Below are 56,945 nucleotides of genomic sequence, written 5' to 3' on the forward strand. Positions count from 1 at the left end.
CGCCTTGTCCAGCAACCGCCCGGCCGGGCCCACGAACACATGACCGTCGGTGTCCTCGCGGTCACCGGGGCACTCGCCGACCATCATCAGCCTCGCCGGCACCGGCCCCTCGCCGAACACGGTCTGCGTGGCGTCGTGGAAGAGGTCACACCCCCGGCACCCCTCCGCCGCCGAACGCAACGCCGCCCAGCTCTTCCCCTCGGGGACGAACTGGGCGGCGCCGTCAGTGTCACTTGGTGGACTTGAAGGCATCCTTGACCTTCTCGCCGGCCTGCTTGAGAGCTCCCTTGGCGCGCTCCGCGCGGCCCTCGGCCTGCCACTGCTGGTTGTCCGTGGCGTCACCGACGGCTTCCTTCGCGCGGCCCTTGAGCTCTTCGGCCTTGTTCTCGAACTTCTCATCGGCACCCATGCAACTCGGTTACCCGGCGAGCACCGATCGAAACCCTTGATAAGGTGATCACTCGCGGTTGAGAACCCAGCCGCAAGCCGGTGTGACGGCTTGCTCTGGGTGTGCCCGCCCTTCGCAACGCATCTCCAGAGCCCGTCGACACACCGGCATGCCGCTGTGACCACGACGACGCGAAAGGAGCTGGCGGTGTCGTCCGCGAGAATCACCGCCCTCGAGGCCGAGGTGGCGGGGCTGCGCAAAGCTCTGGTGTCCCGGACTGTCATCGGGCAGGCCACAGGCCTGATCGCCGCACGCAAACCCTGCACACCCCAGCAGGCGTTCCAGCTGCTGGTGCACATCTCCCAGCACCACAACATCAAGCTGCACGTCGCCGCCGACCGGTTGGTCAGGGCGTTCGTGCACGCGCACCTGGGTCGGCCGGTGGACCTGGCCGACCAGATGCTGTGGGATCACGTCGACGCGACCACCGCGAACGACTCCGGTGAGAGCGACGACGGGATCGCCGAGGAGGTAAGCAGCACGTCTCCCTGAGGCAGCGGGACGGGGGTCGTGCCGAAGTTCACCACCACGCGGGTCTCACCGCGGTGCAACACGAAGCACTCCCCGTCCTGCACCACCAGGAACCTGTCCAGTCGCGGATCGGCCAGCTCCGGGCGGGAGCGCCGCAACGCGATCAGGGCCTTGTAGGTCTCCAGGACACGTGCGTGGTCGCCTTCACCGGCCTCGTCCCACCTCAGCCGCGAGTTCTCCACGGTCTGCGGCGACATCGGGTCCGGAACGTCCGATTCGCCCCACCCGTGGCGGGAGAACTCCCGCCGCCGGCCGGTCCGCACGGCCTCCGCGAGCCCGGGGTCCGGGAACGACGCGAAGAACTGCCAGGGCGTGGACGCCGCCCACTCCTCCCCCATGAAGATCATGGGCGTGTAGGGCGAGGTCAGCACGATCGCCGCCGCACACAACAACTTCCCCGTCGACACGGTCGCGGGCAGCCGGTCGCCGGCGGCCCGGTTGCCGATCTGGTCGTGGTTCTGCGTGTAGGCGAGGAACCGGTGGCCGGGGATCAGCGCCGTGTCGACCGGCTTGCCGTGGTGCTTCTCCCGGAACGACGACCAGGTGCCCGCGTGGAAGAACACCTTCTCGAGCGTGGTCTTCAGTGCTCCCGGCGCCGCGAAGTCCTCGTAGTAGCCGAAGGTCTCCCCGGTCAGGGCGACGTGCAGGCAGTGGTGCAGGTCGTCCGACCACTGCGCGTGCAGGCCGTACCCGCCGCCTTCGCGCGCCGTCACGAGCTTCGCGTCGTTGAGGTCGGACTCGGCGATCAGCGTCAGCGGCCTGCCGACGGCCGCCGAGAGCGCGTCGACCTCGACCGCCAGCTGCTCCAGCACGTGGGTCGCCCGCGAGTCCGCCAGCGCGTGCACGGCGTCGAGCCGCAGCCCGTCGACGTGGAAGTCCCGCAGCCACTGCAGCGCGTTGTCGACGACGTAGCGGCGCACCTCGTCGGACCGCGGCCCGTCGAGGTTGAGGCCGGGACCCCAGTCGTTGCGGCCCGCGAAGTACGGCCCGAACCGGTCGAGGTACGCGCCGGACGGCCCGAGGTGGTTGTAGACCACGTCGAGCAGCACGGCGAGGCCGCGGGCGTGGCAGGCGTCCACGAACCGCTTGAACCCGTCCGGCCCGCCGTACGGTTCGTGCACGGCGCCCCACAGGACGCCGTCGTAGCCCCAGCCCTCGACGCCGTCGAAGCTGTTCACCGGCATGACCTCGACGAACGTGATGCCGAGGTCCACCAGGTGGTCGAGCTTGGCGATGGCGGCGTCGAAGGTGCCCTGCGGCGTGAACGTGCCGATGTGCAGCTCGTAGATCACGCCGCCGGGCAGCGCGCGGCCGGTCCAGCCGCCGTCGGTCCACTCGAAGTCGTGGCGGTACACGCGGGAGGCCTCGTGCACGCCGTTCGGCTGCCGGAGCGACCGCGGGTCCGGGTACGCCTCGCCCTCGATGACGAACGCGTAGTCCGTCCCCTCGGCCTCGGAGTGCCACCAGTCGCCGTCGCGCTTCATCTCGTGGTCGACGCCGTCGACGCGGACGTGCACCGACTCGGGCGTCGGCGCCCAGACGGAGAAGCTCACTGATCCCCCTGCACCAGCAGCGCTACCGGATAGGTGTCGAGCAACGAGGCCAGGTCCTCGGTCGCGGGACGCCCGGTGAGGACGTCCGTCCACCCCGCGCCCGGCAACGGCAGAACCGTGTCCTGCCAGCCCTTCTGCTCCAGCCCGACCGGCAGCCGGGTCGCCACCGTGATCACCCCGGACCGCTGGAACGCGAGCACGTGGTCCGCGGCCGGCCCCTCGGCGCGCAGCGGCCGGTAGCCGTGCAGGCCGCGCTTGCGCACCTGCAAAGCCTTGTGCACCACCAGGAGCTTCGCCGCGCCCGAGTCGTCGACCTCCGGCAGCCAGCCGGACTCGATGCGCGCCAGCAGGTCCCGGCGCACGTCGTAGTCGACCGGCCTGCGGTTGTCCGGGTCGACCAGCGAGAGGTCCCACAGCTCGGTGCCCTGGTACACGTCCGGCACACCGGGGGCGGTCAGCTGGACCAGCTTCTGCCCCAGCGAGTTCACCCAGCCGGGCGCCTTGATCCGTTCGGCGAAGGCGGCGACCTCGGGCTCGTTCAGCGCCTTGGCGGGCCACGCGGCCACCTCGGCGTCGAACTCGGCGTCCCGGTCGACCCACGACGTCCTGATCTTGGCCTCGCGCGACGCCTTCTCCAGGTACTGGCCGAGGCGGTCCTCGGTGAGTGGCCACGCGCCGACGACCGACTGCCACGCGAGGCGGTTCAGCGTCGGTTCGGAGATGCCGTGCTTCTCCGTCATCGCGGCCTCGAACGCCAGGTAGGCCTCGGGGATCTCGGCCAGCACGGCGAGCCGCGCCCGGACGTCCTCCGAGCGCTTCGTGTCGTGCGTCGAGAGCGCGGTCATCGCGGCCGGTTCCGCGGCCTCGCGCCGGGCCGCCCGCTGGTGGAACTCCTCCACCGGCAGGCCGAACCGGTCCGGCGAGCCGCCGACCTCGTTGAGCGCCACGAAGTTCGTGTACCGGTAGAACGCGGTGTCCTCGGTGCCCTTCGCGACGACCATGCCGGACGTCTGCTGGATCCTCGTCGCCAGCTCGCCGTGCGGGTCGGCACGGACCTGCTCGTCGAGCGCGCGCACCGCGGGCGACCGCGACAGCCGGACCGCGGTCTCCCAGTAGCGCAGGCCCTCCGGCAGGTACGAGCGGTAGACCGGGAAGTTGACCATCACCTCGGCCACGGCCCGGCACGCGTCCTCGAACTCGACGCCCTGGACCAGCCGGGCGATCCGGCGCACCTCGGCCACCAGGATCGAGTCCGCGACCTGCTGCCGCGACGTGTGCTCGACCTCGTGGAAGTCGCCGCCGAACGCCTCGGTGGGGGCGATGAACACGCCGCAGATCTCGCGCAGCGCGTCGTAGCCCGTGGTGCCGTCGACCGGCCAGCTCTGCGGCAGCTCCTCGTCCGGGCCGAGGATCTTCTCGACGACGAGCCAGCCGTCGAAGTGCTCGCGCAGCCGCCGGAAGTACCCGCCGGGGTCGGCGAGCCCGTCCGGGTGGTCGATGCGCAACCCGGTGACGCCCCACGACAACACGGCGCGGTGCGTCGCCTCGAACACCTCGGGGTCCTCGACGCGGATCGCCGCGAGCTCCGTGATGTCGAAGAACCGGCGGTAGTTCAGCTCGGTGTTGCCGCGCCGCCAGTTCGCCTTGAGGTAGTGCTCGTGCACCTCGTCCTCGGCGTCCTCGCCGAGGACGGGCAGCAGGACCTTGCCCGAGGACCAGTCGATGTCGAAGTACCGCGCGTAGGGCGACGCCGGCCCGTTCTCGAGGACGTCCTCCCACCACGGGTTCGGCACGACCATGTGGTTCGGCACGATGTCGACGACCAGCCCGAGGTCGTGCTCCCGCAGGCGGTCCTGCAGCGCGACCCGGCCCTCGTCGCCGCCGAGCTCGGGCCGCGCCTTCGTCGGGTCGGTGACGTCGTAGCCGTGCGTCGATCCCTCGCGCGCGTCAAGCATCGGCGAGCCGTACAGCGCGCCGACCCCCAGCCGGGCCAGGTAGTCGGCGACCGCGGCGGCGTCGGCGAAGGTGAAGGACGGGGTGAACTGGACGCGGTAGGTGGAGGACGGCGCGCCCATCAGCCCACCCGCTGCAGCACGACGAGCGACCGCGCGGTGAGGTTCAGGGTCTCCCCCGCCGCGAGGGGCTTCTCGCCCTTGCCGACCTCGCCGGTCACGGTGTCCACCACGACCCTCCACTCCGGACCGTACTCGGCGTCGGGCAGCGTGACCTCGATGTCCTCGTGGTGCGCGTTGAACGCCATCAGGAACGAGTCGTCGACCACCCTCATGCCGCGCGAGTCGAGGTCGGGGATGCCCTCGCCGTTGAAGAAGACGACGATGCACTTGCCGAAGTCGTCCTCCCAGTTCTGCTCGGTCATCTCCTCGCCCGACGGGGTGAACCACGCGATGTCGCGCAGCTCCTCGCCCTTGCGGATCGGGCGGCCGGCGAAGAACCGGCGGCGCCGGAACACCGGGTGCGCCTTGCGGAACGCGGTCAGCGCCGAGGTGAACTCCATCAGCTCGGAGTTGGCCTCGAGCAGCGACCAGTCCACCCAGGACACCTCGTTGTCCTGGCAGTAGGCGTTGTTGTTGCCGTTCTGCGTGCGGCCGAACTCGTCGCCGTTCACGATCATCGGCACGCCCTGCGCGAGCACCATGGTCGCCATCAGGTTGCGCCGCTGGCGCCGCCGGAGGGTGAGGACCTCCTCGTCGTCCGTCGGCCCCTCGACGCCGCAGTTCCAGGACCGGTTGTGGCTCTCGCCGTCCTGGTTGTCCTCACCGTTGGCCTCGTTGTGCTTCTCGTTGTACGACACCAGGTCGTTCAGCGTGAAGCCGTCGTGCGCGGTGACGAAGTTGATCGACGCGTACGGGCGGCGGCCGTCGTCCTGGTAGAGGTCGCTGCTGCCGGTGATGCGGGACGCGAACTCGCCGAGCGTCGCCGGCTCGCCGCGCCAGAAGTCGCGGACGGTGTCACGGAACTTGCCGTTCCACTCGGTCCACAGTGGAGGGAAGTTGCCGACCTGGTAGCCACCGGGACCGACGTCCCACGGCTCGGCGATCAGCTTGACCTGCGAGACGACCGGGTCCTGCTGCACGACCTCGAAGAACGTCGCCAGCCGGTCCACGTCGTAGAACTCGCGCGCGAGCGTGGCCGCGAGGTCGAACCGGAAGCCGTCGACGTGCATCTCGGTGACCCAGTACCGCAGCGAGTCCATGATGAGCTGCAGCGTGTGCGGCGCGCGCACGTTCAGCGAGTTCCCGGTGCCCGTGTAGTCCATGTAGAACTTCGGGTCGTCCTCGACCAGCCGGTAGTACGACTCGTTGTCGATGCCGCGCATCGAGAGCGTCGGGCCGAGGTGGTTGCCCTCCGCCGTGTGGTTGTAGACGACGTCGAGGATGACCTCGATGCCCGCCTGGTGCAGGGCGCGGACCATGCCCTTGAACTCCTGCACCTGGTTGAGCGGCAACGCCGCGTAACCGTCGTGCGGCGCGAAGAACCCGATGGTGTTGTAGCCCCAGTAGTTGCTGAGCCGGCGCTCCATCAGCGTGTGGTCGCTGATGAACTGGTGCACCGGCATGAGCTCCACCGCGGTGACACCCAGCTTGGTGAGGTGGTCGATCATCACCGGGTGCGCGAGGCCCGCGTAGGTGCCGCGCAGGCGCGGCGGGATCTCGGGGTGGTCGATCGTGAGGCCGCGGACGTGCGCCTCGTAGATGACGCTCTCGTTGTACGGCGTCCGCGGGAAGCGGTCGTTCGTCCAGTCGAAGAACGGGTTCACCACCACGGACTTCGGCACGTGGGGCGCGGAGTCGTCGTCGTTGCGCTCGTCCGGCGAGCCGAACTTGTACCCGTAGAGCGACTCGTCCCACGCCAGGCCGTTGGAGATGGCCTTGGCGTACGGGTCGATCAAGAGCTTGTTGGGGTTGCAGCGCAGGCCGCGCGAGGGGTCGTGCGGGCCGTGCACGCGGTACCCGTAGCGCTGGCCGGGACCGACACCGAGCAGGTAGCCGTGGTGGACGAAGCCGTCCACCTCCGGCAGCCTCACTCGTGTCTCCGTGCCGTCCTCGTCGAAGAGGCAGAGCTCGACGTACTCCGCGACTTCGGAGAAGAGAGCGAAGTTGGTGCCCACGCCGTCATATCCGGCGCCGAGCGGGTAGGGCCTGCCAGGCCAGGGTCGCACGATGTTGCTGCTCCTCGTCACGGGGACTAGCTACCCGCCGACCCTATCCGGCTAACCCGTTCCCGGCATCACGCTCGTTCGTGTGCAAGAACAAGCTGCCCACGTGCGGCCGTGAGCAACGTGCGGGCCTCCTGGATCTCCGCGTACTTCAGGTGTTCGCACGCGGCCTCCGCGCACGCCAGGGCGTGCTGCAGGGCGGTGTTGTCGTCCACGGGACCCGCGTCCCGCAGCGCGTCACGCAGCGATTCCTCCGCGCGCCGTGCCCCGGCCACCGGGTCGCCGAGCGCGGTCGGTCTCACCGAAGCGAGGACCTGCTCGACGGCCAGTTCCAGCACGCCGGTCGGTGTCCGCGTGCTCACGGCTGAGCTCATCGGGTACGCCACCTCCAAGAACGTTCGTCTTCCGCCGTCGGGTGACGGCCTAACAGTACTCCTCAGGTCCATGACCTGCCGTTACGCAAAAGTTTCATCTTCCGCGACTGCGCAGTGGACGGGTGATCTCACGAACCCGTGGGAAAAAGTCGTCCAGCGGAACCGGTAGGGGAATTCTCCAGTTCGGGTGCTCGTCGATCGTGCCCGGCACGTTCGGCTGCCGGGTCTCCCGCAGGGCGTCCTGGGGTGAGGTCAGGACCAACGCGCAGGGTGCCTGGGCGAGGAGCTCGTGGGCGCCCTCGACGCGGTCGGCGGCCTTGACGCCCTCCTGGCGCATCAGCTCGTCGAAGTCGGGGCCGTCCGGACCGGCGAAGAACGTGGCCGCGGTCGGGAGGTCGTGCGTCGAGATGCTCGCCATCTGGTTGGGATTCCACTGCGACGGCGGGATGAGCGGCTCGCCCTCGGCGTAGTAGTCACGCTGGAAGTAGAGGACGGCGCTGGTGAGCATGCCGTTCTCCTGCAGGGTCTTCGTGACGATCGGCTCGACGGTGCCGAGGTCCTCGCCGACCACGACGGCACCGGCCCGGTACGCCTCCAGCGCGAGCACGCCGAGCATGGCGTCCGCGTCGTAGTAGACGTACGTGCCGCGCGCCGGCGGCCGGCCCGGCGGGATCCACCAGAGCCGCCACAGACCCGCGACGTGGTCGATGCGGATGCCGTCGGCGTGCTTGAGCACGCTGTGCAGCACCTGCCGGAACGGCCGGTAGCCGGACTCGGCGAGCTTGTCGGGACGCCACGGCGGCAGCCCCCAGCCCTGGCCGTCCGCGCTGAACGCGTCCGGCGGCGCGCCGACCGTCACGTCGATCGCGAAGGCCTCGGGGTCGGCGAACGTGTCGGCGCCGCCGGGGGCCACGCCCACCGGGAGGTCGTGGATGACGCCGACGGTCATGCCCGCCTCGTGCGCGGCGAGCCGGACGTCCTGCAGCTGGCGGGTGCACAGGTGCTGCAGCCAGGCGTGGAACGCGACGCGCTCGGCCGGGGGCTCCGCGCGGTCCTCCGGCCACGTCCGCCAGTCCGCGCCGTGCACCTCGGCGAGCGCGCAGTACGTGGCGAACTTGGCGAGCTCGTCGTCCATCTCGACCTCGCCGCCGGGGAAGAGCAGCTCCAGGGCCTGCTTCTTCGCCTCCCACACGGCGTCGTAGTCGATCAGCTCCTCGTTCGCGGGCTTGAGGTCGCGGATGAGCTGCCGGGTGCGCGGGCAGGCCTGCAGGAACTCGGCGGTGTCGGTGACGCGCAGGTAGAGCGGGTTCGCGAACCGGCGGCTCGCGGGTGAGTACGGCGAACGCTCGACCGGGTGCGTCGGCGACGGCGCCTGCACGGGGTTGACCAGCACGACGCCCGCGTCGAGCTCGAGGGCCGACCGGCGCGCGATCGTGGCGAGGTCGGCGAAGTCGCCCATCCCCCACGACTCCTTCGAGCGCGCGGCGTAGAGCTGGAGCATCCAGCCCCACGTGTGCGGCACGTCCGGCAGCGTCCTGGGCGCGACGGCGAGCGTGACGGTCTGCTCCGCGGTGACCACGCGGTGCCAGCCGAGCGGCAGCGAGTCGGGCAGGTGCCGTTCGACGGCGAACGACGTGCCGTCCTCGAGCTCGATGGTCGCGGGCCCGCGGAGGTCGTACGTCTCGTACTCGCGGATGACGATCGTGGGCGGGAGCGCCCGTGCGGCCCGGCGCCGCTCGACGTCGGCGAGCGCGCGGGCGACGGAGTCCTCAGTGGACGCGTCGACCCCGAACTGGGCCAGCACCTCGACCACGACCTCGGTGTCGACGACGACCTCTTGCTGGTCCGCGTTCTCGTACCGAGTGGCGACGCCCCAAGCGTCCGCCAGCCGCGCCAACTGCTCCACAACTACAAGCTATGTCACAGCTCGCTCAGCATTACCAGAGCAAATGGTCCCTGGTCACCCGATGGGTGCAGGCCGGTCGGGAGGTCTACGCAGAGATGCATTCCCTCAGACATCCGATGGGTCGTCCGGAACGGCGACGACGGCCTCGACCTCGACCAGGAAATCGGGCCCGAACAACGCCGCGACCTGAACGAGCGTGCTGGCCGGGTTGGGCACTTCTCCCAACGCGGGCCTCAAGATCTCGTCGCGGACGTCGCGAATGGTCTGCACCTCGGACGCGTCGAGCACGAACCAGGTGAACTTGACGACATCCGACCAGTCCGCGCCAAACCTCGTGATGACGTGATGAAGATTGCTCAGCGCCTGCCGCGTCTGGGCCGCCAGGTCGTCCACTCCGACCACGCAGCCCCTGGCGTCCACCGCGACCTGACCGGAGACGAACGCGAGCTTGCCGGTGACCGTCACGGCGTGGGCGTAGCCGGGGGTGGTGGGCAGGTCGGCGATCTCGGTGAGGCGCTCTTCGGCAGGCATGGCGCCACAGTACTTCGGCAGGCCCGGCCGCCCGTCAGCTCGCGGGGCCGCTGGAGTTGCGCACGACCAGCCGCACCGGGTGCTCGGCCGGTTCGATCTCGCCGCCCCGGATGAGCGTGAACAGGTCGGCGACCGCCCGTTCCCCCTGCTCCTTCGCCGCCCCCTCGACCGCGGTCAGCCCCACCACGCGGGTGAGCTCCTGCCCGTCCAGCGACACGATCGACACCTCGTCCGGCACCGCGCGCCCGTCGCGCTGCATCCGCAGGAAGATCCCCACGGCGGCGGCGCCGTTGGAGCTGATCACCGCGGTCGGCAGGCGTTCGCCGTCGAGCAGCACGTCGACCACCTGCTCGCCGCCGTCGACGGTCGGCGAGCACCACACCGTCCACTCGGGACGCACCGAGAGCCCGGCGGCGACCAGGATCTCGTCGTACGACTCGTCGACGCCGTCGGCCAGCACCAGGGCGACGTCGCGGTGGCCGAGGGTCTGCAGGTGCGCGACGGCGGTCCGCAGGGCGTAGCGCAGGTCGTGGTCGTCGACCGCGACGTGCGGGACCTCCAGCGACCGCAGCACGGTCTGCTCGGCCGGGGACAGCGCCATCGACAGCAGCAGCACGCCGTCGACCCGGCGGCCCAGCGGCAGCTCCTCGAAGAACTTCTCCCGCGCGGCCGCGTCGCCCAGCACGTAGAGCAGCACGTCGTAGCCGGCCTGGCGCAGCGCGCCCTCCGCGCCCGCGAGCACCGGGCTGACCTCGGACGTCAGCACCGCGATCGCGTACCGGCGCCCGCCCGCGAGGGAGGAGGCGTCGCGCGCGATCGCGTACTTCATCCGCCGTGCGATCTCGCTCACGTGCTGCCTGGTCGCCTCGGACACGCCCGGTTCGCCCCGCAGAGCGCGCGATACGGTCGCAGCGGACACCCCTGCGGCCTTGGCCACGTCGGACATGCTGGTCACGGCCCGAGCGTATTGGAGATCCATGAAGCCCGGCGACCTCGCCCCCGACTTCTCCCTGCCCGACCAGGACGGCACCGAGCGCACGCTGTCCGAACTGCTCGAGAACGGCCCGGTGGTGCTGTTCTTCTACCCCGCCGCGATGACGTCCGGCTGCACGGCGCAGAGCTGCCACTTCCGCGACCTGGCCAAGGAGTTCGAGGAGGCCGGCGCGCAGCGCGTGGGCATCTCGATGGACGACGTGGCGAAGCAGAAGCAGTTCGCCGAGCTGAACGGCTTCGACTACCCGCTGCTCTCCGACGTCGCGGGGGAGGTCGCGGCGTCGTTCGGGGTGAAGCGCCGGTTCGGCATCACACCGGTCAAGCGGCACACGTTCGTCATCGGCGCCGGCCGCGAGATCATCGAGGTGGTCAAGAGCGAGTTCTCGATGAACGTGCACGCGGACAAGGCGCTGGAGGCCCTCCGGAACCGGTGACCGGCACCGTCCACGGCGGACCTTCCCGCCCCGATCGCCGCGTCTCAGGCCGCCAGGCCCGCCAGCACGAAGTCCGCGATCTCCCCGGCCAGCCGGGGAGGCGTCTTCGGCCCGTCCGGCCGGAACCACATCGGCAGCTGGTTCACGACGCCGAACACGATCCGCACGACGGTGTCCGCGGGCACCGCGGAGCTGAACTCGCCGTCCGCCTGCCCCTTCTCCACGACCGCGAGGAACGTCTCGTGGTAGCGGCGGCGTTCGGCGCGGAACTCCGCCATGCCGTCCTCGCCGAGCCGGTGCAGCTCCCGGACGAACACCGCCGTCTCGTCGACCCGTTCGGCCGTCGAGACGACGAGCGACACCAGGATCTCGCGCACCGTCTCGGCGGCGGGCAGGCCGAGGCCGATGATCCGGTCCATGTCGGCGGACTGGGCCGTGATCAGCAGCCGGTAGATCTCCAGGAGGAGGTCGTCCTTGGAGCGGAAGTAGTGGTACAGCGCGCCCTTGGTGATCCCGGCGGCGTTGACGATCTCCTGCACCGACGTCGCGTCGTAGCCCTGCGACGCGAACAGGCGCACGGCCGCGTCGATGATCTTCTGCTCGGTCGCGCTGGGCACGGTTACGCCCCTGGTGCCAGTGCGCGCACCTGGTCGGCCTGGTCACCACCGGTCGGGAGCAGCGCGATGATCGGGGTGTCGACGCCGGCGGCCTGGTACTCGGCGACGCGGGCACGGCACTGGTCGAGCGACCCGTGCACGACCAGCGCGTCCACGACGTCGTCCGGGATGGCCTTCGACGCGGCCTTGCGGTCGCCCGCGGCCCACGCCTCGTGCATGGGGCGCAGCGCGTCGCCGCGGCCGAGCCAGTCGTGGAACGCCGCGTAGGCGGGCACGGTCAGGTAGGTGCTGATCAGCATGCGGCCGAGCGCCCGCGCGGCGTCGGCGTCCTCGGTCGGGCAGACGAAGATCCGGGCGGCGAGCTCGGCGTCGCCCAGCTCGGCGCGCACCTTCGGCACGTCGGTGGCGGCGAGCCAGTTCGTGATGGCGCCGTCGGCCTCCCGACCGGCGAGGCGCAGCATGTTCGGGCGCAGCGCGGCGAGCATGATCGGCACCTTCGCGGCGGGCGGGCGTTCGAGCTTGAAGCCCTTCACCGAGAACGTGTCGTAGTCGGCCGACACCTTCTCCCCCGCCAGCGCGGCCTTGAGGAAGCGCAGCGTGTCGCGGGTGCGCTTGAACGGCTCCTCGAACGGGATCGCGTTCCAGCGCTGCACGATGGCGGGCGAGGACGAGCCGATGCCCAGCACGAACCGCCCGCCGGTCACCTCGGCGAGCGTCGCGGCGGTCATCGCCAGGGTCGCGGGCCCGCGGGTGTAGACGGGCGCGATCGCCGGGCCGAAGCGCAGCTCGTCGGACCACTGCGCGGCCAGGGCGAGCGGCGTGAACGCGTCCGTGCCCGTCGTCTCGGCCGACCACACGTCCGTGTAGCCGAGCCCGGCGAGCTCGGACACCAGCGCGCGGTGCTCCAGCACCGGCACGCCGATCAGCGGCAGCGTGATTCCCCAACGAGCCATGAACGCCTCCCGGTCCGGTCAGTGCCCGCTACCCTACCGACCGGTCGGTATGCCCACAACCTCACCTCTTGCGCGCGAGCGTCAGCCCGTCCGCGATCGGCACCAGCACCGACTCGACCCGCGGGTCGGCGGCCACGAACCGGTTGAAGGCGTCGATCGCGGCGGCGTTGCCCTCGGGCTGTTCGGAGGCCGCCTGGCCGTAGTAGAGGGTGTTGTCGGCGAGCAGCAGGCCGCCCTGCCGCACGCGCGGCACCAGCAGTTCCCAGTAGTGCACGTACCCGACCTTGTCCGCGTCGATGAACACCAGGTCGACCACCGGTTCCTCCGGCAGCTCGGCGAGCGTCTGCGCCGCCGCGCCGAGCCGCAGGTCGATCTTGTCCCGCACGCCGGCCGCCTGCCACGCCTCCTCCGCGATAGCGGTCCACTCGGCCGAGACGTCGCAGGTGACGACCTTCCCGGACGGCGGGAGGGCCTGGGCGAACGCCAGCGTGGAGTACCCGGTGTAGGTGCCGACCTCGACCACGGTCTGCGCGCCGGTGAGCTTGACCAGCAGCGACAGCAGCACCGCCTGCTCGTGCGGGATCTGCATCTCCGCCGAGTCGCCGAGCTCCAGCGTGCGGGCGATGAGCTTCTCCTGCACCGCGCTGGGCCGGCCTGCCTGTTCGCGCACGTAGCGGTAGATCTGCGGGGTCATGACCACGGCCTTGAAGTCGGTCACGCGCGGCCTTCTCTCATAGTCGGGAGGCGAACGTCCTGAGTGTCTCTCCGTACTCGGGCCGCAGCGGGCGTTTCGCGAGGTCGTGACCGATCGCGGACAAGACCGCCCTGCGGTGCGCGCGGTAGCGGCTCACACAGACGTTCTCCCGGCTGACGAGGAAGAACTCGTCGAACCGGGAGCGCTCGGCCTCGGTCGTGGCCGCGCGCCCCCGGCCGGACTCGCGCAGCAGCGACGGGCCGTCCGGCACGAGTCTGCGCATGACCTCCAGGTGTGCCACCAGGTTCGCCTTGCTCGCGGAGGAGAGCGGTGCGGCCGCCGCGGGCCCCAGTGCGGCACGGGCCCGGCGCAGCAGGCCGGGCAGTGGCTCGTGGTCACGTGCCCACCGCCCGCTGAACGCCGGGTCGAACGCCACCATCATCGGGCGGATGACGTCCTCGTACACCTCACGGGAACAGCTGCCCGAATAGGCGAGCATCACCGAGTACGCGTCGTATCCAAGCGCAGTGAGGCGGACTAGCCGCGAATCCCGCTCGCGTATCAACCGATCGAGTGAATCCGCGAGAAACCTCCAGACCACGATCGCGCCGTGGTGGCCGAGGAACCACCGGTGCACGGCGCGTGCGACCGGGTCCTCCGGCGTCTCGATCAGGATCGGGATGTCGTAGCAGCCGTCTGCGCACGGGATCAGCTCCGCACCCGGCATCGGCATCCTCAGGACCGGCAGGTCCACCCACGTGTGCCCCCACAGCGGGAGGCAGACGGGAGCGCTCATCAGGCACCCTCCACTTCGGACACTAGACTGTCGAGGACGTCCGCCACCCGCCCCAGCGCGGTGTCGAGCGGCCGGTCCTCCTCGATCGGCGGCACCTCGTCCGCCAGGCGGTCGAACACCGCCGCGAGCCGGGGCGACAGCGGGCGGCGCGCACCGACGTGCACGGCCTGCCGCAGCGCGATCGCGAGTCCCGCGTGCAGGTACCGCAGCAGCCGCGCCTGGTCGAGCGCGGTCAGCGCGGCCTGCGTGCCGAACGGGACGACGTCCTGGTTGTGCAGGTTCGTCGGCAGGCTCTGCGTCGAGGCCGGCGTGGCCGCCCTGCGCATCGCGGCGACGGTGGCGGTGGCGCACAGCTGCACGCCCTGCACCGCGTGGTGCTGGCCGGGCTGCGGGCTGAGCATCGGCGGCAACCCGTTGGTGCGGTGGGGGTCCACCAGCAGGTCGAGCTGCCGTTCGGCCAGGTTGCCCAGCTGCACCAGGGCGACGTTGAGCTGGTCGGCCGCGAAGGCGCTGGGCTGGCCGAAGAAGTTGCCGCCGTGCACGACCTCCTGCGTCTCCGGGAAGAACAACGGGTTGTCGCTCACCCCGTTGAGATCGCGGCGCACCACCTCGTCCGCGTGCCGCACGCTCGTGCCGGTCGCGCCGATCAGCTGCGGGGTGCACCGGATGCTGTACGGCTCCTGCAGGCCGCGCTCCCCCGACGGCGTGCTGCCCTGCAGCCAGGCCCGGATGGACGCGCCCGTCTCAGCGACGTCCGGATGCCCGAACGCCGCCAGTAGTCCAACCGACGTGAACTCGACGCCGCACCCGAGCACGTCGGTCATCAAGGCGGACAACAACTCCGCGGTCCGGCGCGCGCGGACCGCCTGCGCGACGGCGAGTCCGAGCGCGGCGGCGGTGACGGAGATGCCGTTGACCAACGCGAGGGCGTCGCGGCCGTCGAGCACGAGAGTGCGGAGCCCGGCGAGTGCAAGCGCTTCCATGGCCGGCATGAGCCGCCCTTGGTAGAAGGCGTTGCCGTTGCCGCGCAACGCATGGGCCACATAGGCCAGTGGCTGCAGGTCGCCACTGGCACCCAGTGAGCCCAACCGCGGCACGGCGGGCGCGAAGTCGGTGTCCAGCATGGCAGTCAGCGAGTCCACGACCTGCTCGGACACTCCGGATCGCCCTTGTGCCAAGGAGAACAGGCGTGCGAGCACGGCGGCGCGGGCGACGGCCGGCGGCAGCAGTTCACCGTGGCCGGTGATGAGGTGGAAGATGGTGTTGTCGCACTGGCTCGCGCTGTCCGCGCGACCCTGGAAGGCGACGAGCGGGCCGAAACCCGTTGTGACACCGTAGATGGCGCGTCCGGACGCGCTGACCTCCAGCACGAACTCGCGGCAGCGCGCGATCCGGCCGCGCACGTCGGCGGGGAGTTCGACGTGCACCGGGTGACGGGCGAGCTCGAGCTGCGCGGGTTCGAGGTGGGCGGCGAGGTTCAGGGCAGCAGAGGATGTTCCGACAGACACGACGCCTCCTGATGACTTGGGGAGCCGTTTGCGACGATCCCCGTTGGCCTGTCAGCAAGTAAGGGCCTTATGTACGCATCAAACGAGGAAAACTTCTCAACTGTCCTTCGAAGAGATCAAGCCCCCGGAGAGGAGATCGAACTCTCCGCGCACGATTCGGGCCAAAAGATCGGGCGGCTGCTCCACGGGGGTGAACCTGCCCGGTCGCGTTGAGACCTCGCCCACTCCACGTTCCCGCGCCGGTCCGGATAGGCCGTCCACGGTGGCGCCACGGCACTTCAGGCCGATGTCGACCGTGCGGGAGGCGTGACCCGGCGCGGAGAACGGCCGACGAGGACGACGCGATGTCGTTGCACGCCAAGGACATCGGGTCGGGCGGCGCGGGTCTCGGAATCTCTGGCACCAGATCAACCTGGCGGATCTTCTTGCAGGACGCCACCTCCACCACCCCGGAGGCCGTCCGGCCGCTCGCCGCGCCGTCGCCTTGCGTGACCGCAAAGGCGTAGACCACCCGGTCGTTAACCCGATCGGGGGCACCGACCCCGCAACACCGACCGTTGTGGACTTGCAAGGGATTCGAGGCGCACGACCACCTCTTGAGTTTCCCGGTGAGGGCGAATCTTCTTGGCGCACAGCAGGATCGCACTCGCGTCACCGGACGCGCGAAACGGCTCTCCGGTCTCTCCGCCGTGTTTCGGGCACGGCGGACCGACCGGAGAGCCGCTTCGGTTTGTGCTAGAGGCTCACACCGCGCTCGGCGAGCCAGCCCACGGGGTTGACCTTCTGCCCGCCGGCGACCCACACCTCGAAGTGGAGGTGCGGCCCGGTCGACTGGCCGCGGTTGCCGATCGTCGCGATCTGCTGGCCGGCCTTGACCTGGGCGCCCTGCGCGACGTCGATGGTGTTCATGTGGCCGTAGACGGTGATGGTGCCGTCCGCGTGCTGGACGCGCACCCACAGCCCGAAGCCGGACGCGGGCCCGGCCTCGACGACCGTGCCGTCCATGACGGCGACAATCGGCGTGCCGATGGCGTTCGCGATGTCGACACCGTTGTGGCTCGTGCCCCAGCGAGCACCGAAGCCGGACGTGAACGAGCCCTGGGCGGGCCGCACGCACTTGGGCCGCTTGGCCTCCGCCTCGGCCGCGAGCCGCGCCGCCTCGGCCTTGGCGGCCTCCTGGCGCTTCGCGTACGCGCCCTCGGCGGACTTGAGCGCCTCGGCGACGTGGAACCGCGCCTGGATCTGCTCGGCCTGCAGCAGCTTGCGCGCCTCGGAGCCGGCGTTCACGTCGTGGATCGTCTGCGGCCCCTGCTGCTGCGGCTGACGCCGTTCGCCGGTCATCGCCGCGGCGAGGTCCTGGGTGGCCGCGACGGGCGCGACCATGCGGTCCACCGGGGTGATGGTGGTCGCCGCCTGGGCGAAACCGGCGCCGGCGAGGGCGCCCGCGGCGACGACCGCCGCTACGGCCTTCTTGCGGTCCAGGTCCACTCTGGTGATCACGTCGACCAGCGGACCCTTCACACGATGCCGTGCCAAACCTGCCTCCATGCACTCGGGGGAGTTCGGCAACCGCGCTTCGCCGGGCTTCGGGGGTCCTGGCTGCGGGCTTCGGGGGCCCGGTGGTGGACTGGACCGCTTCGGGGGGCGCTCCGTGTCCTTGCGGTTATCGAACCGTGACATGCGGCCGGAAACGTAACCTCGCGTGACCGGCGCGAGCAAGCCAAGTGGGGGTTCAGGTGATTAGGCCCACTGATCGTCACTTTGGGTAGTTGATCGGTTTAGGGCGAGGTCACCGCGCTCTGGACCAATCCCCGCCGTGGTGTTTGTACTGGTCAGTCGCTTAATCGTGAAAGGTTTGCGGTGCGGCGGAGCGGGCAAAGGCGCGCCTGGGCGGCTACTTCGCGTGGCGACGTCGTTTGGACCGAGCCGTGGGACGCGTGTGACAGGAGTGGGTTACGGGGTTGGGTCGCGCTCTGTTGTTGGGTTCCCCTGGGCCGTTGGCGGGTTCCTGTTGGGTGCTTCCCCTGGGGCTCTGCCCCAGACCCCGGCAATCTGATCAGGGGTCCGCGCTGTGGGCGGGTTGATGGCACGCCTGTTGCGTAGAGCGGCTGCCTGTTGCGTAGATGTTTGCGCCCAAGCCGTTTGCTCAGGACGGCTCGCCTTCGGCTTCGCGTGTTTCGGGTGTCACGACAAAGGGCCGCCGGACGCACGTGGCGTCCGACGGCCCTCTGACCGAACGGGTCTTACTTGTACCGGGCCGCGGCTGGCGGCAACGGGGCCGTCGGCAGGCCCTCGTGGATCGCCTTCATGGCGCCGAACCACGTCGGCGCCGCGACCTGGCCACCGTAGACACCCTCCCGGCTGCCGGGGCAGAGCCTGATCGGGTTGGCGCAGATCACCTGCGGGTTGTTGCCGTCGGCGTAGGTCATGACCGCGCCCGCGTACTGCGGCGTCGCGGCCAGGAACGCGACCGACTTGTGCTCCTCGGTGGTACCGGTCTTGCCGATCATCGGACGCGTCCAGCCCGCACCGCGAGCGGCCTCGGCCGCCGTGCCGCTGGGGAGCGTGTCGTGCGACATGCCCTGGGCCAGCGAGGCCGCGAGGTCCGGCTTGACGGCCTCCTCGCAGGGCAGTTCCTTGAGCGGGATCGGCTTGCCGTAGCGGTCGAGCACCTGCTCCACCGGCGTCGGCGGGCACCAGGTGCCGCCGGAGACGATGGTGGCGGCGACGTTCGCCAGCTCCAGGACGCTCGTGGCGCCCGGACCGAGGGTGTAGGAACCCGCGTTGTTCTGCTTCGTCCAGTCGCCCTGCGACGGGCCGTTCGACTTGTCCGACGCCAGGGGCTCACCCGAGCGGTTCGCGCCCTGCAGCGTCTCGCGCATGCCGAGCCGGTAGGCCATGTCGACGACGTTGCTCAGGCCCGCCTTCTCCTGCAGGATGACGAACCCGGTGTTCGGCGACTGCGCCAGCGCCTGGGTCAACGTCATCTTCTCGCCGTACGTGCCCGCGTTCTCGACCTTCCAGGGCGCGCCGCCGTTGGGGTAGACCCTCGAGTAGTAGACCTTCGGGACGTCGATCGGCTTGTCGATGCCGGTGATGTTGCGCTCCAGCGCCGCGGCCGCGGTGAAGACCTTGTTCACCGAGCCCGGGCCGAACGGCAGCACCTCGGCCGGCACGGGACGCGCCACCTGGCCGAGCTCCGCCTTGTTGCCGTAGTCACGGGACGCGACGAGAGCACGCACGCGGTGCTTGTCGGTGCCCGGCTGCACGACGGACATGACGTTCGCGATGCCGTTCTGCGTCTTCGGCACCTGCTGCTCGGCCGACTGCTTCGCGGCCTTGGTGGCCTTCGGGTCCATCGTGGTCTTGATGGTCAGGCCGCCGCGCTGCAGCTCCTTGTTCGTGATGCCCGCCTCGCGCAGGTAGTCGAGCAGGTAGGAGCAGAAGAAGCCGTAGATCGGGCCGTCACCGGCGCCGACGCAGCCCTTGGGCAGGATCTGCAGGTCCTCGACGACCCCGAGCGGCTGGGCCTTGAACTCGTCGGCCTTCGCCTTCGCGTCGGTCTCGTTGGACCCGAACGCACCGTTCTCGCGCATCTTGTCGATGACGATGTTGCGGCGCTCCAGCGCCTTCTCCGGCGAAGCGCCGGGGTTGAGCGACGACGGCCGGTTCGCGATCGCGGCGAGCAACGCTGCCTGCGGCACCGTCAGCTTGTCGGCGGTGGTGTTGAAGTACGCCTTCGCCGCCGCGCCGACACCGTAGGTCTGGTTGCCCAGCGGCACGATGTTGAGGTACCCGGTGAGGATCTCCTCCTTGCTCATCTGCTGCTCGAGCTGCAGCGCGACGCGCGCCTCGCGCATCTTGCGACCGATCGTCGCCTCGGTGGCCTTCTCCCAGGCCTCCTGCTCGTTGTCGGCGCCGAGCACGAACGCCATGTAGTTCTTCACGTACTGCTGGGTGAGCGTCGACGCGCCCTGCGTCGCCCCACCGTCCACACCGGCCTTGGCGGCGGCACGGGCGATGCCCTGCCAGTCGACGCCCTGGTGGTCGTAGAACCGCTTGTCCTCAATGGCCAGGATCGCGCCCTTCATGGTGTCCGCGATGTCCTTGGACTCCAACGGGATGCGGTACTGGTCGTACAGGTAGGCGATCGGGTCGCCGTTCATGTCCTGGATGGTGGTGACGAGCGGCAGCTCACCCTTCGCGAGGTCACCCGACGTCTGGTCGACCGTGTCGGCCGCGCGGTTGGACGCGAGCCCGAGACCTCCGACGAACGGGAACACCATCGCGGCGAGGAGCACGCCCGCAGTCAGGCACAACCCCAGCAACTTGACCAAGCCTGACGCGCGTGCGGCGAACAAACCCGCAACTCCTTCCGAGCAAAACCCCAGAGACTCTCTATACGTATAAGTCGCGCGGGAGGCCCGTGAGGTTGCGTCCGCTGATCGACTGTTTTCAACCTACCGGAGTAGCCGGAGGCCGATCGTCGGACTAGCCCTGCGCACCTCGACGCCCGCGTGGTCGGGAAGCAGGTCGTCCAGGAACCCGTAGCGCGACAGTTCCTCGTCCGGCCGCCTGCTCACCGTCCGCCACCAGACCGCGATGTCTCCCCAGCCCGGTGCCGACAGCGAGCCACCGAAGTGCTGCACGGACAGCGCGGCGCACAGGTTCGCGAACCGCACCCGGTGTTCGAGCGGCCACCCGGCCAGAGTGCCCATCACGAACCCCGCCCCAAACACGTCTCCGGCGCCGGTCGCGTCGAGCTGCGCCACGTTCAGGCCCGGCACGTCCACGCACTCGCCGGTGGCGCTGTCGACGGCGACCGCTCCCCCGCCGCCGCGTGTGACGACCACCACGGGCACGTGCTCGGCGAGTTTGCGGGCGGCGGCCTCCGGGGTGTCGGTGCGCGTGTAGCCCTGCGCCTCGACGTGGTTCGGGAGGAACACGTCATATCCGTCGAGGCGGCGCAGCAGTTCGGGCGACCAGGCCCCGGTGCGGTCCCAGCCGATGTCGGCGAAGAGCTTCGCGCCGTTCTGCTTCGCCGTGCGCACCCACTGCTCGTCTTCTGCCTGTATGTGCACAAAACAGGCACGTGTGGTCGGTGGTGGTGAGAAGAGATCATCGGCTACGACGGGTGCCTTGTGGCCGTGCGTGACCATGCTGCGGTCACGTTCCATCGCCATGGAGACCGTCACGGGCGAGTGCCACCCGTAGAAGCGACGGCAATAAGAGAGGTCGACGCCTTCCTGGTCGGCCAGGACGTCCCAGCAGAAGTCGCCGTACGCGTCCTCGCCGAACGCGGCCGCGAGCGCCGTCTTCAGTTCGAGGCGGCGCAGCGCCACGGCGAGGTTGGCGATCCCGCCGGGACAGGACCCGAGTCCCTCGGCCCACACCTCGGTGCCCGCGGCGGGCGGGCGGGGCAGGCCGGTGAAGATGATGTCGAGGAAGACGGTGCCCGTGAGCAGCACGTCGTAGGCGGGGTCCTGGTCAACCATGGGTAAACCTTGCCACCCGGACCCGGTGATCATGCGTTAGAAACGTCCGTCATGGGGGTCCCGCTCAGGAAGAACGTCCAATTCCAGCTGCTCTGGTTCGGCGGCGCCGTGTCGCAGCTGGGCACGCAGCTCACGACGGTGGCGACGCCGTTGCTGATCATCGCGGTCACCGGGTCGGTGTTCTGGGCGGGGGTGATCGCGGGGGTGCGGGCGACGGCGTTGATCGTCCTGCAGATGCCGGCGGGCGTGTGGGCGGACCGGTGGGACCGCGGCCGACTCCTCTTCTGGAGCCAGACCGCGCAGGCCGGGGCCGTCGCGGCGATGGCACTCAACGTCGTCACCGGCACCAACTCGATCCCGGTGTTCCTCGTGCTGGCGGCGGTGGACGGTGCCTGTGTCGCGTTCACCGGGCCCGCCCGCGCCACCGCGATCAAGGAGGTCGTGCCTCCCGAACAGCTCAAGAGCGCGTACGCGCAGGAGGAGGCGCGTACGCACGTGGCGTATCTGGCGGGGCCCTCTCTCGGTGCGCTGCTCTTCGGTTTGGGTCGCGCGGTGCCGTTCGTCGCCGACGCGCTGTCGTTCCTCGTGGCGGCCGTGTGCGCGTGGTTCGCCAAGATCCCGCCACGCGCCGTGCAGCGGCCACGTCAGCGCATGCGCGAGGACCTGCGTGAGGCCTGGACGTGGCTGTGGGGCCAGCGCGGGCTGCGCAACATCATCGCGGTGTTCCTGGTCCTGAACCTGCTCGGCATGGCCGCGATGCTCCCGATCACGGTGCTGGTCAAGGAGCGGGGCGGGGCGGACTGGCTCGTCGGACTGGTGCTGACCGGCCTCGGCGTGGGCGGTGTGCTCGGCGCGTTGCTGGCGCCGAAGGTTACCGTGGCGCCCGCACGGCTCATCGTCGCCGTGCTCGTGGTCTTCGGCGTGAGCGACATGGCGATGGCACTGCCGTTCGGCGCGTGGTGGCCGTTCGTGCCTCTCATGCTCGTGGCCGTCAGCACGCCGTTGCTCAACGTCTCGGTGGGCGCGCTCTTCACCGCGTTGGTGCCCGACGAGCTGATGGGGCGGATGGACGCCGTGCTGAACTTCGCCGCCCGTGGGCTCACGCCGGTCGCCCCGGTGTTCGGGGCGTTGCTGGCGGACGTGCTCGGCGGCGCCGCGGCACTGCTCGTGTTCGGAGCGTTGATCCTGGTCACCGCGGTGGTCGCCGCGTCCAGCGACCTGCGGACGGCGGCGCCGCGACACCCCTGAGTCGCGGACAGTCTCGGCGCAGGACACTCCCCGTTGGTCCTGCCCGCGAGACCCTCTCCGCGATCGCCGGGCGGGTCAGCCCTCCTCGGCGATCATCTCCCGCATCCGGGCGAGCGCCCGGTGCTGCGCCACCCGCACGGCACCCGGCGTGGACTCGACCGCCAGCGCGACCTCCTCCGCGGACAGGCCCACCGCCACCCGCAGCACGAGGATCTCGCGCTGGCGCGGCGGCAGCTTGTGCAGCAGGCGCGTCACCTGGGCCATCATCTCGCCGTTGACCGCGTGCTGCTCCGGGCCCGCCTCGAGCGACGGGCAGTCCGGCAGCTCCGGCACCACCTCGGCGCGGTTGCGGACGGCCCGGCGGCGGGCGTCGGCGACCTTGTGCGCGGCGATGCCGTACACGAACGCGAGGAACGAGTTGGGTTCGTAGCGGTACTTCGACAGGGCGCCGAGCACCGCCACGCACACCTCCTGCGCGATGTCCTCCGCCGAGACCAGCGTGCGTTCACGTCCGCCGACCCGTGCGCGGCAGTAGCGCACGATCAGCGGCTGGATCCGGCCGAGCAGGTGCTCGACCGCCCGTCTGTCCCCGGCCAGGGCGGCGTCGACGAGGTCGGTGAACTCGGCTTCGGCCAGCCACTGGTTGGAGACCGGTTCCTGGTGCACCCGACGGCGCATCGGCACCGTTGGCTGGTTCCAGCTCCCAGCGCCTGCACCGGGCGCCAGGACCGCGACACCGCCACCGGTCCGCACGGCTGTGGGCATGACCATCCCGGCGACCTCCTCCACTACAGCGACACTAGGGGCTTCACTGGAGAAGAGACCGCAGCGAGCCGATTGATACCGCCTGCTTCAAAGAGGACCACGAAGTCCAGTCGGGTGGGACAACGAGCACCCTTTTGGGGCAGAAGGTGGTCCTAACGGCCCAGTCGTTCGGCGATGCCGAATTGCTGTACCCCCAGGTACCCGACGCGGAAACCGGCCTCCGAGTAGGCGAGGTAGAACTCCCACATCCGGCGGAACGTGTCGTCGAAGCCCAGGTCCCGCACCTCGTCCCAACGGGTGAGGAACGTGTCGCGCCACCGCCGCAGGGTCTCGGCGTAGTCGAGGCCGAACGACCGCGACTCGACGATCTCGAGCCGGGTGTGGTCGCGCACCGACTCCTCGATCGACCGCACGGACGGGATGAGCCCGCCGGGGAAGATGTACTTGTGGATCCAGGTGTAGCTGGCCTTGCTCGCGATCATGCGGTCGTGCGGCATGGTGATCGCCTGGAGCCCGACGCGGCCGCCGGGGGCGAGCACGCGGTCGAGCATCGAGAAGTACTCGGGCCAGTACTCGGCGCCGACCGCCTCGATCATCTCGACGCTGACGACGGCGTCGTACTGACCGTGCTCCTCTCGGTAGTCCCGCAGCTCGACCGTCACCCGATCGTGGAGACCCGCGTCCCTCACCCGGTCCAGTGCGAGCTTGCGCTGTTCGGCGGAGATGGTGAGCGACGTGACCGTGGCACCTCTCTGGGCGGCTCGGATGGCGAGCGCGCCCCAGCCCGTGCCGATCTCCAGCACCCGCGATCCGGCGCGCACGCCCGCGTAGTCGAGCACGCCGTCGATCTTGCGGAGCTGGGCGGTGTGCAGGTCGGTGTCCCCGGCGTCGAACAACGCCGACGAGTACGTCATCGTCTCGTCGAGGAACGTCGCGAACAGCTCGTTCGACAGGTCGTAGTGCCGGTGGATGTTCTGCCGCGAGCCCGCGACGTCGTTGACCTCGGTCTGCCGGCGCTCGGCCCACCGCCGCATGCGCTGCAGGCCGGGCGGGATCAGCGTGGAGAGCCGTGCCGCGAACGCCGCGAGCACGCCCGCGAGGTCCTCGGCGTCCCAGTCGCCCACCATGTAGGCCTCGCCGAAGCCGATCTTGGCGTCGGCGCCGAGCCGGTGGAAGAACTCCGCGGGCCGGACGAGCCGCATGACCGGGCCGCCCGCGCCCCACGTCCGGCCGTCGGGCAGCGCGACGGTCACCGGCAGCGTGCGCACCGCGTTGCGGAACAGCGACTCGGCGATCCTCGCGCGCATCGGCGACCGGGGCGCGGTGAAGAGGCCTGGCCAAATGCCCTGGCCGGGGCGGGGCAGGGACAACGTGCTCATCCATCACTCCTGGGGATGATCGGGACGCGCCTCAGGTAGAGCGCGATTCCGTGGCGGCGGATCAGCGCGGACACGCGCTGGGGCATCAGCGGACGGCGCAGCAGCATGCGCAGTCCCGAACTGCGCTCGCCCTTCATCGTCGCGCTGAAGGTGGTCTTCCCGTTCTGCCGCAACGCGATGGTCACCGAGAGCTGATCGCCCGGTTCGGGCATCCTCATCACGTAGTGACCGTCGACCTCGAGGAACGGGGAGACGTAGAACTCCTTGTCGACCGACGCACGGCCCTTGTCGTCCGTGCGCAGCAGATAGCAGTGCCTGCCGCCGTAGGTGTTGTGCACCTCCGCGACGACGCATACGAGCTCGCCGGTGGCGTCGTGGCACCAGTACACGGACAGCGGGTTGAAGACGTAGCCGAGCACGCGCGCGTTGGCGAGCATCCGGACACGCCCGCCGCCGAGGTCGATGCCGCGCTCGGCCAGCCACTCGTCGAGGTTCTCGCGGATGGTCTTCTCCGGCGACCCGAGGTGGTCGCGGGCCTCGAACTTCGCGAACGGCCGCGCCCACCAGGGCAGGCTCGGTAAACCGTCGAGGTCGACCAGCCACATGTACGCGCGGTGGCTGAACGACCGGTCGAGCAGCTCCCGGCGCTGGTGGGTGATGAGGACGTCGTAGATCACCAGTCGGCCCCGAAGTGCTTCGCCGCGCGCACGCCGGAGGCGCAGCCGTCCTCGTGGAAGCCCCAGCCGTGGTACGCGCCGGCGTAGGCGGTGGTGCCGGTGTTGATCTCGGGCAGACGTCGTTGCGCCGCAACGGACTCCGGGGTGTAGATGGGGTGCTCGTAGACCATCTCGGCGAGCACGCGGCCGCGGTCCACGTCGTGCGGGTTGAGCGTGACGACGAAGTCGCGGGGATCGTCCAGGCGCATCAGCCGGTTCATGTGGTAGCTGACGAGCACCTGGTCGCCCGCCTCCCGGCAGGCCCGCTTGTAGAGGTTCCAGGACGCCCGCGCCCCCGCGGCGCGCGGCAGGATCGAGGCGTCGGTGTGCAGCCAGGTCTCGTTGCGCGAGTACTGGAAGGCCCCGAGGACCTCCTTCTCCTCGCGCGTCGGGTCGGCCAGCAGGCCCAGCGCCTGGTCCGGGTGCGTGGCGATGACGACGTGGTCCGCGGTGTGCAGCACGTTGGCGTCGTCGCGGATCTCCACACCGCTGCTCGTGCGCGTCACGGCCCTGATGGGCGTGCTGACGTGGACGGCGCCAAGCCCCTTCACGGCACGATCGACGTACGTGCGCGAACCGCCGACCACGGTCTTCCACTGCGGCGTGCCGCCGATCGCGAGCATCCCGTGGTTCGCGAGGAACTCGAAGAGATACCAGGCCGGGTACTTCATGCTCAGCGCCGCTCCGGACGACCACACCGCGCTGACCAGCGGGATGATGAAGTGGTCGACGAAGTAGCGGCTGTACCCGCCGATCGCGAGGAACGCGCCGAGCGTGACGTCGTGCGCCTCCTCGTGGTCGAGAACGCGCTGCGCGTGCTTGTAGAACCGGGTCACCTCGGCGAGCATCCGCAGGTACTTCCCGTTGGCCGCGTTGCCGGGCTTCGCGAACAGCCCCGGCAGCTTCTTCGCGCCCGCGTACTCGAGCCCGCAGCCGTCGCACCGCACGCTCATCGACATCTCGGAGTCCTGCGTGGCCACGCCGAGCTCGCGGAAGAGCCTGATCAGGTTCGGGTAGGTCCGTTCGTTGTGGACGATGAACCCCGAGTCGACGTGCACGCCGCCCAGGTCGTGCGTGTGCGCGTGGCCGCCGAGCCGGTCGTCGGCCTCGAACAGCGTGACGTCGTGCTTGCGTTGCAGCACATAAGCGGCCGTGAGTCCGGCAACCCCTGCTCCGATGACGGCGACCTCAGCCACGCGAGCCTCCCAACGGCACGTCGAGGCCTCGCGGCGAGGCCTCCCGCATCGCATTCGCGATATCCGGTGCGACCGGTTCGAGGCCAAGCTCACCGTGGACGAAAGCGACGACCAGCCGGGTCCAGTCCTTCGCGCGCTTGAGCATCGCGTGCCCGTCCCCGACGACGCTGAACCGCGCCACCCGGTCCGTCACGGTCTTCGCCTGCCGCGCGAACGACAGCGACTTCGCCGGGTCCGTCATCCGCTCCTGGTCCCCGTGCGCGATCAGCAAGGCCTTGCCCCGGAGCTGCTCGTACGGCTCACCGGGCACGATCCACGGCGCCAGCGCGCACACCGCCACGACATTCGGGTGCCCGGCGACGCGCAACGCGGTCCGCCCGCCCATCGAGTGCCCGACCAGCACCACGGGCGCGCCGGGGTGCAGCTCGGAGATCCGGTCGAGCGCCCACCGGGCGTCCTTGACGGGGTCGAGGCTCGGCGCGTTCCAGCCGCGCACCCGGTAGCGGAGGTTCCAGACCTCGACGCCGGGTGCGCGCAGCGCGCGGGCCAGCGGAACCATCCGCAGGTACGCGAGGTTGAGTCGCCGGACCGGGTCGGTGCCGTGTTCCCGTCCGCCGTGCAGCACCAGCACAACGGCCTTGGTACCGCCCTGCGGTTTCGCGACGTCTACATGCGGATGCACATTTGATGTTCGTGAGGCCACGCTCTTCGGCTCGGCACTTGAGAGCCAGGTCACACCGGTACTGTGCGAAAAGTGATCGACCACATCAGCATCCCCACCGAGGCCGGTTCCTTCGACGCCATCGCGTCCGGCCCCGAGGACGGCCGCCCGGTGCTGCTGCTGCACGGCTTCCCCGAGGCCGCGATCGAGTGGGAGCACCAGGTCGCGGTCCTCGGCGCGAACGGCTTCCGCGCCGTCGCCCCCGACCAGCGCGGCTACTCCCCCGGCGTGCGCCCCGAGCAGGTCGGCGAGTACTCGGTCACGCACCTCGTCGGCGACGTGATCGCGATGGCCGACGCGCTCGGCTGGGGCGAGTTCGACCTCGTCGGCCACGACTGGGGTGGTGCCGTGGCGTGGTGGACCGCGATCGAGCACCCCGAACGGCTGCGCACGCTGACCGTGTTCTCGACGCCGCACCCCGGTGCGCTGCGGACCGCGCTGCAGACCGACGAGGAGCAGGCGATGCGGTCGCAGTACATGCGCGACTGGCGGGAGCGCAGCACCGAGAAGCGCATGCTCGACAACAACGCGCACGCCCTCAAGCAGATGTTCGAGTGGCGGGTCCGGCCGTCGCACGTCGAGGAGTACGTGCAGCGGCTGAGCGAGCCGGGCGCGCTCACCGCCGCGCTCAACTGGTACCGCGCGGGCCGGCCGGACGGCGTCGCGGACAAGGTCGCCGTCAAGACGATGTACGTGTGGAGCACCGAGGACGTCGCGTTCGGCTCCACGGCCGCGTTCGAGACCGAGAAGTGGTGCACCGGGCCGTACCGCTTCGAGATGGTCGAGGACGTCAGCCACTGGATTCCCGAGGAGATCCCCGAGGCCGCGTCCTCGCTGATCCTGGAGCACCTCACCTAGACGCGGCGGGTCTCGTGCGCCCACATGGCGACCTCGACGCGGTTGCGGGCGCCGAGTTTGCGCATGAGGTTGGCGAGGTGCGCTTTGACGGTGCTCGGGGTGATGTAGAGCTCCCCCGCGATCTCGTTGTTCGTACGGCCTCGCGCCACGCCCGCGAGGACCTCCTCCTCCCGGGCGGTGAGCGGCTCCACCGGTTCCCGGTGCGGCGAGGTCTGCGCGTCGGCGAACACCGCGAGCAGGCGCACGGTCACGCTGGGCGCGATCAGGGCGTCTCCGTCGGCGGCGGCGCGGATGGCCTGGGTCAGCAGGGCCGGGCCGGCGTCCTTGAGCAGGAACCCGCGGGCGCCCGCCTTGAGCGCGCCGTAGACGTGCTCGTCCAGGTCGAACGTCGTGATGACCACGATCGGCAGGGGGTCGGGGACGTCGGGGCCGGCGAGGCGCCGGGTGGCTTCGATGCCGTTCATCAGCGGCATCCGGATGTCGAACAGGCCGACGTCGGGGCGCAGCCGGCGCGCCAGGTGGACCGCCTCGCCGCCGTCCGCGGCGGCGCCGACCACCTCGATGTCGGGCTGGGCGTCGAGCAGCATGGTCAGTCCGGTGCGGACGATGGGCTGGTCGTCGGCGATGAGGACCCTGATGCTCATCGCGGTGTCCCCGTTCTGGGCAGGACGGCCTCGACCCGCCAGCCGCGTTCGGCGAAGCCCGCGTGGAAGGTGCCGCCGAGCAGGGAGGCCCGCTCGCGCATGCCCACCAGGCCGTAGCCGTCGGGGGCGCGGCCGGTGCCGGTCGCGCCGTCGTCGTCGATGGTCAGCCGCACCCGGTCGGCGTCGCCGGTGACGGCGACGGTGACCTGGGTCGCGTGCCGGGCGTGCCGCCGGGCGTTGGTGACGGACTCCTGGGCCAGGCGGTAGATCGCGGCCCCGACCGCCGGGCTGAGGTCGTCGAACTCGCCGACCAGCGTCACCTCGACGCACGGGCGCGTCCGGCCGTCGGTGGCGAGCTGCTCGACCTCGGCCACGCCGGGCTGGGGCGCGAACCCGGGGTCGTGCGCGGCGCGGAGCACGCCGACGATGGCGCGCAGCTCGGTGAGGGTGCGCGCGGCCGCGTCCTCGATGACGGCCAGGGCCTCGACGGCGCGCTCGGGGTGCGCGACCGCGATCGCCCGTCCCGCCTGGGCCTGGATGGCGATGCCCGAGACGTGGTGGGCGACGGTGTCGTGGAGCTCGCGGGCGAGCTGTTCGCGTTCGCGGGCCTTGGCCTGGTCGATGTCGCGGACGCGGATCTTCGTGCGGTAGCGGATCGCGGCACCGAGCGCGGCGGAGAACAGGAAGAACCCGTAGCCGGCGACCGCGTCCGCGAGGCTGGTGGGGTCGGCGACGAAGGTGACGGCCAGCCAGAGCAGGACGACGCCGAGACCGATCGCGGCCTCCCGGCCGGAGCCCCACCGGAACAGGGCGTAGGTCAGGACCAGCGTCGCGGCGACGCTGTTCGGCAACGTGCCCTGCGACCCGGCGAGGATCCGGACGACGTCGACGACCGTCAGCGCGCCGAACGAGATCGCGACCGCCGCGAGCGGGTGCGTGCGCCGCCACGGCAGCGGGCCGACGACCGCGAGGACCGCGACCAGCAACAGCGGGCGGGGCGCCAAACCCTGGCGCAGCACCACTTCCAGCAGGGACCAGCAGAGCAGCACCGCGACCAGGACCCAGTCCAGCGGCCTGCGGTCCGGGGCGTTCGCGGGGCGCGGTTCGGCCCACAGCGAGCGGAGTGCGTAGGCGGCCATCGGCTCAGGCTAGGCGGCCCGCGCTCCGGGTGTATCCGTCGAAAGTACAAGTGCCGGGCTGTGCTGACGTCCAGGTCGGGACAGGCTCCGCGGCGGATGTGCCGCGCCGCCCGCGTCGGTGAGGGTGGGAAGCACCTACCCGATCACGCCAGGGAGCATCGTGATGAGAACGCAGCAGTCCCCCGCCGCTCAGCAGAACCCGCCGGGCGCGCTCGACGAGCAGCGCCTGCCGGTGCGGACCAAGCTCGCCGCCGCGTGGACGAGCTTCATGTTCCTCTACATCTACGTCGACTACCTCGCCCTGTACAAGCCCGGCTTCCTCGACCAGCTCCGGGCGGGCATCGTTCACGAGTTCGACACGGGCCCGGCCTTCGTCTCCGCCGCGCTCACGATGATGGCCGTCCCGATCCTCATGATCCTGCTCTCCACGACGCTGCCCGCCCGTGCTGCCCGCACCGTCAACCTCGTCGTGGCCGCGCTCTACATCCCCATCACGGTCTACAACGTGGCCGGGGAGACCTGGAGCTACTCCTACTTCTACGGCTTCTCGATCGGTCTCGAGGTGCTGCTCCTGGCCTACGTCCTGCGCTCGGCCTGGACCTGGCCCGCGCGGGCCTGAGAAATCGACTCGTCCCGGTCCCCGACGTAGATTCACCTCATGCGCGTGGCCGGTCTTCTGCTCGCCGCGGGGGCCGGCCGCCGGTTCGGGTCCCCCAAGGCCCTCGTCCCGTTGCACGGCAGGCTCTTCGTGGACTCGGCCGCCGGGCTCCTGCGGGCGGCCGGCTGCGACCCGGTCGTCGTCGTGCTAGGCGCGCGGGCCGCGGAGGTGCGGGACCAGGCCGTCCTCGACGGTGTGACCGTCGTCGACAACCCCCACTGGGAGACCGGCATGGGCTCGTCGCTGCGCACCGGCCTGCACGCGGTCGGCGTCGCGGACGCGGTGGTCGTCCTACCCGTCGACACCCCCGGTGTCACGGTCGCGGCACTGCACCGGCTGATCGCGCTCGCCGAACCGAACGCGCTGGCCAGAGCCACCTACCACGGTGAGATCGGGCATCCGGTGCTCATCGGGTCGGGCCACTTCGCGGGCGTCACGGCGTCGGCGGCGGGCGACCAGGGCGCGCGGGACTACCTGAAGGCGCACACCGTCCGCCACGTCGAGTGCGGTGACGTGGCGGACGGTGCGGACGTGGACCGGCCCGAGGACCTCGACGCGATCAGGCCACGTAGCGGCGGAGCTTGATGCCCGACGAGACGTTGGACGCGCTCAGCCAGTGCAGCGCGCCGCCCGCGTACGCCGGGTCCGCGACGGCGAACTCGTTGCCGCCCGCTCGGTAGCCGACGATCGTGGCGTAGTGGCCGCCGGAGTAGCTGCGGCCGTTGAGCCGGACCACGTTGATGACGACGGCGTGGCCGCGGTTGGCGTTGTAGACGACGTCGGCCTTGAGCTTCGTCAGCAGCTGTGCGTCGGTCGTCCACTGCTTGACCTGGTAGTAGGTCGAGCCGGTGTAGTGGTCGAGGGCGTTCTCGAGGTTCTTGATGTTGGGCAGGCCGTTGGTCGTGACCTTCATGAACGAGGCCAGCGTGGACTGCTCCACGTACTTGCCGCGCGCCGTCAGCGCGATGCGGGCGGCCGCGGCCGAGCACCAGTAGCCGGTCTTCTGCACCTGGAACTGGTGCGGCAGCACGCCTTCGCCCTGGACGCCGAGCTCGGCGGCGGCCGGGATGACGGTCTCGCCGGGAGCGGCGAACGCGACCGGCGCGGTCAGGATGGTCATGGCGACACCGGCGGCCGCGATCGCCCCGGTGATCCTCGCGAGCTTCATCGAAGTGCTTCCCCTCAGTGGTGGCACCGGTCCCCTGATCCGGCGCTCGGCGAGAAGCTTGGCCGGGGCACGGCGACGGTCGCCACGACATTCGGTGTGGTCCGAAAGACCCAGGTGGGGACCCCTGTGACCGTGCGCGGACCCACTCCGCGTGGGCGATGTGCGCCTTTCGGTGCACGTGTCCCGAATCCGGGACAGGCCGCCCGCCGCTGTGCCAGCCTGCTGGTTGTGCTGCGTGTCCACTTCACGGCGGAGGACCTGGCCAGGGTGCGCGTGGCCCCCGGTCCCGATCCGATGTGGGAGATCCTGCTGAGCCTGCACGTGCTGCGGCAGCGCTCGGCCGCGCCGGTGTTCGGCCCGTGGCGCACGGCGGTGCGCGCGACGCTCCCCGACGACACCCGCTGGTTGCTGCAGCTCGCACCACCCGTCGGTTACTCCCCCGACTTCCTGACGCCCACGGCGGGCTCGTGCCCGGTGGACGCGGGCATCGAGCAGGTGCTGTCGACGCCGGTCGCGTCGTTGCGCGCGGACCTGGCGCAGCTCGACTGCCCGCGCCCCGACCCGCGCACGGACCTGCTGGCGGGTGGCGACACGGCCGCCCTGACCGCGCTCGGCGACGCGTTGCACGCCTACCACCGGCACGCGCTCGTCCCGATCTGGGACGAGGTGCGGGCCGTGGTCGACGCCGACCGCGCGGTGCGGGCGCGGTCGTTCCTGGACCACGGCTGCGAGGGTGTGCTCGCGGCGCTGCACCCGACGATCTCGTGGACCCGGCCGGTGCTGTCGATCGAGTCCCGCTTCCCCCAGCGGGACGTGCACCTGCACGGCCAGGGCCTGGTGCTCGTGCCGTCGTACTTCTGCCGGGAACGGCCGATCATGCTCCGCGACCCCAGCCGCGCTCCCGTGCTGGTCTACCCGATCGCGCGCGACGTGCGGCTGACGTGCGCCGGCAGGCGGTCGCTGGAGGCGTTGCTCGGCCGCACCCGCGCCGCGGCGCTGGAGGTCATCGCGGGCGGCTGCACGACCACCGAGCTGGCCCGCCGCCTGGGCATCTCCGCCGCCTCGGCCAGCGCCCACGCCTCGGTGCTGCGCGACGCGGGCCTCGCCGTCGCCCGGCGCCACCGCAACTCGGTGCTGCACACGGCGTCGGCCCTGGGGGTCGCACTGCTGGCGTGAGGTCTACGGCCGGGTGCGCACCGCCGCTCGCGCGCAGCCCCCGGCGACGACGAGCAGGACCAGCGCCACCCACACCGGCCACAGCTCGGAGTAGGTCACCGCCAGCGCGATGTTCGTGGCCGCCGCGGCCGTGAACACCGCGACCAGCACGACCCAGAAGTAGAAGTACCGCCTGATCAAACCCACCCCCTGTCCCGAAGCGCCGCCGCACCCCTCATCGCGTCGTATCGAGGTTTGTGGTGCCCGGGTTACTGGTGAGGTCACCTGTGATCGGGTACTACTGACCCGCATGACGACCGACACCGTGACCGGCTCCGACTTCGGCAACCTCGTGCGCACTCACCTGACGCGCGTCGAGCAGCACAACGCGGCCGCACTCGACGACGTGGCCGAGCTCGTGCTGGCCGCCGTCCAGGCCGACGGAATCCTCCTCACCGCGGGCGCGGGACACTCGCTGGCGGCGGTCGCCGAGACCTTCTACCGCGCGGGCGGCCTCGCCTGCGTCCGCCCGATCTACCACCCCGAGCTGCTCCCCATGCACGGCGCGATCAGCAGCACGTCGGCCGAGCGCCGGTCCGGTCTCGCCGCCGAGGTGCTGAGCGAGTCCGGTCTCGCCCCGCACGACGTGCTGTTCGTCTTCTCGACCTCGGGCGTCAACCACTACCCGGTCGAGCTGGCCCAGCAGGCCGCGAACAAGGGCTGCCCGGTCGTCGCCGTCACGTCCGTGGCGTCGAGCGCGCAGGCCCCGCGCCGCGCGGGCGTCACCCTGGCCGAGGTTGCGACCGTCGTGCTCGACAACCTGGTGCCGCCCGGCGACTCGACCTACCCGGCCGAGGCCCCCGTCACGGCGGCGATCTCCACGGTGGCCACGACGTTCCTGTGGAACCTGCTGATGGTCCGCCTGCTCGACAAGGCAACGGAGTCCGGTGTGCAACTGCCGCTGTGGCGCAGCGCGAACGTCGAGGGCGGCGACGCGGCCAACGCAGACCTGCTCAGGCACTACCAGACCCGCATCCCGCAGCTCGGCTAATAGCAGAAACCCCGCAGGTTCTCAGGATCTCGCCGTTAGTCTCCCACCGGGGAAAGCACTTCTCTGGGGGGATTCGACGTGGAGCAGAAGACTCGTAGATGGATCCTGATCGGCGGCGCGCTCGCCGCGACGGCCGTGGTCGGCGTGGCGGGCGCGATGCTCTGGTCGGGCAGCAGGACGGTGGTCGTCGCCGACGAGCCGGCGTTGGCGGCCGAGACTCCGGCGCAGATCGCCCACTCGTTCCTGACCAGGGCGTTCTCCGGGCCGGCGAGCGCCGCCGTCTTCACCGACGCCCCGGACGCGGCGACCACGGCCCTGGAGGCCACCAAGGCCGGCATGGGCACGTCGGCCTACCAGGCGAGCGTGACGACGACCGCGGTACCGCCACAGGACGCCACGACCACCGACCTCACCGCCGCGGTCACGTGGACGATGCCGGGCTCTGCCGTGCTGAAGTACGAGGTCAAGCTCGCGATGAAGCGCGTGGACGGCGCGTGGAAGGTCCACTGGGACCCCACCGTCATCCACCCGCAGCTGACGCAGGGCGCCACCCTCACCTACCGCAGGGCGCTGGCGGACGGCGCTTTGCTGGGCCGGGGTGGCAGTCCGCTCGACGCCGCGTCGCTCCCGGAGGGCCTGCACAAGACGATCACCGGCGCGGTCGGTGACGTGCGGGGTGTCGACGGCTGGGAGGTGGGCATCACCGCGGGCGGCGCGTTCACGAAGCTCGACGGCAAGTTGGCCGAGGGCGGCGAGAAGATCACCGTCACGATCGACCCGGCCCGGCAGGCCGCGGCCCAGGCCGCGGTGGACGCGCTCCCGCAGGGGGCGGCAATCGTCGCGATCGAGGCGTCCAGCAGCGAGATCCTGGCCGTGGCGCAGAACAAGGCGATGCAGGGCACCAACCCGTTCGTCGGCCGGTACGCCCCCGGCTCGACGATGAAGATCGTCACCGCGGCGGCGGCCCTGAACGCGGGCCTGGTGCAGTCCGGCACCGCCGTGCCCTGCCCGGCCAAGGCCACGATCGGCACCCGCACGATCACCAACGCGGGCTTCGGGCACGACAGCCTGCCGTTCCACACCGCGTTCGCTCTGTCGTGCAACACCACGTTCGGCAGCCTGGGCGCGAAGCTCGACGCGAACGCCCTGCCGGACATGGCGAAGCGGTTCGGCCTCGGTGCCGACTGGGTGATCCCGGGCGCCGAGACGAACACCGGCAAGGTCCCGCCGGCCACCGGCGACCAGCAGGTGGAGAACAGCTTCGGGCAGGGCAACGTGATGGCCAGCCCGTTCGGCATGGCGCTGGTGGCCGCCACCGTCGTCTCCGGGAAGACGCCGACGCCGACCCTGTTGCGCGGCAAGCCCTCCGAGGCGAACGACGTCGCGGCGGGGCCGCCCGCCGGGGTGCTCGGGCCGGTGCGCGCGATGATGCGCGAGGTGGTCACGTCCGGCACCGCGAAGCAGCTCGCCGGAATCCCCGGCCTGGCCGGCAAGACCGGTACGGCCGAAGTGGGTGGCGGGTCCGCGCACGGCTGGTTCGTCGGCTACCAGGGCGACGTGGCGTTCGCGGTGGTCGTGGAGAAGGCGGGGTCGTCGGACAGCGCGATGAACGCGACGGCCGCGTTCCTCAAGGGCTGAACCGCTGGTCGCGCGGCACGAGAAGGCCGCGGTGGAACGCCTCGGTGACGGCGGCCGCCCGGTCGCCGACCTCCAGCTTCGCGTAGATGTTGAGCAGGTGCGACTTGACGGTGGCCTCGGTGATGAAGAGGCCCTTCGCCACGTCGCGGTTCGTCGCGCCGCCGGCGACGAACCGCAGCACCTCCAGCTCACGCGCGCTGAGCACCTCGGCGGTGGCGGTGCGCACCCGTCTCATCAGCAACGCCGCCGCGGCCGGGGCGAGCACCGCCTCGCCTCGCGCGGTGGCCCGGACCGCGCGCACGAGCTCGTCGCGCGGCGCGTCCTTGAGCAGGTAGCCGGTGGCGCCCGCCTCGATCGCGGCCACCACGTCGCTGTCGTTGTCGTACGTGGTCAGCACCAGCACGTGCGTGAGGCCGGCCAGCTCCCTGGTCGCGGCGATGCCGTCGGTGCCCGGCATGCGCAGGTCCATCAGCACGACGTCGGGCCGCAACGCCTTGGCGAGCCTCGCCGCCTCGGCGCCGTCCCCCGCCTCACCCACCACCTCGAACCCAGGGTCGCGGGCGAACAGGCTCGTGAGCCCGTCCCGGACCACCGGGTGGTCGTCGACGACCAGCACCTTGATCACGCTCTCGCCTCCACGGGCACGCGGGCGGACACCCCGGTGCCCGCACCGGGTTCGGACTCGACCTGCACCGTGCCCCGCAGTCCCTCGATCCGCTGCCGCATCGCCTCGAGCCCGAACCCGTCCGTCGTGGCGCGGGTGAACCCGCGGCCGTCGTCGCGCACGTCCAGCGCCACCTCGTGCTCCAGGTAGGACAGGGTGACGCCGACGCGGCTGGCCCGCGCGTGCCGCGCCACGTTCGCCAGCGCCTCCTGCGCCGCCCTGAGCAACGCGAACTCGGCGTCCGGCGGCAGCGCGCACGCCCGCCCGGTCGTGACGACGGTGGCCGGGATGTCGTGCAGCGCCGACCACTTCGCCGCGACACCGCGCAAGGCCTCGTGCAGCCGCGCCGTCGTGAGCGGCTCCGGGCGCAACGCCTCGACGGACCGCCTGGTCTCACCGAGGCTGTCGCGGGCGAGCTCGGTGGCGGCCGCGACGTGCCGCGCCCACGTCGCGTCGTCGGCGGCGCGGAGCTGGCTGATGATGCCGGTGAGCCCCTGCGCGAGCGTGTCGTGGATCTCCCGGGCCATCCGCTGGCGTTCGTCGCGCACCCCGGCCTCGCGGGCCTGCACGACCAGTTGCTCGTGCAGGGCGGCGTTGTCCGCCAACGACTCCGCAAGCCGCCGGTTCGCTTCCCTCGCCTGGGCGAGCGCCTCCTCCCGTTCGGCCTCCTGCCGTTCGGACCTGCGCAGGACGAACGCGTAGGCGCACATCGGCACGGCGTTGCCGGCCATCACGGCGACCCAGATGGCGACGCCGCCGAGCGTGGACTTGTCGACCCCGTACGCCTGGGCCGTGCCCGCGGTCGCCGCGACGAATGCGACAACCACGGGCTGCCAAGGGAAAGCGACCGTGCGGAAGGCGTAGAAGTACGGCACAGGGGTGAGGAACCCGAACAGCGGGTTCAACGCGATCAACGCGCCCGTGAGCACCGTCAGCCCGACCGCGAACACCCACGGGTGCCCGGTCCGCCACGCCATCCCGGCGGCGAGGCAGACCGCGACGGCCGCACACAGCACGAACTCGGCGGGCTCCGGCCTCTGGTCGAGCGTGGTGGCGGCGGCCAGCACCGCCAGCAGGGCGTACGGCCACCGCGCGACTGGAATGCTCATCAGCGTTCCTCCCCCGTGCGTGAGCCTAGCCAGGTTCGACCGCGAGGGAGTGCGTGAAGACGCCCCGCGGGTCCCAGCGGGCCTTGACGCGTTGCAGGCGCGGGTAGTTGTCCTTGTAGTACAGGCGTTGCGCGGACACACCCGAGGTGTTCCACGCCGGGTCCGCGAGGTCGGCGTCGGCGTAGTTGATGTAGGAGCCGTCGTTGACGTCGTTCGGCACGGGCACGCCACCGGTGTCCGCGTAGACGTCGCGGTACAGCTCGCGCACCCAGGCGAGGTTGGCCGCGTCCTCCTGCTCCTCACCCCAGATCGACTGGTAGACGGCCTTCATGACCACGTCCCGCTGCGCGATCGCCGTGTCCTGCGCCCGCACCGCGTTGGCCTGCCCGCCGTACCCGATCAGCAACACACTCCCGTTCTGCCCGCCGGCGTTGGTGAGGTTGCGCCACAAGGCTTTCACCTGCCCCGGCGCGAACGCCCGGCGCAGGTAGGCCGCCTTGATCTTGTACCGGCGCGTGAGCACGTCCCCCGGCTCCCCGGTGCCGGGCCACGTCATCCGGTGCAGCCACGGCGTCGTCTTGCGCACCTCGAACACGGGCGTGAGCCCCTCCGACACCCCACGCACGAACTCCGTGATCATCGCGTCGACCCCCGGCAACCCGGCGTCGGCCTGCACAGCGAGCATGACGATGCCCCCGGCTTGGTGCTTCACCTCGAGGATCCCGTACAGCCCGGCCTCCGGCACCCCCGGCGCGCTGTGCCGCTCGTGCCACGTCCCGAAGCGCGTGAGCAGCCCGCCCAGCTTCTCCTCGGTGAACTGCCCCCAATCCCAGAAGACCACGTGCTGCACCATGTTCTGCGGCACCGGCGGCAGACCGCCTTGTGGCGACCGCAACCAGTACCTGGTCACCACCCCGAAGTTCCCGCCCCCACCCCCGGTGTGCGCCCACCACAGCTCCCGGTGGGGATCGTCGTCCTCCCTCGTCGCCGTGACGACCCGAGCCTTGCCGTCCTTCCCGACCACCACGACCTCGACCCCGTACAGGTGGTCCACCACGGCCCCGTACCGCCGCGACAACGGCCCGTACCCACCACCCGCGATGTGCCCACCGGCACCCACCTCAGGACAGCCACCACCGGGGATCGTCACACCCCACCCGGCGCACAACGTCCGGTACACCTGCCCGAGCGTCGCGCCGGGCTGCACCTCGAACGCCTTCCGCCGCTCGTCGAACCCGACGTGGTCCATGCCGGACAGGTCGAGCAACGTCCGCACCCCGGCCCCGGCCGTGAGGTTCTCGAAGCAGTGCCCACCACTGCGCACAGCGATCCGCCGCCCGGCCCGCACCGCCTCGTCGACGGCCTCGGCAACCTGCCTGGCCTCGGTCACCACCCGGATCTCGTCGGGCCGCCCGGCGAACCGGAAGTTGTTGCCCCGCAACAGGTTCTCGTACCGCACGTCACCGGGCACGATCTTCACGGCCCCGCCCTGTGCCGCACCCGGCACCGCACCGGCCCGTCCCTGTCCGATCAGCCCACCTGCCGCCACGACGCCCGCGCCGGCCATCAACGCGCGCCGGCTCACGCCCCCGGAGTTGCCCATTACCGCCCCTTCTCGCCTTGGTGGTTCCACCGTGGCGGCTGGGGGTTCCGGGGGCATCAGCCGATCGCCCGGCGGGGTGGATGAGCCGCGACCCAACCGATCGGTTGGGTCCGGGTGGTCGAGCGCGGCCTTGGGGTTGGGCGAGACCGGCGCGGTGGCGGGGTTGGGACGGCGGCGCCGGGGTTGGTGTGGCGGCGGGTGGGGCCGGATGGTGTGGCAGGGCTGCGTGCCGATGGGGGCGGCAGGCCAGCGGGACGACGGGGCGGCGGAGCGACGAGCCGGGGTGGCGCGGCGACGGCACGGAACAGCGGAACGGTGGGCAGCGGGCAGCGCGATGAGGCGCAGCGGAGCAGCGGGGCGGCGGCGCAGCGCGGGGCGGGGTGGTTGGTGGTGCGGTGCGGGTCGGGTCATTAGTGGTGCGGTGTGGGGCGGGTGGTTGGTGGTGCGGTGTGGCAGGAACGGCGCGGGCAGTGCGGCGCGGGCAGTGCGGCGCGGGCAGTGCGGCGCGGGCAGTGCGGCGCGGGCAGTGCGGCGCGGGGCGGGCACCTCAGGCGCGTTCACCGTCCACCGGCGATGCGCGGTCGCTCCGCCCGCACAACCACACCCCGCGACGAGCGCTGCCGCTGCGGGCGAAGCCGGCGCACCGCTCCGAGCCCGTCCCGCCACTGTCCAGGCGGACCTTTCCTGCAGCATCGCCACCTAGGCCGCGCCCTTGTGCGGCCGCCGCCTCGGCCACGCCGGCACGCGACTGCACCCTCCCGCGGCCGCGGCCGGCGCCTCGCTCGGCCGTGGCCGCGGTGGGGTCAGTTGGGTTGTGGGACCTCCAGGCGGTCGCTGAACTTCGGCGTCGGCGTCACGCCGACCACCGGCGGCTCCGCGAACTGGGTGTTGTAGAGCTCGGCGTAGCGGCCGTCCGCCGTCATCAGCTCCGTGTGCGTGCCGCGTTCGACGATGTCGCCGTGTTCCAGCACCAGGATCTGGTCGGCCGCGCGAATCGTCGACAGGCGGTGTGCGATCACCAGCGAGGTGCGGCCCTGCAGTGCCTCGGTCAGGGCTTCCTGGACGGCGGCCTCGGACTCCGAGTCCAGGTGGGCCGTGGCCTCGTCCAGGATCACGACCCGCGGTTTGGCGAGGAGCAGGCGGGCGATGGTGAGGCGTTGGCGTTCGCCGCCGGAGAGGCGGTAGCCGCGTTCGCCGACCACCGTGTCGAGCTGGTCCGGCAGGGAGGCGACCAGGTCGAGGAGGCGCGCTCGGCGCAGGGCGTCCCACAGGTCGTCGTCGGGGGCGCCGGGGGCCGCGTACTCCAGATTCGCGCGGATCGTGTCGTGGAACAGGTGGCCGTCCTGCGTGACGACGCCGACGGACGAGCGCAGCGCGTCGAAGCTCAGGTCCCGCACGTCCACGCCGGACAGGCGGACCGTGCCCGAGTCGACGTCGTACAGGCGCGGCACCAGCGACGCCAGGGTCGACTTGCCCGCGCCGGACGAGCCGACCAACGCGACCAGCTGGCCCGCTTCGGCCTTGAAGCTGATGCCGTGCAACACTTCCTCGCCGCCACGAGTGTCCAAAGTGGCCACCGACTCCAGCGACGCCAGCGACACCTTGTCGGCCGACGGGTAGGCGAAGCGGACGTCGGCGAACTCCACCGAGACCGGGCCGTCCGGCACCCCGCGGGCGTCCGGCTTCTCCTTGATCATCGGGTCGAGGTCGAGCACCTCGAAGACGCGCTCGAACGACACCAGCGCCGTCATCAGGTCGACGCGCGCGTTCGCGAGCGCGGTCAGCGGGGCGTACAACCTCGTCAGCAGCAGCGCCAGCGACACGACGGCGCCGGCGGCCAGGTGGCCGGTCAGCGCGAGGTACCCGCCCAGGCCGTAGACCAGCGCCTGCGCCAGCGCCGAGACCAGGGTCAGGCCCGTCATGAACCAGCGGGTGGCCATCGCGGTGCGGATGCCGATGTCGCGGACCTTCGCCGCCTTCTCGGAGAACTCCTGCTCCTCGCGGTCCGGCCGGCCGAAGAGCTTCACGAGCGTGGCGCCCGGCGCGGAGAAGCGCTCGGTCGACTGCGTGACCATCGACGCGTTCAGCGCGGACGCCTCCCGCTGCATGTCCGCCATCCGGCGGCCCATCCGCTTGGCGGGCAGCACGAACACCGGCAGCAGCACCAGCGCGAGGGCCGTGACCTGCCACGACAGCGTGAACATGACACCCAGCGACAGCACCAGCTGGATGATGTTCGTGACGAAGCCGGACAGCGTCGACGTGAACGCGCGCTGGGCGCCGATCACGTCGTTGTTCAGGCGCGACACCAAAGCGCCGGTGCGCGTGCGCGTGAAGAAAGCGACGGGCATCTTCTGCACGTGGCCGAACACCGCGCGGCGCAGGTCGTAGATCAGGCCCTCACCGATGCGCGTGGACTGCCAGCGCTCCACCACGCCCAGCCCGGCGTCGAGCACGGCGATCAGCGCGATCGCCACCGCGAGCCACACGACCACGGACGGAGCGGAGCCGCCCACGATCGCGTCGACCACGCGACCGGCGAGCAGCGGCGTCGACACCGCGAGCACCGACGAGACGACCGTCAGCAGGAGGAACACGACCAACTTCGCCCGGTGCGGCCGGGCGAAGGCCAGCACACGCCGGAAAGTGCCCCGGCGCACCTTCGACGGCGCGTCCGAGGTCACTCCCATCATGAATCGCCAAGAGCTGTATCCGTCCACGCTGTCTAGAACAGCACAGCGGTCTGACAATTCCTTCGCGGGCGGCTACAGCCCGAGACAGGTTCAGCTCTGAGCGGACAGGGCGGCGAACGACTGCAGCCGGCGCAGCTGGGCGGCGCGCTCCAGCGCCAGCTGTGCCTCGGCGTCCACACCCGAGGCGGCCGACGCGATCAGCGCCAGCGTCTCCGTCACGGCACCCGCGAGCGGCTTCAGCACGGCGGCCACCAGCTCGTCGACGGCGCCGTCCAGCCCGGACGCGGGCACGACGGAGTTCGCGAGGCCGATCCGCAGCGACTCCTCCGCCGACACCCGGCGGGAGGTCACGCACATCTCGGCCGCGCGCGAGTACCCCACGAGTCGCACCAGCGGCAGCGTGCCGCCGAGATCGGGCACGAGTCCCAGCCCGGTCTCGGCCATGCAGAACTGCGCGTCCTCGGCGAGCACGCGGAAGTCGCACGCCAGCGCCAACTGGAAACCCGCGCCGATGGCATGCCCTTGCACCGCGGCGATCGTCACGCGTGCGGGGTCGCGCAGCCAGGAGAACCCGGCCTGGTACGACGCGATGCGGGCGTCCGCCTCCTCGGGAGACAGCGCCAGGATCGCGCCGAGGCCACCGGGTTCGCCGTCGACGGGCTCACCGGTGAACATGCGCCGGTCCAGCCCCGCCGAGAAGGCGCGGCCGGAACCCCGGACGACCACGACGCGGACGTCCGGGTCCAGCTGTTCGCCGATGTGCCGCAACGCCTGCCAGGTGGCCGGCGTCTGCGCGTTGAGCACGTCGGGACGATCGAGCGTGATGGTCGCGCGCGGCCCGGAGATCGCGAGCCGAACGCCACCGCGCTCGAGCACGCCAGCGTCGATGGAAGGCACTGGCATGATCTTTACCTCCGGCGAACTAGGAGCTAGTTACCGGAGAGTAGCAGTCTGGGTTCGGGCTACTTCTTCTTCGTCCGGGTGGCGCCACCGCGACCGCGCAGCGTGACCCCGGATTCCGACAGAACCCGGTGCACGAAGCCGTAGGAACGCCCGGTGCTCTCGGCCAAAGCCCGGATGCTCGCGCCCTTTTCGTACTTCTTCTTCAGGTCAGCGGCCAGCTTGTCCCGCGTGGCGCCGGTGATCCGGGCACCCTTCTTCAGGTCAGCCACCTTGTCCCGCCTTCCGTACGAGCAGGTGGGCCGTTTGACGGCCCCTGTCGTCGCAATGATCGAACAGGAACCGGCAGAACGCCAGGTGATCAAGCAAAGAGATCGCCGAACGGTCGATTCGATCACACTGAGTTGATCACAGAACGCGCTCGGTAGTCCTTTGAGGGGTGGAGATCACGCCAGTTGCACGAGTTCGAGGTAGTCCTCGGACCAGTGGTCCTCGGTGCCGTCGGGCAGCAGGATGACCCGTTCCGGCTCCAGCGCCTCGACCGCTCCGGGGTCGTGCGTCACCAGCACGACCGCGCCCTCATAGCGCCGCAGCGCGTCGAGCACCTGCTCGCGCGAGGCCGGGTCGAGGTTGTTGGTCGGCTCGTCGAGCAGCAGCACGTTCGCCGCCGACGACACGAGGCCGGCCAGCGCCAGACGCGTCTTCTCGCCGCCGGACAGCGTGCCCGCGGGCTGGTCGAGCTGCTCGCCGCTGAACAGGAACGTGCCGAGCAACGACCGCAGCCGCTGCTCCTGCTCGTCCGGCGCCATGTGGCGGATGTTCTCCCACACCGACGCGTTGTGGTCGAGCGTCTCGTGCTCCTGCGCGAAGTAGCCGATCTTCAGGCCGTGGCCGGGGACGATCTTGCCCGCGTCCATCTTCTCGCTGCCGCCGAGCAACCGCAGCAACGTCGTCTTGCCGGCGCCGTTGAAGCCGAGCACGACGACGCGCGAGCCCTTGTCGATCGCCAGGTCGACGCCGGTGAAGATCTCCAGCGAGCCGTAGGACTTGCTCAGGCCCTCCGCCATCAACGGCGTCTTGCCGCACGGGGCGGGGGCCGGGAAGCTGATCTTCGCGACCTTGTCGCTCTGGCGGACGTCGTCGAGACCGTCGAGCAGCTTCTGGGCGCGCTTCGCCATGTTCTGCGCCGCGACGGCCTTCGTGGCCTTCGCGCCCATCTTGGCGGCCTGCGTCATCAGCGCGCCGGCCTTCTTCTCGGCGTTGGCGCGCTCCCGGCGGCGGCGCTTCTCGTCCGTCGCACGGGCTTCGAGGTACTTCTTCCAGCCGAGGTTGTAGATGTCGACCTCGCCGCGGATGGCGTCGAGGAACCACACCTTGTTCACGACGTCGTCGAGCAGCTCCACGTCGTGCGAGATCACGACGAGACCGCCGTCGTGCGACTTGAGGAAGCCGCGCAGCCACGTGATCGAGTCGGCGTCGAGGTGGTTCGTGGGCTCGTCGATCAGCAGGATCGTGCTCGACTTGGCGCCGACACCGGCCTCGGACGCGGCGAACAGGATGCGCGCCAGCTCGACGCGGCGGCGCTGACCACCGGACAGCGTGCTGAGCGGCTGGGCCAGGACGCGGTCCGGCAGGCCGAGGTTGGAGCAGATGCGGGCGGCCTCGGACTCGGCCGCGTACCCACCGAGCGCGGCGAACCGCTCCTCGAGCTTGCCGTACTTGGTGACGGCGACGTCGAGCTCGTCCGGGTCGACCAGCTCGGCCATCTTCGACTGGGCTTTCTCCATGTCGCGGAGCAGCTGGTCGAGGCCGCGCGCGGACAGCACCCTGTCCTTGGCGATGACGGACAGGTCGCCCTCGCGCGGGTCCTGCGGCAGGTAGCCGAGGGCGCCCTTGCGCATGATGGCGCCGGCGTAGGGCTCGCCCTCGCCGGCGAGAACGCGCAGCGAGGTGGTCTTGCCGGCGCCGTTGCGGCCCACGAGGCCGATCCGGTCGCCGGGCTGGACGCGCAGGTTGGCGCCGCTCACCAGAATGCGTGAGCCCGCGCGCAACTCCATGTCGGTTGCGGTGATCAAGAGAAACTCCGAGCAGATGCGAAATGACCGGGCATGACAAGGGATGGCACGTCCGGGTCGGCCTACTCCAGGAGGATCACGCGAACCATTCTACGGGATCACCAACACCGAATTTCCCACCTGTGGCGGGACGCATAGATTGCGCGGCATGAGCGAAGACTTCTCGGGCAGGGCCGCCCTGGTCACCGGCGCGTCCCGCGGCATCGGCCTCGGCATCGCACGCGAGCTCCTCTCCCGCGGCGCCTCCGTGACGATCACCGGCCGCAAGGCCGACCAGCTGGCCGAGGCGGCCGCGCGGCTGGAGGCGGACACCGGCGGGCGGGTCCTCACGATCGCGGGCAACGCGGGCGACGAGGACTCCCGCGCGGAGGTCGTGGCGCGCACGGTCGAGGAGTTCGGCCGCCTCGACGTGCTGGTGAACAACACGGGAATCAACCCGCAGTTCGGTTTCCTGATGGAGGCCGACCTGAACGCCGTGAAGAAGATCTTCGACGTGAACGTCGTGGCCGCGCTGGGTTTCGTGCAGCTCGCGTGGAAGGCGTGGATGGCCGAGCACGGCGGCGCGGTGGTGAACATCGCGTCGATCGGCGGCATCCGGTCCACGGGCGTGATCGGCGCGTACGGCGCTTCGAAGGCGGCGTTGATCCGGCTGACCGAGGAGCTGGCGTGGCAGCTCGGGCCGAAGGTGCGCGTGAACGCCGTCGCGCCCGCTGTGGTGAAGACGAAGTTCGCGGAGGCGTTGTACGTGGGGCGTGAGGAGGAGGCGGCGCAGCAGTACCCGATGAAGCGCCTTGGCACGCCTGAGGACGTCGCCTCTCTCGTGGCCTTCCTCTGCTCCGAGGGGGCTTCTTGGATCACGGGTGAGACCGTGCGCGTCGACGGTGGCCTGCTGGCCACAGGCACGGCGGGCTGACCCACGCTCACGCAGGGGTCCCCCGCAGGGGGTCCCCTGACTTTCATTCTCCCAGGCACCACCGACAATTTCCGGCGCCCGAGCTAGTCCGGCTCCACCCCCAGCACGTCGAGGAACGCGGCCGCCGCCGGCGTCAGCCCGGCCGCGTTCCACACCAGGTGCTCCACCCGCGACGGCCCGTCCACGACCGGCACCGTCACCACCCCGCTCAGCTGCGGCGTGTACCGCGACGGCAGCACCGCGACCGCGAGCCCCTCCCGGATCAACCCGGCCATCAGCTCCGCCGTCGTCACCTCGAACGCCACCTCCCGGTGCAGCCCGGCGATCGAGAACGCCTGGTCCGACTGCACCCGCCCGGGCGACTCCGCCGGGAAGTCCGCGAACAGCTCCTCCGCCAGCGCCCGCAGGGTCGTCGACTCCGCGCCCGCCAACGGGTGCGACGGCGCCAGCACGGCCACGTGCGAGTCGCGGGCCAGCTCTCGCCCGCGCACCCCCTCCGGCCGCACTCCCAACGGCAGCCCGAGGAACGCGAGGTCGAGGCCTCCCTCCCGCACCTGGCGCACCATGTCGTAGCTCGACAGCATCCGCAGCGCGACCCGGACCTGCGGATACCGCTCCCGGAACACCTTCAGCGCGGCCGGCAGGTCCACGGCCGCCACGGTCGGGATCACGCCCACCACGACCCGGCCGCGCACCTCCCCCACCGCCGCGGCGACCTCGGCCGCGGCGCGCTCGGCGAAGTCGAGGCACTGGCGGGCGGCCGGCAGGAACGCCGTGCCCGCCGGGGTCAGCCGGACGCTGCGGCTGGTGCGCTCGAACAGGCGCGCGCCCAGGGAGCGTTCGAGGCGGGCGATTTGGTGGCTCAGCGCCGACTGGACGACGTGGCACCGGCGGGCCGCCTTGGTGAAGCTGCCCGTCTCGGCGACCGCCACCACGTACCGCATCTGCTGGAGCTCCACTCCACCCATCTTGAATCACGATCGATCAGATGAAAAGCATGTGTTGGACTCATCGATGCACGAAACCAACACTGGAGTCGTGAGAAACAGCGACCTATCCCGCACCGCGCTGGCGGCGTTCGCGCCGGTGGTGTGGGGCTCGACCTACGTGGTCACGACCGAACTGCTGCCGGTCGGCCACCCGCTCTTCGCGGGCCTGCTCCGCGCGTTGCCCGCCGGCCTCGTCGCGCTGGCGTTCACCAGGACCCTGCCGAAGGGCTCCTGGTGGGCGAAGGCGGCGGCGCTGGGCGTGCTCAACATCGGCCTGTTCTTCCCGTTCCTGTTCGTCGCGGCCGAACGACTGCCCGGTGGCGTCGCGGCCACCCTGGGCGCCGCTCAGCCTCTCGTGGTGGCCCTGCTGGCCGTCGGGGTGCTGCGGGAGAGCCCGTCCGCGTGGCGGCTCGCCTGGGGCGTGGTCGGCGTGCTGGGTGTCGGTCTAGTGGTGCTCGGACCCGCGGCGGGGTTCGACCTGGTCGGCGTGCTGGCCGGGCTGGGCGGCGCGGCGACCATGGCGCTCGGCGTCACGCTGACGAAGAAGTGGGGGCGGCCCGCGAACGCGACCCCGACGGCGTTCGCGGGCTGGCAGCTCACCGCCGGCGGGCTGTTCCTGGTGCCGGTCACCTTCCTGTTCGAAGGACCGCCGCCCGCGATCGGGTTCACCGCGCTGCTCGGCTACCTGTGGCTCGGCGGTGTCGGCGGCCTGCTCGCCTACGTCCTGTGGTTCCGCGCGATCGGCACGTTGCCGGTCACGTCCGTCTCGATGCTCGGCCTGCTGTCCCCGATGGTCGCGGCGGTGCTCGGCGTCGTCGTGCTCGGCCAGACCCTGGACCCGGTGCAGCTCACCGGTTTCGCCCTCGCCCTCGCCGCGATCGTCGCCGGCCAGCGACCGGCACCCGTGCTCGCCAGAGGAGTTCTCCAGTGAAGATCGCGGTCGTCGGCGCGTCCGGCATGGTCGGCTCCCGGGTCGTGGCGGAGGCGCTCCGGCGCGGTCACCACGTGACCGCCGTGTCGCGCGGCCACGGGCTCGACGCCAACGACCGGGAGGCGATGGACGGCGTTCTGTCCGGAGTGGACGGTGCGGTCGTCGCCACGACGGGCACGTCCGTCACGACGGTGCTGGACGCGGCACTGGCCACGCGGACGCGCGCGATCGTCGTCGGTGGCGCCGCGCCGCTGCGCACCCCCGACGGCACGGGACTCGTGCTCGACGACGCGAGGTACGTGCCGCCGCACATCCGTCCCGTCGCCGAGGCGAGCGTGCGGCAGCTGCGGGAGTGCGAGGCGCACCGCGCCGACTGGGTCTACCTGAGCCCGCCCGCGCTGCTCGAACCCGGCGAACGCACCGGCGCCTACCGCCGCGGCACGACCGAGCTGCTCGTCGGCCCGTCCGCGATCTCGGCGGAGGACCTCGCCGTCGCGGTCCTCGACGAGCTGGAGCGCCCCGGCGCGGACCGGCACTTCACGGTCGCGAGCCGAGGTCCAGCCGCAGGATGATCTCGCCGTCCTCGTCGGTCTCCCCGGTGGGCACGAACCCGTACCGGCGGTAGAACGGCTCGGGCGAGCCCTCCCCCGGCACGCAGCTGGTGAGCAGCTCGGTCGCCCCTTCGGCCCGCAGCAGCGCCACGACCTCGTCCAGGACCGCCGCGCCGTAACCGCGACCCTGGTGGTCGGCTCCGACCAGCAGGCGCCACAGGAAGTACGGGCCGCGCAGCTCGGGCCCGGGCACGACGTCCCAGCTCAGCATCACGAACCCGACCGGCTCGTCGCCGTCGTGGACAGCGCGGAACCACGGGTTCGCGTCGGGGTTGTCCCGCGCGTCCTGGAACGACTTCTCGACGGACGCCACGAACCGCTCCTGCGCGGGGTGCACGCGCAGGGCGGCCACGGCGGCGCGGTTGACGTCGGTGACCTCGACCAGGCGGACCTGAGCACTCATGGCCCGGGATTCTGCCGGTCAGCGCGAGGTCATGGGGGTGCTCTGGACCGGTTGTCCCGAGGACGACGTCGGGATCTTCGTGAGGGACGTCGACGGCGTGCCGGGCGCCGTCGTGTCCGGAGGCTCGGACGCGGGCGGTGTCGCCGGAGGGTTCTCGGTCCTGCCGGACTGCGGTGTCGTCGGGTTCGGGGTCTCCTGCGTCGGCTCCGCGGACCGCGTGGTCGACGGCGGCAGCTGCGAGGTGGTCGACGGCGCCGGCGTCGCGGGGTCGACCGGGGCCGCGCCGGGCAGGACGGCGAGCGCCACGGCCACGACGCCGGCGGTCGCGAGGCCGCTGCCGACCACCGCGATGGTGCGGCGCCGGGAGCGCACGGCCCGGCCGCGTTGGATCACCTCGGCCGCGGTGGTGGCTCGCGGCGGCGCCTCTTCCTGGTGCAGAGCGGAGAAAGTCGCCCGCAGGTCGTCTTCGCGAACCATCACACCTCCAGCCTCAGATGGTCGAACTCGGGGCCGAGCCTGCGCCGCAGCGCGTCCAGGCCCTTGCTGCTCTGCGACTTCACCGTGCCCGTCGAGCAGTGGAGCGCGGCCGCCGTGTCCTCGACGCTCAGATCGTGCCAAAAGCGCAGCACGAGGACAGCACGCTGCCGCGCGGGAACGGCGGAGAGTGCCTGCCACACCACGAGCCTGTCCTCCGTCCCGGGGACGGAGGACAGGCCCTCTGGGGGTGAGTCGGTGAGCTTCTCCCTGCGCCAGCGCACTTTGCGGCGTTCGGCGAGGAACGTCCGCACGACGATCTGCCGCAGGTACGGTTCGAGCCCCGACCGGTCGCTGAGCTTCGGACCGGCCAGGTACAGCTTCAAGAACGCCGACTGCATGACGTCTTCGGCCTCGTGCCAGTTGCCGCACAACAAGAACGCCGTGAAGCGCATCGAGTCGGCGCACCGGTCGAAGCAGTCGGTGAACTCAGCCTCCCAGTTCAGCGGTGGCTCCTCACCGAGCCGGCGTCGTCGCGATCGGCGACGTGGTCGGGGTCTTCGCGGGCTCCGAGGAGGCCGGCGGCGTGGTGGCGGGCGAGGTCTCGACGGGGTAGCTCGGCGCGGGCGTCGTCTGGACCGGCGGCTTCGAGGTCGTGGGGTTCGGGCTCGTGGGGTTCGGGGTGGTCCAGGTGGTCGGCGTCTTCGTCGGGGCCGACGTGGGCGGCAGGACCGTGGTCGACGGCGCCTCGGTCCTCGTCGAGGACGGCGGCTGCGGAGCCGAGGTCGTGGGCTGGGGCGCGGTGGTCCCGCCACCGCTCAGCGCGAGCGCGGGCACCGCGATGCCGATGGCACCCACCGCGATCGCTCCGGCCACGATCACCATTCGTTTGCGCACTTGCAGCTCCAGCAGGTCAGTGGCGCCAGGATCAGGCACCCTCACCCGTATCCATGCGGCCGGGCTCCCCCAGGGTTGCCCGTGTGTCCTGGATCACGATCTCCACACAGCGGGCCCGCTCAGCGGCCTCGTCGAGCACCGTGCGCCGGGGTTCCGGCACGTCCAGGACGCGGTCCTCGGCCTTAAGGAAGACGCCCGAGAGCCTGCGGTCGTTGCGCAGGACGTCCAGCGCCTGCCAGTCGCCGCCCAGCACGACGCTGTCGAGCTCACCGAGTCGCGGCACCAGCACCCTCGCCACGTCGTCCGCGGCGGCCTGCAGCGCGACCCTCGCCTGCCCCTCGCGGCGCCGGGCGAACCGCTGCTGCGACCACCCGCCGGCGCGGATGCGGCCGTGCACCTGCTTGCGGTCCGTAGCCGACACCTCGACCCTGCCGCCGAACGCGATCCCGACGCTGTGCCCGCCGAGGCGCACGAGGACGAGCCCGATCCTGCGCGGCTCCGTCAACTTTTCAACCACTTCATAGAGAGAGGTACCGCCGCGTGTGGCGAAGGTGGCCGTGGCGCCGTCCTCGGCGGTGACGACGACATCGGACGCGGAGACGTGCGTCTCGACGGGACCGTGCCGTTGCGCGAACCTGTCGATCCACCCGGTGACCCGTTCGGGCTCGACTTCGACGGCCCGCCCGCCGGGCACCGGCCGCACCCGGCTCACGCGTCCCACCCCTTGGTACAGCAGAACGGACGTACGGCACCCTGGCAGTGCGGGTCGTGCTCCCAGATGCCGGGAACGACTGAGTCGCGAGTCAGCACGGCCGGGATGGTCATCGTGCACACACTAGAACCACGCCGACACGCGCGGTGAACGGCACAGAGATGTTACTGATGGGTTCGGAGTGCTTGACAGATGAGTCTCGAAAGCGTGAACCTGTCAACCGTATGGATTAACCATTGACTCCATCCGGTCCCGACCAGCGGTGTTCACGGACGGGTAGGGTCACTGGGGCGTGATCTTATGACAGCGGGGAGTCACCATGACGACTGCTGCCGGTCGACCAACACTGACCGTTGACGACACTGACTCAACGGGCCACGGCAGCCTTACGCAGCTCTTGACGACGGGACCGTTCCCGGAAGCGTTGAGGGCGGCGATCAAGGCGAGCCGACTCAGCCTCGACCGCATCCAGCACCGGTTGGCGCTGCGCGGAGTGACCATCAGCGTCGCGACGCTCAGCTACTGGCAGTCAGGACGACGAAGGCCTGAACGCCCTGAATCACTGGAGGCACTGCGGCACCTCGAGTCGGTCCTGGGCGTGCCTCAGTCGGGCCTGTCGGCACTGCTCGGTCCACCTCGTCCGCGAGGCCGCCGATGCCGTCCGACGACGATGATGCCGATCGACGCGCTCTGGGCGCGCCGGGAGCGGGTCGCGAACCTGCTGTCGAAGGTCGACACGTCCTCCGACCTGAAGCTCGGCCGGATCAGCCAGCACGACCGCATCGAGATCTCTGCCGACGGCGGGCAGAAATCCGTGTGGGTGCGGCAGATCCTGCGGGCGGAGCAGGACGGGCCCGACCGCTGGGCGCTCGTGTTCGAGACCGAGGAGAGCGACGTGCTCCCCGAGATCCTGAACGTGCGCAACTGCCACCTGGGCCGCATCGCCCGCGACCACGAGGCCAACATCATGGTCGCGGAGATGATGTTCGAGCGGCCGCTGGCCCGCGGCGAGACCCTCATCATGGAGTACCAGCTGGTGTTCCCCGAGGGTCATGCCCCCAAGGGCAACAACACGTTCGCGCGCAAGTTCCGCCTGCCGGTGCGCGAGTACGTGATCGAGGTCCGCTTCGACGAGACGAACCTGCCGTCCCGGGTGCAGCAGTACAGCGTGCCCGCGGGCGACGAGACCCCGTCCCGGCGCCGCAACCTCACCCTGGACTCGGGTGGCGGCGTGCACGCCGTGGCGCTCGGGTTCGGGCCCGGGGTGTTCGGCATCCGCTGGGAGTGGCCGAACCGCTAGCAGGGCTGTGACGACGTACGAGGGGCGCTTCCCGGCTTCGGGAGGCGCCCCTTTCGCTTGTCCCGGTTCACGCGTGGACGGGAAAGGCCCCCGGCTCTCGCGAGCCGGGGGCCTTCCGTTCGTGTGAGCTCAGCTCATCACACCCAGCCGGCGACGCTGAGGGTCACCGCGCGGATCGAGCCGCGGTCGGAGCCCACCACGTCGGCGACCTTGAACACCCACGTGCCGTCCGCACCGTCCGCGGTCAGCGAGGACAGCGGCGCCCCCGCCTTCCACGAGCCGGTGAACGGCGCGTTGGCGCTCGTCACGCCGGAGAACGGCAGCGTGGCGTCGTCGGTGAACACGGCCTGGCAGATGTTGTTGCCCGTGCCACCGGCCCGCGAGAACAGCGTCACGGACTTGCCGGACGGCGAGGTGAGCGTGCCCACCAGGTCGCCGACGAAGGTGTGGTCGATGCCGACCGTCGTGGCCCCCTCGGTCGTGGAGCACGTGGCCCCGTCCACCGAGAACTTCAGGTTGGAGGCCGCGCCGACACCGGTCACCGGCAGCGGGATCGACACACCGGTCTGGTCGTTGTCCGGGATGGCGACCGGGGCGCCGCTGTACGCGAACGTCTTGAACTCGCGCGACGGCTCACCGACCCGCAACGTGAACGAGCTGGTGGTCGGCGAGGTCGAGCCCGCGTAGGTCACGCGGGCGTCGAGCTTGACCGCCGAGCCGAGACCGGCGGACGCCGGCACCGTCACCTTGAAGGTGTTGCTGACCGTCTGGCCCGGGTCGATGTTGCCGTAGTACTTCGACCGCGGCGCGATGGTCACGCCGGCGGACGTCGTCGACAGCACGACCGAGGTCGACGCGGCCGAGCCGTCACCGTTGTTGGCCACCGGCAGGGTCACCGTGGACGTCGTGCCGGGCTTGAGGAAAGCGCTTCCGTCGGCGTCGTTCACGATCGTCGGCTTCTGCGCGCGGGCCAGTGCCTGCGGCGACGCGCCCGTGTAGGCGAGGGCGCGGTCGGCCATCACGATGCCGGCGCCGGTGCGGTTGTCCACACCGGACTCGACGATGTCGATCGCCGTGGTGACAAGGGCTTCCTTGACCTCGGCGGGCGTCAGCGTCGGGTTGCCGGACAGGATCAGGCCGGCGATCGCGGCGGCGTTCGGGGCCGAGGCGGACGTGCCGAAGAACGGCGCGAAGCCCGGCACCGACGTGGTCACACCGTCGGCCGCGGTGATGTCCGGCTTCTGCCGGGTCTCGGCGAGCGGGGTGCCGTCCGGCGCGAAGAACGTCTTGCGCGGGCCGTCGGAGGTGAAGCGCTCCGGCTTCTGCGTGCTGTCGAACGCGTTCGGGTACGGACCGGCCGGGTTGGCCGGGTCGCCCGGTTCGAGGTCGAACGGCAGCGCGCCGGCGGCGGGTGCGGCCGCGACGGAGATCGCGCCCTTCGCCGCCGAGTGGCCGCGCGTGGTGCCCGGCGTGACGTACTTCTTGAGGCCGTCGTTGCTGTCGGCGAAGCGGCCGCCGAACAACGACAGCGCGAAGTACTTGTCGTCACCGCGGTACTTCACGACCGCGAGGCGCGTGCCCGCGGAGCTGGACGGGGTGTTAATGCGCTCGTACGGGTCCTGAGCGCCGTCCTGGTTGTTCTGGCTGAAGGTGACAACGTTGCCCTGCGCGTTGACCAGGTACAGGTCGTAGTCGTTGGCCGACTGGCCCAGCGGGTCCGCCCAGTGCAGCACGGTGGGCGTGTCGCCGGAGAAGTTCGACAGCGGGTTGAACAGCTGCTTCTGGTTGGGGTCCGGGTTGAAGTCGTGCGCGGAGCCGGCGAACTTGCCGACGCCCACGCCCGAGTCGACGAACTGGCCCTCGTAGTGGCCCGAGGTGCCGTCGACGACGTTGCCCTGGTTGCCCGCGCTCGAGAAGAACAACGCACCGTCGGCGACGACCGCGTCCACGGCGCGCGCGATGATGCCGTCCTGGAACGGCGACTCGTTGAAGTAGATGACGTCGTCGACGATGACGTCGCAGCCGAGCTCGAAGCGCAGCTTCTTGATGTTGTCCGCGAAGCTCGCGTCGCCGTTGAACGCCGTGGCGAAGCCGAGCTCGGCGTTGGGCGCGATGTCGTGCAGGATCTCGAGCATCGCGGTGCCCTCGTCACCGGAGCCCGCCTGACCCGTCAGGACGTCGACGGCCGGCAGTTCACCCGAGGCCTGCGACACGGCCAGCGATCCCACGCCGTCCGACAGCGCGCAGAGCTTCGTGCCGACACCGGTCACGCGGAACGAGCCGCGCGCGGCCTCGGCGGCGTGCGCCTTGTCGCTCTCCGCGACCTTGGCGGCCTGGACGGAAAGCGTCTTCTCCGACAGCCGGCGCTCGATCTCGGCGGCCTTGTCCTCTTTGGACGGAGCCTGCTTGCGGGACTTGGTGTCCCGCTTGTTCTTCACGTCCTGCGTCATCGCGTCACTGCCCGGCTCGACGCGTGCCACGTCGGACCGCGCGGCGATCTCGGAGATCTTCGCGACCGGGACCTCGGCGCGCACGGTGCGGTGCTCGGAGGACACTGCCCGGATCTGCCCACCCGCCGCGCGGACAGCGTTGACCAGGTCCTCGGAGTACTTCTCGGCGCGGATGTCGACGAGGGTGGTGGACTTCGGCGTCACGGCAACGCCGGTCTGCACCTGCGGCAGTGCACTCGTGGTCGCGGCCGAGACGCGCTTGCGCGCCTCCACGACGAGCGCGCTGTCCACTTTGGACTCAGCTGGGGTGAGCGACTTCTTGATGCTCTGCAGCGCCGCGATCTGTGCCGCGGTGCGGTCGGTGATGGACTTCGACGCCTTGCCCGGATCCGCGGACGCGGGCGTGACGGCGGTGAGTGCAGCCAGAAGAACTGCGGTACCTGCGGTGACTAACGTCGTGCCTCTTCGAGATCGGCGCACAGGGTTTCTCCCCCGAACGTTGGCGTGCCCCCGAGCACGCGGCCTGCGACCGGCGATTCCCGGTCGAGGCGCCAACGTATGGTGCTTGCCTGATCACAGTCAGCATCCGATTGGGCTACTTCTCACTTAGCAGACACAATCACACTTCACAGAACAAAAGCGTCAGTCCACAACTGACCGGTTCGCCCGGAAAGTGCTTCCAGCAGCGCGGCAGCCTGGTTGTCCGTCAGCGACGCGACGAAGTCCACGACGGCACGCCCGCGCGCCAATCCCCGGACAGCGTCCGGCCCCACGGGCAGGTCCCCGGCCGCACCGACCAATGTGGACGGCTCCGTCCGGGCGAGCGCCGCGTACTCCGTTTCGGCCAGCTCCACGAGGTCGTGCAGCCTGCGCGGCAACCGATCCGCCTCCGACCGGTCGGTCACCCACTGCTCGAGCGCGTCCACGAGCGAACTCAGCAACCGTGCCTGTCCACGTTGGTGCAACGCAAGATCCGGTCGCAGCAACACGAACCGCCGATGGACGAACTTCAGCACCTGCACCTCGTGCCACTGCTGCACCGCCAGCACGACGTGCCCCGACCGCGGCGTCGGCTCCTCGATCACCCCGACCGCGTCCACGAGCCGGCGAGTCCACCGGGCACTGAACCCGGCGACGGCCTGCTCGGCCTCCACCGACCCGTCGAACGGCACGGACAGCAACCCGTCGACGAGCTCCTTGCTCACCTTCCGCACGGCCAACGCGAACGCCTCGTCGCTCATGACCCAGGAGTCCTTGAGGTGCATGCGCCGCCGCAAAGTCTCGAGCGACCGCCCCGGCATCCGGATCTCCGCGCTCAACTCCGCGTCGCTCAGCCCGGCGAGGTCGAGCGCCTGCGCCTGCCACGTCCCGAGCTCGGCCGCGACCGTCGCGTGCTGCAACACCCCGACCCGGTGGAAGTCCTCCAGGTCGTGGATCGCGTACGCGATGTCGTCCGCGGTGTCCATGACACTCGCCTCGACAGTCTGCTGCCACGTCTCGATACGGCCTTCGAACGGCTCGCGCGCCTGCCGCAGGTCGTTGGTCTCCGTGACATACGCGGAGAACTTCGAGCTGCCGGTGCCCGGCATGTCGTCCGGTTCGGACGCACCACGGGGCGCCACCGCCAGGTCGAGCGGCTGGTGCCGGGTCCACGGGTACTTCAACATCGCCGCCCGCACGGCCACGGTCAGGTCGAGCCCGAGCGCCTTGGGCCCGCGGACGTCGGTGGTCGTGACGATGCGGAACGACTGCGCGTTCCCCTCGAACCCGTCCGGCAACCCGAACCTGTGGCGAGCGAGCCGGTCCAGCACCTGCTCGCCGAGGTGCCCGAACGGCGGATGCCCGAGGTCGTGCGCGAGAGCGGCCGCCTCCACGACGTCGGGGTCGCACCCGCCCAGCTTCTCGAGCACCGCGGTGAGCTCGGGCCGGCCGGTGAGCCGCTCGGCGATGGCGCGAGCGGCCTGGGCGACCTTGAGGCTGTGGGTGAGGCGGTTGTGCACGAGCAAGCCCGAGCCGGTGGAGCTGACCACCTGCGTGACACCACCCAGCCTGGCGAAGAACGGGGAGCTCGCCACGCGGTCGCGGTCGACGCGGAACGGGTTCGTCGCGAGGTCGGCGGTCCTGCCCACGCCGGCCGATCGACGGGAGGCACGTTGCTCGTTGTGCATGGGTGAGAAGGTACCGGGACCTCGGTCTGGGTTGAGGGGCACGACAGGCCGGGTCGAGTGACTCACCGGGCAGTGGGTTGCTCGGGTGCTCGGGTGATGGCTGACTACGGGTGGGCGGCCGGGTGGTTGGTGCTGACCGGCTGCGGGTGAGGCGGCGGGGCGTTTGGCGCTGGGTGCGGCGTACTGGGTGCGATCTGCTGGGTGCGATCTGCTGGGTGCGGTGTGGTGAGTGCGGTGTCGTGAGCGCGGTCGTGCTGGGCTAAGTGCGGTGGGTGCGGTTGTACTGGACTCGGCGTGGTGGGTGCGGTCGTGTTGAGCTCGGCGTGGTTGGTGCCGAGTCGGCGGATGTGTGACGTGTCCAGCGGGGTGCGGGACGTTGGCGCCCCCACGCGTCTTCCTCATTGCGCGGCGAAGATGATCATGGTTTTGGGACACCCCCTTGGTGTTTGTCTACTAGAGGGAGTTGCGGGCCGATCAGGACGCTGTTCACCCGATCGAGTTGGTCTTGCCGCGGAGTGCCTGGTCAGGAGCCTTGCGGGATTGGTGCCGGCAAAGCAGAAAGCCCCTGAAGGGAGCGCTTGTGGCGCTCTACCCTCAGGGGCTTCTGTACGTAAGTTCGGCGGCGACCTACTCTCCCACACCGTAACCAGTGCAGTACCATCGGCGCAGAAGGGCTTAACTACCGGGTTCGGAATGGGACCGGGTGT

The 56,945-nt window shown here is 70.8% G+C and carries 54 protein-coding genes and 1 rRNA gene (1 of these 55 cut by a window edge); 13 read left to right on the forward strand and 42 right to left on the reverse strand.

Features of this window, described 5'->3' with window-relative positions:
• A protein-coding gene (locus ABZX02_RS35470; RefSeq protein WP_355305018.1) for a UdgX family uracil-DNA binding protein crosses the window boundary here: on the reverse strand, positions 1 to 252 show its 5' end (the start). Its footprint begins 372 nt before the window's first position; only the first 252 of its 624 coding nucleotides appear in the window; its start codon is at positions 250 to 252; the stop codon falls past the left edge of the window.
• On the reverse strand, positions 230 to 409 hold the full coding sequence (locus ABZX02_RS35475; protein ID WP_355305020.1) for a CsbD family protein: 180 nt from the start codon (positions 407 to 409) through the stop codon (positions 230 to 232). Before ABZX02_RS35475 ends, ABZX02_RS35470 begins: the two co-directional genes overlap by 23 nt.
• Positions 410 to 595: 186 nt before the next feature.
• Between ABZX02_RS35475 and ABZX02_RS35480 the strand changes: the two genes are divergently transcribed.
• On the forward strand, positions 596 to 940 hold the full coding sequence (locus tag ABZX02_RS35480; protein ID WP_355305022.1) for an ANTAR domain-containing protein: 345 nt from the start codon (positions 596 to 598) through the stop codon (positions 938 to 940).
• On the opposite strand, the gene treZ is transcribed toward ABZX02_RS35480, so the two are convergent.
• From treZ to ABZX02_RS35515, 7 genes are all read right to left on the reverse strand, one after another.
• Positions 859 to 2,532, reverse strand: coding sequence for a malto-oligosyltrehalose trehalohydrolase (gene treZ, locus ABZX02_RS35485; protein ID WP_355305024.1), 1,674 nt, complete (start codon positions 2,530 to 2,532; stop codon positions 859 to 861). The two genes, ABZX02_RS35480 and treZ, sit on opposite strands and share 82 nt — an antisense overlap.
• Positions 2,529 to 4,607, reverse strand: a complete 2,079-nt coding sequence (treY, locus tag ABZX02_RS35490) for a malto-oligosyltrehalose synthase (protein WP_355305026.1) — start codon at positions 4,605 to 4,607, stop codon at positions 2,529 to 2,531. Before treY ends, treZ begins: the two co-directional genes overlap by 4 nt.
• On the reverse strand, positions 4,607 to 6,712 hold the full coding sequence (gene glgX / locus ABZX02_RS35495; protein WP_355305028.1) for a glycogen debranching protein GlgX: 2,106 nt from the start codon (positions 6,710 to 6,712) through the stop codon (positions 4,607 to 4,609). The genes treY and glgX overlap by 1 nt, the downstream gene beginning before the upstream one ends.
• Before the next feature lie 68 nt (positions 6,713 to 6,780).
• Entirely contained in the window at positions 6,781 to 7,083 is a 303-nt protein-coding gene (locus tag ABZX02_RS35500) for a hypothetical protein (RefSeq protein WP_355305030.1), read from the reverse strand.
• A 94-nt stretch (positions 7,084 to 7,177) separates the two neighbouring features.
• Positions 7,178 to 8,989, reverse strand: coding sequence for a 4-alpha-glucanotransferase (locus ABZX02_RS35505; protein ID WP_355305032.1), 1,812 nt, complete (start codon positions 8,987 to 8,989; stop codon positions 7,178 to 7,180).
• A 105-nt stretch (positions 8,990 to 9,094) separates the two neighbouring features.
• The gene (locus ABZX02_RS35510; RefSeq protein WP_355305034.1) at positions 9,095 to 9,520 is read right to left on the reverse strand and encodes a RidA family protein; all 426 of its coding nucleotides are present in this window, start codon (positions 9,518 to 9,520) and stop codon (positions 9,095 to 9,097) included.
• Between the two features lie 34 nt (positions 9,521 to 9,554).
• Entirely contained in the window at positions 9,555 to 10,466 is a 912-nt protein-coding gene (locus ABZX02_RS35515) for a LacI family DNA-binding transcriptional regulator (protein WP_355305115.1), read from the reverse strand.
• A 31-nt stretch (positions 10,467 to 10,497) separates the two neighbouring features.
• On the opposite strand from ABZX02_RS35515, the gene ABZX02_RS35520 reads away from it, so the two are divergent.
• The gene (locus ABZX02_RS35520; protein WP_355305036.1) at positions 10,498 to 10,947 is read left to right on the forward strand and encodes a peroxiredoxin; all 450 of its coding nucleotides are present in this window, start codon (positions 10,498 to 10,500) and stop codon (positions 10,945 to 10,947) included.
• A gap of 44 nt (positions 10,948 to 10,991) precedes the next feature.
• On the opposite strand, the gene ABZX02_RS35525 is transcribed toward ABZX02_RS35520, so the two are convergent.
• The 8 genes from ABZX02_RS35525 to ABZX02_RS35560 form a co-directional block, all read right to left on the reverse strand.
• Positions 10,992 to 11,564, reverse strand: a complete 573-nt coding sequence (locus tag ABZX02_RS35525) for a TetR/AcrR family transcriptional regulator (RefSeq protein ID WP_355305038.1) — start codon at positions 11,562 to 11,564, stop codon at positions 10,992 to 10,994.
• A gap of 2 nt (positions 11,565 to 11,566) precedes the next feature.
• Positions 11,567 to 12,517, reverse strand: a complete 951-nt coding sequence (locus ABZX02_RS35530) for an LLM class F420-dependent oxidoreductase (RefSeq protein WP_355305040.1) — start codon at positions 12,515 to 12,517, stop codon at positions 11,567 to 11,569.
• Between the two features lie 61 nt (positions 12,518 to 12,578).
• Positions 12,579 to 13,235 carry a class I SAM-dependent methyltransferase gene (locus ABZX02_RS35535; protein ID WP_355305042.1) on the reverse strand — a complete coding sequence of 219 codons (657 nt, stop codon included), beginning with the start codon at positions 13,233 to 13,235 and terminating at the stop codon, positions 12,579 to 12,581.
• A 13-nt stretch (positions 13,236 to 13,248) separates the two neighbouring features.
• Positions 13,249 to 14,007, reverse strand: coding sequence for an L-tyrosine 3-hydroxylase (locus ABZX02_RS35540; protein WP_355305044.1), 759 nt, complete (start codon positions 14,005 to 14,007; stop codon positions 13,249 to 13,251).
• A complete protein-coding gene (locus ABZX02_RS35545; RefSeq protein WP_355305046.1) occupies positions 14,007 to 15,515 on the reverse strand; it encodes an aromatic amino acid ammonia-lyase in 1,509 nt (502 codons plus the stop codon). Before ABZX02_RS35545 ends, ABZX02_RS35540 begins: the two co-directional genes overlap by 1 nt.
• A gap of 735 nt (positions 15,516 to 16,250) precedes the next feature.
• Positions 16,251 to 17,051: a M23 family metallopeptidase gene (locus ABZX02_RS35550; protein ID WP_355305048.1), complete on the reverse strand. Its 801-nt coding sequence runs from the start codon at positions 17,049 to 17,051 to the stop codon at positions 16,251 to 16,253.
• A gap of 707 nt (positions 17,052 to 17,758) precedes the next feature.
• A complete protein-coding gene (locus tag ABZX02_RS35555) occupies positions 17,759 to 19,852 on the reverse strand; it encodes a transglycosylase domain-containing protein (RefSeq protein ID WP_355305050.1) in 2,094 nt (697 codons plus the stop codon).
• 123 nt (positions 19,853 to 19,975) lie between these two features.
• On the reverse strand, positions 19,976 to 21,010 hold the full coding sequence (locus tag ABZX02_RS35560; RefSeq protein ID WP_355305052.1) for a PfkB family carbohydrate kinase: 1,035 nt from the start codon (positions 21,008 to 21,010) through the stop codon (positions 19,976 to 19,978).
• A gap of 51 nt (positions 21,011 to 21,061) precedes the next feature.
• Here ABZX02_RS35560 and ABZX02_RS35565 point away from each other — a divergent pair, with 51 nt between their 5' ends.
• Positions 21,062 to 22,258, forward strand: a complete 1,197-nt coding sequence (locus tag ABZX02_RS35565; RefSeq protein ID WP_355305054.1) for an MFS transporter — start codon at positions 21,062 to 21,064, stop codon at positions 22,256 to 22,258.
• 75 nt (positions 22,259 to 22,333) lie between these two features.
• Here ABZX02_RS35565 and shbA read toward each other — a convergent pair whose 3' ends face one another.
• From shbA to ABZX02_RS35590, 5 genes are all read right to left on the reverse strand, one after another.
• The gene (gene shbA, locus ABZX02_RS35570) at positions 22,334 to 23,047 is read right to left on the reverse strand and encodes an RNA polymerase sigma factor ShbA (protein ID WP_355305056.1); all 714 of its coding nucleotides are present in this window, start codon (positions 23,045 to 23,047) and stop codon (positions 22,334 to 22,336) included.
• Positions 23,048 to 23,175: 128 nt separating this feature from the next.
• A complete protein-coding gene (locus tag ABZX02_RS35575) occupies positions 23,176 to 24,402 on the reverse strand; it encodes a cyclopropane-fatty-acyl-phospholipid synthase family protein (RefSeq protein ID WP_355305058.1) in 1,227 nt (408 codons plus the stop codon).
• The gene (locus ABZX02_RS35580; protein WP_355305060.1) at positions 24,399 to 25,079 is read right to left on the reverse strand and encodes a DUF1365 domain-containing protein; all 681 of its coding nucleotides are present in this window, start codon (positions 25,077 to 25,079) and stop codon (positions 24,399 to 24,401) included. The genes ABZX02_RS35575 and ABZX02_RS35580 overlap by 4 nt, the downstream gene beginning before the upstream one ends.
• Entirely contained in the window at positions 25,076 to 26,314 is a 1,239-nt protein-coding gene (locus tag ABZX02_RS35585; protein ID WP_355305062.1) for an FAD-dependent oxidoreductase, read from the reverse strand. The genes ABZX02_RS35580 and ABZX02_RS35585 overlap by 4 nt, the downstream gene beginning before the upstream one ends.
• Entirely contained in the window at positions 26,307 to 26,996 is a 690-nt protein-coding gene (locus ABZX02_RS35590) for an alpha/beta fold hydrolase (protein ID WP_355305064.1), read from the reverse strand. The genes ABZX02_RS35585 and ABZX02_RS35590 overlap by 8 nt, the downstream gene beginning before the upstream one ends.
• Before the next feature lie 72 nt (positions 26,997 to 27,068).
• On the opposite strand from ABZX02_RS35590, the gene ABZX02_RS35595 reads away from it, so the two are divergent.
• Entirely contained in the window at positions 27,069 to 27,893 is an 825-nt protein-coding gene (locus ABZX02_RS35595; RefSeq protein ID WP_355305066.1) for an alpha/beta hydrolase, read from the forward strand.
• Here ABZX02_RS35595 and ABZX02_RS35600 read toward each other — a convergent pair.
• Both ABZX02_RS35600 and ABZX02_RS35605 read right to left on the reverse strand, forming a co-directional pair.
• Complete coding sequence (locus ABZX02_RS35600) at positions 27,890 to 28,537, reverse strand: response regulator transcription factor (protein WP_355305068.1); 648 nt, start codon at positions 28,535 to 28,537, stop codon at positions 27,890 to 27,892. The two genes, ABZX02_RS35595 and ABZX02_RS35600, sit on opposite strands and share 4 nt — an antisense overlap.
• Complete coding sequence (locus ABZX02_RS35605; RefSeq protein ID WP_355305070.1) at positions 28,534 to 29,676, reverse strand: histidine kinase; 1,143 nt, start codon at positions 29,674 to 29,676, stop codon at positions 28,534 to 28,536. The genes ABZX02_RS35600 and ABZX02_RS35605 overlap by 4 nt, the downstream gene beginning before the upstream one ends.
• A gap of 163 nt (positions 29,677 to 29,839) precedes the next feature.
• On the opposite strand from ABZX02_RS35605, the gene ABZX02_RS35610 reads away from it, so the two are divergent.
• Complete coding sequence (locus ABZX02_RS35610) at positions 29,840 to 30,295, forward strand: DUF6326 family protein (RefSeq protein WP_355305072.1); 456 nt, start codon at positions 29,840 to 29,842, stop codon at positions 30,293 to 30,295.
• Positions 30,296 to 30,334: 39 nt separating this feature from the next.
• Positions 30,335 to 30,919, forward strand: a complete 585-nt coding sequence (locus ABZX02_RS35615) for a nucleotidyltransferase family protein (protein WP_355305074.1) — start codon at positions 30,335 to 30,337, stop codon at positions 30,917 to 30,919.
• Here the strand turns inward: ABZX02_RS35615 and ABZX02_RS35620 are convergent.
• Entirely contained in the window at positions 30,894 to 31,502 is a 609-nt protein-coding gene (locus tag ABZX02_RS35620; RefSeq protein ID WP_355305076.1) for a C39 family peptidase, read from the reverse strand. The genes ABZX02_RS35615 and ABZX02_RS35620 overlap by 26 nt on opposite strands.
• A 228-nt stretch (positions 31,503 to 31,730) precedes the next feature.
• Here ABZX02_RS35620 and ABZX02_RS35625 point away from each other — a divergent pair, with 228 nt between their 5' ends.
• On the forward strand, positions 31,731 to 32,678 hold the full coding sequence (locus tag ABZX02_RS35625) for an ArsR family transcriptional regulator (protein ID WP_355305078.1): 948 nt from the start codon (positions 31,731 to 31,733) through the stop codon (positions 32,676 to 32,678).
• A gap of 3 nt (positions 32,679 to 32,681) precedes the next feature.
• Here the strand turns inward: ABZX02_RS35625 and ABZX02_RS35630 are convergent, their stop codons facing one another.
• Complete coding sequence (locus tag ABZX02_RS35630; RefSeq protein WP_355305080.1) at positions 32,682 to 32,864, reverse strand: hypothetical protein; 183 nt, start codon at positions 32,862 to 32,864, stop codon at positions 32,682 to 32,684.
• Between the two features lie 103 nt (positions 32,865 to 32,967).
• Here ABZX02_RS35630 and ABZX02_RS35635 point away from each other — a divergent pair, with 103 nt between their 5' ends.
• Together ABZX02_RS35635 and ABZX02_RS35640 are read left to right on the forward strand one after the other, a co-directional pair.
• Positions 32,968 to 33,708: an SIS domain-containing protein gene (locus ABZX02_RS35635; protein WP_355305081.1), complete on the forward strand. Its 741-nt coding sequence runs from the start codon at positions 32,968 to 32,970 to the stop codon at positions 33,706 to 33,708.
• Positions 33,709 to 33,786: 78 nt separating this feature from the next.
• Positions 33,787 to 35,346, forward strand: a complete 1,560-nt coding sequence (locus ABZX02_RS35640; RefSeq protein WP_355305082.1) for a penicillin-binding transpeptidase domain-containing protein — start codon at positions 33,787 to 33,789, stop codon at positions 35,344 to 35,346.
• On the opposite strand, the gene ABZX02_RS35645 is transcribed toward ABZX02_RS35640, so the two are convergent.
• From ABZX02_RS35645 to ABZX02_RS35675, 7 genes are all read right to left on the reverse strand, one after another.
• Complete coding sequence (locus ABZX02_RS35645; protein WP_355305084.1) at positions 35,336 to 35,971, reverse strand: response regulator transcription factor; 636 nt, start codon at positions 35,969 to 35,971, stop codon at positions 35,336 to 35,338. The two genes, ABZX02_RS35640 and ABZX02_RS35645, sit on opposite strands and share 11 nt — an antisense overlap.
• The gene (locus ABZX02_RS35650) at positions 35,968 to 37,119 is read right to left on the reverse strand and encodes a sensor histidine kinase (RefSeq protein ID WP_355305086.1); all 1,152 of its coding nucleotides are present in this window, start codon (positions 37,117 to 37,119) and stop codon (positions 35,968 to 35,970) included. Before ABZX02_RS35650 ends, ABZX02_RS35645 begins: the two co-directional genes overlap by 4 nt.
• A 25-nt stretch (positions 37,120 to 37,144) precedes the next feature.
• Positions 37,145 to 38,722: an FAD-binding protein gene (locus ABZX02_RS35655; RefSeq protein ID WP_355305087.1), complete on the reverse strand. Its 1,578-nt coding sequence runs from the start codon at positions 38,720 to 38,722 to the stop codon at positions 37,145 to 37,147.
• Between the two features lie 803 nt (positions 38,723 to 39,525).
• Positions 39,526 to 41,412 (reverse strand): ABC transporter ATP-binding protein, encoded by a 1,887-nt coding sequence (locus tag ABZX02_RS35660; RefSeq protein ID WP_355305089.1) that lies wholly within the window; start codon positions 41,410 to 41,412, stop codon positions 39,526 to 39,528.
• Between the two features lie 93 nt (positions 41,413 to 41,505).
• Positions 41,506 to 42,318, reverse strand: coding sequence for an enoyl-CoA hydratase/isomerase family protein (locus ABZX02_RS35665; RefSeq protein WP_355305091.1), 813 nt, complete (start codon positions 42,316 to 42,318; stop codon positions 41,506 to 41,508).
• Between the two features lie 59 nt (positions 42,319 to 42,377).
• Positions 42,378 to 42,644 carry a helix-turn-helix domain-containing protein gene (locus tag ABZX02_RS35670; RefSeq protein WP_256238768.1) on the reverse strand — a complete coding sequence of 89 codons (267 nt, stop codon included), beginning with the start codon at positions 42,642 to 42,644 and terminating at the stop codon, positions 42,378 to 42,380.
• Positions 42,645 to 42,761: 117 nt separating this feature from the next.
• Positions 42,762 to 44,390 carry an ABC-F family ATP-binding cassette domain-containing protein gene (locus tag ABZX02_RS35675; protein ID WP_355305093.1) on the reverse strand — a complete coding sequence of 543 codons (1,629 nt, stop codon included), beginning with the start codon at positions 44,388 to 44,390 and terminating at the stop codon, positions 42,762 to 42,764.
• 148 nt (positions 44,391 to 44,538) lie between these two features.
• Here ABZX02_RS35675 and ABZX02_RS35680 point away from each other — a divergent pair, with 148 nt between their 5' ends.
• Positions 44,539 to 45,303, forward strand: coding sequence for an SDR family oxidoreductase (locus ABZX02_RS35680; RefSeq protein WP_355305095.1), 765 nt, complete (start codon positions 44,539 to 44,541; stop codon positions 45,301 to 45,303).
• Positions 45,304 to 45,386: 83 nt separating this feature from the next.
• Here ABZX02_RS35680 and ABZX02_RS35685 read toward each other — a convergent pair whose 3' ends face one another.
• Positions 45,387 to 46,262: a LysR family transcriptional regulator gene (locus ABZX02_RS35685; protein WP_355305117.1), complete on the reverse strand. Its 876-nt coding sequence runs from the start codon at positions 46,260 to 46,262 to the stop codon at positions 45,387 to 45,389.
• 79 nt (positions 46,263 to 46,341) lie between these two features.
• Between ABZX02_RS35685 and ABZX02_RS35690 the strand changes: the two genes are divergently transcribed.
• Positions 46,342 to 47,223 (forward strand): EamA family transporter, encoded by an 882-nt coding sequence (locus ABZX02_RS35690; protein WP_355305097.1) that lies wholly within the window; start codon positions 46,342 to 46,344, stop codon positions 47,221 to 47,223.
• Positions 47,220 to 47,795: an NAD(P)H-binding protein gene (locus ABZX02_RS35695; RefSeq protein ID WP_355305099.1), complete on the forward strand. Its 576-nt coding sequence runs from the start codon at positions 47,220 to 47,222 to the stop codon at positions 47,793 to 47,795. Before ABZX02_RS35690 ends, ABZX02_RS35695 begins: the two co-directional genes overlap by 4 nt.
• Here the strand turns inward: ABZX02_RS35695 and ABZX02_RS35700 are convergent.
• From ABZX02_RS35700 to ABZX02_RS35720, 5 genes are read right to left on the reverse strand one after another with little or no spacing between them, the layout of a single operon-like run.
• A complete protein-coding gene (locus ABZX02_RS35700) occupies positions 47,761 to 48,237 on the reverse strand; it encodes a GNAT family N-acetyltransferase (protein WP_355305101.1) in 477 nt (158 codons plus the stop codon). The two genes, ABZX02_RS35695 and ABZX02_RS35700, sit on opposite strands and share 35 nt — an antisense overlap.
• Positions 48,238 to 48,255: 18 nt before the next feature.
• Positions 48,256 to 48,714 carry a hypothetical protein gene (locus ABZX02_RS35705; protein WP_355305103.1) on the reverse strand — a complete coding sequence of 153 codons (459 nt, stop codon included), beginning with the start codon at positions 48,712 to 48,714 and terminating at the stop codon, positions 48,256 to 48,258.
• Positions 48,714 to 49,217, reverse strand: coding sequence for a SigE family RNA polymerase sigma factor (locus tag ABZX02_RS35710; protein ID WP_355305119.1), 504 nt, complete (start codon positions 49,215 to 49,217; stop codon positions 48,714 to 48,716). Before ABZX02_RS35710 ends, ABZX02_RS35705 begins: the two co-directional genes overlap by 1 nt.
• A 10-nt stretch (positions 49,218 to 49,227) precedes the next feature.
• Positions 49,228 to 49,608, reverse strand: coding sequence for a hypothetical protein (locus ABZX02_RS35715; protein ID WP_355305121.1), 381 nt, complete (start codon positions 49,606 to 49,608; stop codon positions 49,228 to 49,230).
• A 31-nt stretch (positions 49,609 to 49,639) separates the two neighbouring features.
• Positions 49,640 to 50,320, reverse strand: a complete 681-nt coding sequence (locus ABZX02_RS35720; RefSeq protein WP_355305105.1) for an acVLRF1 family peptidyl-tRNA hydrolase — start codon at positions 50,318 to 50,320, stop codon at positions 49,640 to 49,642.
• 397 nt (positions 50,321 to 50,717) lie between these two features.
• Here ABZX02_RS35720 and ABZX02_RS35725 point away from each other — a divergent pair, with 397 nt between their 5' ends.
• Positions 50,718 to 51,620, forward strand: coding sequence for a hypothetical protein (locus tag ABZX02_RS35725; RefSeq protein WP_256238757.1), 903 nt, complete (start codon positions 50,718 to 50,720; stop codon positions 51,618 to 51,620).
• 137 nt (positions 51,621 to 51,757) lie between these two features.
• On the opposite strand, the gene ABZX02_RS35730 is transcribed toward ABZX02_RS35725, so the two are convergent.
• The 3 genes from ABZX02_RS35730 to rrf all read right to left on the reverse strand — a co-directional run.
• Positions 51,758 to 54,550: a S8 family serine peptidase gene (locus tag ABZX02_RS35730; protein ID WP_355305108.1), complete on the reverse strand. Its 2,793-nt coding sequence runs from the start codon at positions 54,548 to 54,550 to the stop codon at positions 51,758 to 51,760.
• A 146-nt stretch (positions 54,551 to 54,696) separates the two neighbouring features.
• Positions 54,697 to 56,238: a dGTP triphosphohydrolase gene (dgt, locus tag ABZX02_RS35735; RefSeq protein WP_355305110.1), complete on the reverse strand. Its 1,542-nt coding sequence runs from the start codon at positions 56,236 to 56,238 to the stop codon at positions 54,697 to 54,699.
• 614 nt (positions 56,239 to 56,852) lie between these two features.
• Positions 56,853 to 56,945 (reverse strand): 5S ribosomal RNA (gene rrf, locus ABZX02_RS35740); the annotation flags it as partial.

Origin of the sequence: Lentzea sp. NPDC003310 (assembly GCF_040610935.1) — a bacterium.
In the GTDB taxonomy this organism is placed as follows: Bacteria; Actinomycetota; Actinomycetes; order Mycobacteriales; family Pseudonocardiaceae; genus Lentzea.

Coding starts and splice junctions, on each gene's coding strand:
- ABZX02_RS35705 (WP_355305103.1), bottom strand. CDS start 48,714: ATGGTTCGCGAAGACGACCTGCGGGCGACTTTCTCCGCTCTGCACCAG.
- ABZX02_RS35635 (WP_355305081.1), top strand. CDS start 32,968: ATGACGACCGACACCGTGACCGGCTCCGACTTCGGCAACCTCGTGCGC.
- ABZX02_RS35700 (WP_355305101.1), bottom strand. CDS start 48,237: ATGAGTGCTCAGGTCCGCCTGGTCGAGGTCACCGACGTCAACCGCGCC.
- ABZX02_RS35615 (WP_355305074.1), top strand. CDS start 30,335: ATGCGCGTGGCCGGTCTTCTGCTCGCCGCGGGGGCCGGCCGCCGGTTC.
- ABZX02_RS35475 (WP_355305020.1), bottom strand. CDS start 409: ATGGGTGCCGATGAGAAGTTCGAGAACAAGGCCGAAGAGCTCAAGGGC.
- ABZX02_RS35610 (WP_355305072.1), top strand. CDS start 29,840: ATGAGAACGCAGCAGTCCCCCGCCGCTCAGCAGAACCCGCCGGGCGCG.
- ABZX02_RS35515 (WP_355305115.1), bottom strand. CDS start 10,466: ATGTCCGACGTGGCCAAGGCCGCAGGGGTGTCCGCTGCGACCGTATCG.
- treY (WP_355305026.1), bottom strand. CDS start 4,607: ATGGGCGCGCCGTCCTCCACCTACCGCGTCCAGTTCACCCCGTCCTTC.
- ABZX02_RS35530 (WP_355305040.1), bottom strand. CDS start 12,517: ATGGCTCGTTGGGGAATCACGCTGCCGCTGATCGGCGTGCCGGTGCTG.
- ABZX02_RS35520 (WP_355305036.1), top strand. CDS start 10,498: ATGAAGCCCGGCGACCTCGCCCCCGACTTCTCCCTGCCCGACCAGGAC.
- ABZX02_RS35620 (WP_355305076.1), bottom strand. CDS start 31,502: ATGAAGCTCGCGAGGATCACCGGGGCGATCGCGGCCGCCGGTGTCGCC.
- ABZX02_RS35600 (WP_355305068.1), bottom strand. CDS start 28,537: ATGAGCATCAGGGTCCTCATCGCCGACGACCAGCCCATCGTCCGCACC.
- ABZX02_RS35575 (WP_355305058.1), bottom strand. CDS start 24,402: ATGAGCACGTTGTCCCTGCCCCGCCCCGGCCAGGGCATTTGGCCAGGC.
- dgt (WP_355305110.1), bottom strand. CDS start 56,238: ATGCACAACGAGCAACGTGCCTCCCGTCGATCGGCCGGCGTGGGCAGG.
- ABZX02_RS35540 (WP_355305044.1), bottom strand. CDS start 14,007: ATGAGCGCTCCCGTCTGCCTCCCGCTGTGGGGGCACACGTGGGTGGAC.
- ABZX02_RS35500 (WP_355305030.1), bottom strand. CDS start 7,083: ATGAGCTCAGCCGTGAGCACGCGGACACCGACCGGCGTGCTGGAACTG.
- ABZX02_RS35655 (WP_355305087.1), bottom strand. CDS start 38,722: ATGGGCAACTCCGGGGGCGTGAGCCGGCGCGCGTTGATGGCCGGCGCG.
- ABZX02_RS35605 (WP_355305070.1), bottom strand. CDS start 29,676: ATGGCCGCCTACGCACTCCGCTCGCTGTGGGCCGAACCGCGCCCCGCG.
- ABZX02_RS35665 (WP_355305091.1), bottom strand. CDS start 42,318: ATGCCAGTGCCTTCCATCGACGCTGGCGTGCTCGAGCGCGGTGGCGTT.
- ABZX02_RS35650 (WP_355305086.1), bottom strand. CDS start 37,119: ATGAGCATTCCAGTCGCGCGGTGGCCGTACGCCCTGCTGGCGGTGCTG.
- ABZX02_RS35660 (WP_355305089.1), bottom strand. CDS start 41,412: ATGGGAGTGACCTCGGACGCGCCGTCGAAGGTGCGCCGGGGCACTTTC.
- ABZX02_RS35565 (WP_355305054.1), top strand. CDS start 21,062: ATGGGGGTCCCGCTCAGGAAGAACGTCCAATTCCAGCTGCTCTGGTTC.
- ABZX02_RS35510 (WP_355305034.1), bottom strand. CDS start 9,520: ATGCCTGCCGAAGAGCGCCTCACCGAGATCGCCGACCTGCCCACCACC.
- ABZX02_RS35680 (WP_355305095.1), top strand. CDS start 44,539: ATGAGCGAAGACTTCTCGGGCAGGGCCGCCCTGGTCACCGGCGCGTCC.
- ABZX02_RS35560 (WP_355305052.1), bottom strand. CDS start 21,010: ATGGTTGACCAGGACCCCGCCTACGACGTGCTGCTCACGGGCACCGTC.